Origin of the sequence: Maribacter aquimarinus, assembly GCF_047345505.1 — a bacterium.
Classification (GTDB): domain Bacteria; phylum Bacteroidota; class Bacteroidia; order Flavobacteriales; family Flavobacteriaceae; genus Maribacter.
Genome location: NZ_JBLFEO010000019.1, coordinates 1 through 57,671 on the forward strand (window position 1 = coordinate 1; position 57,671 = coordinate 57,671).

Sequence of the window (57,671 nt, forward strand, 5' to 3'; positions counted from 1 at the left end):
ACTGCTATACCAAGTGGGAGAGTAGGTAGCCGCCTTTTTTCGGGGTCCCCTTTTGCAATCGCAAAAGGGGACCCTTTTTTTATGGGAAAACCCCAAATGGCAGACCCATGGACAGCTTTGTCCAATGACCACTATGGGCACTGCCTCCATTTTATGGAAACCAAGGGGGGCGAGCATTGATCCATTATGCTTCAAAAGTGCCATAAATGGATTCATTATTGGGAAAATCATCGAGAGGAACCCTGTTCTTTATAGAACGATGCGGGGATGGCAGTACTTTGTTTACCATCAGCCTAGGACGTACAACAGACTGCAATAGAATGGGTTGGGTCAAGGGAGCGTGGGCAAAATGTCTGCAACCAGACCCCGAGGATGACCCCAAATGCGTTCAGCATCGGTATCTCCAAAACCGCTAAATATTTTCGACCAAACTGCAAGCCCAGCGAAAGCAGTTTTTGCAGGAAGATTTCGCTCCAGGTGAAGACTGGTGGGGCAACCGTACCCAGATGTGGAATTGACATGGGGTTCCCCAGTAAAGACGTTTTAAATCAGTTTTTAAAAAGGGCCTCATGGTAGTAATCGGTTTCCAGATAGGCATTTTTCAGTTCCCTAAAATAGGCGGTTAGGGCTTCGCGATCGGGCGCTTCTGGTGCCAGGCTATCGTATTCCCCATCATGATAGACCTCAATGGCCACATACCAATTTCCTTTCCGGGTTTCGTAAGTGCTCTCTAGCAAGGTCGGTAAATTGGCATTGGCCAGGGCAGCATCTACCGCTAGGGGCACTAAATTCACGGTCTTGTCCGGGATGTTCACCTCATAAAAAGAAAAGAAGTAGGTCTTGCCGTTCAGTCTAAAAGGAACATCATCATGGACCTTTTGATGCTTTAGGTTAAACTTGATGTTCACGAATTTGTAAAACTCATTGGCCGGCTTGGGGTCCGGAAAAATAAACATGTTCCTGGTGGGCAGGCTTCTTTTGAATTTCTTGCCTTCCTTAAGCGAATAATCCTTGATATTGGGGGCTATCCTCACGGGAATGCATGAGTGTAAGCTTAAAAACAAACCCAGAAAGACTAGTATATGTCGCATAAGGCCATGGGAAAAAGAATAATGTTTAGATTTCAAAAATCATACCACGCACGTTATAGGGGTGCTGCGTTCACGCTTTTGTACCCTTGGCTGGAGGGTTGTGTCCACAGGAGGGACATATGTTCAAATTTCGAAATAAAAAAAGGTCGGTTTTACACCGACCTTTTCTGTTCATGGCCTATAACTATGCACCTAATGCCAAAGTTGTAGGGGTGTTATGCCCTGGGCAAATCGCCCTCGCCCTTGGTGGGTAGATGCGATTGTCCCATAAGGTAGGCATCTACGTGGTGGGCAGCTTCCCTACCTTCGGAAATGGCCCATACGATCAAGGACTGTCCCCGTCTTTGGTCTCCCGCCGCAAAGACGCCGGGTACATTCGTCATGTAGTTGTCTTCGGACGCCTTTATGTTGGTTCTCTGGTCCATGATCAATCCAAATTGCTCGGCCAGGGTGGTTTCGGAACCGGTAAAACCAAGGGCCAACAGGGCAAGTTCGCACTTCCATTCCTTTTCCGTTCCCGGTACCTCCTTAAGCTGGGGGCGTTTTCCCGGGCTGCTGACCCACTCCACTTCAGCCGTGACCAGACCCTTTAGGTTTCCCGATTCGTCCGCTATGAAACGTTTGGTGGAAATGCTGAAAAAGCGTTCCGCGCCTTCCTCGTGCGAAGAGCTTGTTCTGAGGCGCATGGGCCAAAACGGCCACGGCTGGTCTTCGGGTCTATCTGTGGTGGCCATCGGCATGATCTCAAAATTGGTCACCGAGTTGGCCCCCTGTCTTATGGAGGTGCCAATGCAGTCGGAGCCGGTATCGCCCCCGCCGATAACGATGACGTCTTTGCCCTTGGCCAGGATCTCTTCGCCCAAATCGGTAATGCCGTCCACCCTTTTGTTGCTTTGCGGGAGAAAATCCATGGCCTGTACCACACCTTTTAAGTGGGCCCCTTCAATGGGGAGGCCCCTGCGCACCGTGGCGCCCCCACTGAGCACCACAGCATCGTGTTCTTCTTGTAACTGGGCCGCGGTGATGTCCTGGCCCACATGCACCCCACAGCGAAAAATAATCCCTTCTTCTTCCAATATGGCCAGCCTTCGGTCAATGACGTGTTTTTCCATCTTAAAGTCCGGAATCCCGTAGCGTAAAAGTCCGCCGGGTTTGGCATCGCGCTCAAAGACCGTGACCAAATGTCCGGCCCGATTCAATTGTTGTGCGGCGGCCAGGCCAGCCGGACCCGATCCCACAACGGCCACTCGCTTGCCGCTGCGCTCCGTGGGCGGTTCTGCGCGGATCCATCCTTTTTTAAAGGCGGTCTCTGCAATGTTCTTTTCTATGTTCTCAATGGAAACTGGGTCTTCGTTGATGCCCAAAACGCAGGCTTCCTCACAGGGCGCGGGACAGAGCCGGCCCGTAAATTCCGGAAAATTATTGGTGGCGTGCAGTATCTCGCTCGCCTTGTCCCATTTGCCCTTGTACACGGCGTCGTTAAAATCCGGAATCAGGTTGCCCAAGGGACAACCACTGTGGCAAAACGGGATGCCACAGTCCATGCATCTTGCCCCTTGCTCCTTCAGTTCCTTTTCGGGCATGGGAACTGTAAATTCCTTATAATGCTTTACGCGCTCCTTTGGAGGCACATAACTTTCGACCTTTCTATCGAATTCCAAAAATCCTGTTGTCTTTCCCATTTTTCGATTTATATGGTTTGTAATTTTTCTTTTTCCAAACGAATGAGTGCCCTTCTGTATTCTTCCGGAAGTACCTTTATGAACTTGGGCAGCTCCTGCTCCCAGTTTTCCAACAAGCGTTGTGCAAGGGGGCTCAACGTGGCATTGTAGTGGCTTTCAATGAGGCCTTTCAATTGGGTCACGTCCTTGTCTTCCGTAACGGCCAACAGGTTAAGGCCCTCTCCCTTACAGCGTTTGCCAAAGGTTTTTTTATGGTCATAGATGTAGGCCACGCCCCCACTCATACCGGCGCCAAAGTTGCGGCCCACCTCGCCCAATATCACGGCCACGCCGCCGGTCATGTATTCACATCCGTGGTCCCCTATGCCCTCAACAACGGCCTTGGCCCCTGAATTGCGCACACAAAACCGTTCGCCCGCTTTACCGTTAATGTAAGCGCGGCCGGCGGTGGCCCCGTACAGGGTGACATTCCCCGTGATAACGTTTTCTTCGGGAACAATGGTGGAGCCGTCCGGTACCTTTACCACCAATTTAGCCCCGGAAAGGCCCTTGCCCAAATAATCGTTGGTGTTGCCGTTTACCGTCATGGTAAGCCCACGGGTGGCGAAAGCACCAAAACTTTGGCCGGCGCTTCCCGTAAAGTTCAACTTAAGGGTGTTGATCGGTAGCCCTTGTGCCCCGTAGATCTTGGAGATCTCATTGCTCACAATGGCACCCACGGCACGGTCCGTGTTCTTGATCGGGAAATCCAAGCTCAGTTTTTCCTTACGGAAGAGGGACGGATTGGCCTTGGCAATGATATCAAATTCAATGGATTTGTCAATGTCGTGCCGCTGTTTCGCGGTGTTGTAAAATTTGGTTCCGGCGGGGACCTCCACCTTGTGCAGTATGGGGGTCAGGTCAATGCCCGCGGCCTTGTAGTGCTCAATGGCCTTCTTGCGGTCCAGTTTTTGTACCTGGCCCACCATTTCGTTCACTGTTCTAAAGCCCAGTTGTGCCATGATCTCGCGGAGCTCCTGGGCCACGAAATACATGTAGTTTACCACGTGTTCCGGTTTTCCCTTGAATTTTTTGCGGAGCTCGGGGTTTTGGGTGGCAATGCCCACCGGGCAGGTGTTCAAGTGGCATACGCGCATCATGATGCAGCCGGAGGCCACCAGGGGGGCCGTGGCAAAACCAAACTCCTCTGCGCCCAGGAGACAGGCCACGGCCACGTCCCTCCCGGTTTTTAACTGTCCGTCGCATTCCAGGACAATGCGGTTCCGCAGGTCGTTCATGACCAAGGTCTGTTGGGCCTCGGCGATGCCCAGTTCCCAGGGCAGGCCGGCATGCTTCAGCGAGGTCAGGGGAGAGGCCCCGGTTCCGCCATCGCTACCGGAGATGAGCACCACATCTGCCTTGGCCTTGGAAACCCCAGCGGCCACGGTGCCCACGCCCACTTCGGACACCAATTTTACATTGATCCGCGCCTCACGGTTGGCCGATTTTAAATCATAGATCAATTGCGAAAGGTCCTCTATGGAGTAAATGTCATGGTGGGGCGGTGGCGAGATCAGCCCCACATAGGGGGTTGAATTTCGGGTTTTGGCAATGGCGGGGTTCACCTTGGGGCCGGGCAATTGACCGCCCTCGCCCGGTTTGGCCCCTTGGGCCATTTTTATCTGTATTTCTTGGGCATTGCTCAGGTAATGGGAGGTAACCCCAAAGCGGCCAGAGGCCACTTGCTTTATGGCGCTGTTGCGCCAGTCTCCCGAGGCGTTCTTGTAAAAACGTTCTTCATCTTCGCCGCCCTCACCGGAGTTGCTCTTGCCGCCAATGCGGTTCATGGCAATGGCCAGGTTCTCGTGGGCTTCCTTACTGATGGAACCATAGGACATGGCACCTGTTTTAAAACGCTTTACTATTTCTGTCCATGGTTCCACTTCATCCAAGGGAATGGGATCGTAATTGGAAAATTCAAACAGCCCCCGTATGGTCATCAGGTTTTTGGATTGCTCGTTCACCATGGCGGCAAACTCCTTATAGGTGTCGCCTTCATTTCCCCTTACGGCTTTTTGTAATTTGGCCACGGAGAGGGGGTTGAACATGTGCTTTTCCCCATCCCGGCGCCAACGGTACTCACCCCCTATTTCCAGGTCCAGCCCGGCGGCCACCTCTTTTTCGGCGTATGCTTTTTGGTGCCTTTTGGCTATTTCCTTTTCGATCTCATAGAGACCTATGCCTTGGATGCGGGTGGGGGTATTGGGGAAATACTTTTCCACTACCTTGGTGTTTATGCCAATGCACTCAAAGAGTTGTGAGCCGCGGTAAGAGTTTAGCGTAGAGATGCCGATCTTGTTCATCACCTTTAAGATGCCCTTGCCTATGGCCTTGTTGTAATTCTTTATGGCCTCATCAAAGGTGAACTCGGTAATGTCCAGTTCGTCAATTTGTTCCCCAATGATCTCGTTCACCAAATAGGGGTTCACGGCACTGGCCCCGAAGCCGAACAATAGGGCAAAATGATGTACCTCCCTAGGTTCTGCAGATTCCACGATGATGCTGGCCTTGGAGCGCTTGCCCAGTTTCTGCAGTCCGCTGTTCACAAAGGAACAGGCCAGCAAGGCCGGAATGGGGGCGTTCTCCGCATCTACATTGCGATCGGACAGGATAATGATGTTGGTGCCCTGGTCCACCACTTTGGAGGCTGTCCGGAGAATGCCCTCCAAGGCATCTTCCAAGCCATTGTGCCCCCTCTTTATGTCATACAGGGTGGGAATGGAAACCACTTTATAGTCCGGGCTGGCATCATAGTTCTTGATCTTGTCCAGGTCTTCCTTGGAGATGACCGGGTTCTGGATCTTCAATTTGCGGCAATGCAGCTCAGAGAATTCAAAAATGTTCCGGTCGCTGCCCAGGGTAAGGCTTATATCCGTAATGAGCTCTTCCCTGATGCCGTCCAAGGGCGGGTTGGTCACCTGGGCAAAGAGTTGCTTAAAGTAATTGTAAATGAGCTGTGGCCTTTCTGATAGTACGGCTATGGGGGTATCTGCCCCCATGGACCCAATGGGCTCCTTGGCCGTTTTTCCCATGGGCAATATTATGGTGTTGATGTCCTCCAAGGTGTAGCCAAAAACGGCCTTGCGCTTGTCCAAGGGCGCCTCTCCCAAAAACAGGGGACAGTCGTTGTAGGGAATGTCCTTGAGGTGCACCAAGTTGTTGTCCAGCCACTTTTTGTAGGGGTGTTTATGGGCTATGGCCTCTTTGATCTCCTCATCGTTCACAATACGGCCTTCCTCCATGTTCACCAAGAACATCTTCCCAGGTTCCAGACGGCCGTGCAGTTCCACATTGTCGGGAGCTATCTCCACCACGCCCGTTTCCGAGGACATGACCACGTAATCATCTTTGGTTACCGTATATCGGGAGGGGCGCAGCCCATTGCGGTCCAAAACCGCCCCGATGTAGTTGCCGTCCGTGAATGGGATGCTGGCGGGACCGTCCCAAGGTTCCATCATGCAGGAATGGTATTCGTAAAAGGCTTTTTTGGCCTCGGACATTTCCTCGTTCTTCTCCCAAGCCTCGGGGACAAGGATCATCATGACCTCGGGCAGGGAACGCCCCGTCATCAACAAAAGTTCCACCACCATGTCCATTGTGGCCGAATCCGATTTTCCCGGCAGAACAATGGGTAAGATGTTCTTTATCTCTTCCCCGAACATATCGCTCTCCAAAAGCTCTTCCCTGGAGTACATCCTGCTCACGTTGCCGCGCAAGGTGTTGATCTCCCCGTTGTGGCACATGTACCGGAACGGTTGGGCCAAATCCCAGGTGGGGAAGGTATTGGTGGAAAAACGTTGGTGCACCAAGGCCAAACGGGTAACCACCCTCGAGTCTAACAGATCGGTATAGTAAAGACTGATGTCATGGGGCATGAGCAGCCCCTTGAAAATAATGATCTTGGTGCTTAGGCTGGGCACGTAGAAGTATTTGCTCTCGGAAAGTTTGGAGTTGATCAGCGCGTGCTCCGTTACCTTTCTGGCAATGAACAGTTTCAGGTTGAATTCAAAATCAGTTTGTTCGGCATTGGCCTTGCCCACAAAAAGTTGTTTTATAAAGGGCTCCGTTTCCACGGCGATCCTTCCGGGAATGGAGGGGTTCACCTTCACGTCCCTCCAGCCCAGTAACTGTAGTCCTTGTTTTTTTATGTTGTCCTCAAAGACAGCGATACAGTGGTTTCTTTGGTTCTCTTTTTTGGGAAAGAACACGTTGGCCACGGCGTAGGCGCCCGGTTCGGGGAGTTCAAAAGTACATTCTTCCTTGAAAAAATCATGGGGTATGTCTATGAGGATGCCGGCACCGTCGCCGGTTTTCCCATCGGCGCTCACCGCTCCGCGGTGCTCCAACCTGTCCAAGATCTCCAGGGCCTTGTGGATGATGTCGTTGGATTTTCTTCCTTTAAGGCTACAAATAAAGCCCGCACCGCAATTGTCATGTTCAAATTCGGGCAGGTACAGTCCTTGTTTTATCAAGCTCATATTTTATGGGATTTTCTCAAAAATAGCCTTTTTGTTGACTTTTTATTAACAAATTGACTAAAAAGGAATAAAAAATACATCAATATCAATATAAAGAAGGATATAATTGATATTCTTATTTTGATGTACGTCAATTTAAGGGTATCACAAAAGACCCTTGGCAGGTTGTTTTTAAGAGGGGCTATGGAGGGGTTGTCCGGGTTTAAACTCGATTTTATAGGCAAATTACCCAATAAAAAAAGGGGTATAGCTTTTAAATTATGAATATTTTAAGAATAAACCTTATGCAGTTGGTGGGTATAGTGTCCCTTATTTTAAAATACTCCTTGAAATCACAATTTTCTGTATTTCCGAGGTGCCCTCATATATTTGGGTGATTTTGGCATCGCGCATCAATCGTTCCACGTGGTAGTCCTTTACAAAACCGTTGCCGCCGTGTATCTGAACGGCTTCCACGGTGGTGTCCATCGCTACTTGGGAGGCATAGAGTTTGGCCATGGCGCCGGAAAGGTCGTAGTTGTGGCCATTGTCCTTGTCCCAAGCCGCCTTGAGCACCAGGTGCCGGGCCGCCGCTATTTGGGTGTGCATGTCCGCCAGTTTAAAGGCAATGGCCTGGTGGTTGGCTATTTCCGTGCCAAAGGCCTTGCGCTCCTTGGAATATTTTAAGGCCAGCTCGTAGGCGCCCGAGGCAATGCCAAGGGCCTGTGCCGCAATGCCAATGCGGCCCCCGGCCAAGGTCTTCATCGCAAATTTGAAACCAAAGCCATCTTCCCCGATCCTATTTTCCTTGGGCACTTTTACATCGTTGAAGATCAGGGAGTGGGTATCGCTCCCCCTGATGCCCAATTTGTTCTCCTTGGGCCCGATCTCAAATCCTTCCGCTCCCTTTTCCACGATCAGGGCGTTGATGCCCTTGTGTTTTTTTTCTTTGTCCGTTTGGGCAATGACCAAGTACACGTCCGCGCTGCTGCCGTTGGTGATCCAGTTTTTGGTGCCGTTAAGGATGTAATGGTCCCCTTTGTCCAGTGCCGTGGTTTTTTGTGAGGTGGCGTCACTCCCCGCCTCGGGCTCGGACAGGCAAAAGGCCCCAATGATCTCCCCGCTGGCCAAACGGTGAAGGTACTTTTCCTTCTGGGCTTGCGTGCCATAGGTTTCCAGGCCCCAGCAGACCAGGGAATTGTTCACCGAAACAATGACCGATGCCGATGCGTCTATCTTGGACAGTTCTTCCATCACCAGCACGTAGGAAATGGTGTCCAGGCCACTGCCGCCATATTCCGGGGCCACCATCATTCCCATAAAGCCCAGTTCGCCCATTTTCTTCACTTCGGCCTCTGGGAAGCGTTGTTCCTCGTCCCGTTCCACCACGCCTGGCAAAAGGTCGTTTTGTGCAAAATCCCTTGCGGCTTCCTGGATGAGCAGATGCTCCTCGGTCAATTTAAAATCCATCTTGATCTGTTTGGTACGTAGTTCAAAGATACGGCGATTTCAAGAAAATAGTACTATCATCGCTTATGGGCCTTAGGGCATTTTAGTGATGGGGGTGGGACTTCTGTCCGTCTTTTTTTAAACCTAGATGAAGCCATGGAAATTCCACGCCTGAAAGGAACGGGCAGGCATTGCGGCTGCAAATCCTTGCAAAAACGATCGTTGCACTGTCTTTTGCCCACGCACCGTAACGCTGGCCATTCGCCCGTATCGAAGGGCACGTTCGGGCGGGTGCCTAAATCGCAAAAGTCCTGATCTTATTGGTCCCGGGTACTCGGGACAGACCTTTATGACGAAAGTCAGTGCACCATCTGGGTTAGAAGTTCGGGCACCTTGGCAGGGCCAGCTGGTGCCGTAGTGCTACCGATGGGATATGGCCCTGGGCACGGACTGCTGCCTTGCAAGCCCTTTTTTGCGTTGTTGGTTCTGTTGCCCTGCCAGTATCGGATGCGGGAGCATAAGGCAATCCGTGTTTTCTGTTGGTTTGGGCCTGCGTCCCGGAATTGCCGGGAATTTGGTACCAACCAGCCCCATATTTTTAAAAGGGTTCCACCATGTTATCTGTGGGTAAGAATTATTGATGTACAATTTGACTTGGGACGGGAAGGCCTGAGACGTAGGATTTTGCATTGGTGGTTCCATAAATTATTGCGACTCATTTTATGGATGTTTGTGATCGGACCTATTTTTTGGTTTTACGTCCCACGTCCTAGGGTCCTAAGTCTGGCCCGTACCATTTTGTTTCCACAACATTCGTGGTAGAACCTTTAAAAGAAGTTCATGGCTTTGTTTAAAATCCTATTTTTGTTCCATTATTGGACTTTTGCCAAATAGCTGTGCCCAATGGCCTGACCCGCGGCGGGCGGGAATGGGCCCGAGACAAGGGCGGTAAGGGCAACGCAGCGCGCCGTTCCTTATTTTATGGGGTTGGATAATTTTATTCGTTAAATGCCGTTATTAAGGCAAAATTGATAATTACATACTATATGTTGTTCATTCAGGATTTGGCACAGGATTCCGCGGCCGAAGAGATACTATCGGAAGAAAAAACCTTATCGGTCATAGACCTTATCTTTAACGGTGGTACGGGCAGTGTGGTGATCATTACCGTGCTTTTTGTGATGTTGGGCGTGGCGCTCTACATTTATTTTGAGCGCTTGCTGGCCGTGAACGCCGCCTCTAAAATAGACAAGAACTTCATGAACCAGATCCGCGACCAGGTTACCTCTGGCAAACTGGAGGCGGCAAAGCTGCTCTGCGCGCAGACAGATTCTCCCGTGGCCAGGCTCACCGAAAAGGGCATTAGCAGAATAGGCAAGCCCTTGGACGACATAAACACCGCCATTGAGAATGCCGGTACTTTGGAGGTGTACAAGCTGGAGAAGAACGTGAGCATTTTGGCCACGGTGGCCGGTGCCGCGCCCATGATCGGCTTTCTGGGCACGGTGATCGGTATGATCTTGGCCTTTCATGAAATGGCCAGCAGCGGCGGCCAAGCCGAAATGGGCTCTTTGGCCTCGGGCATCTACACGGCCATGACCACTACGGTCGCGGGCCTTATTGTGGGCATCATTGCCTACATTGGCTACAACCATTTGGTGAACAGGACGGACAAGGTGGTGCACAAGATGGAGGCCAATGCCGTGGAGTTTCTGGACCTGCTCAACGAACCTCTTTAAACGCGCCAGATGAAATTAAAAGGAAGAAACAAAGTAAGTCCGGACTTTAGCATGTCGTCCATGACGGACATTGTCTTTTTATTGCTCATTTTTTTCATGCTCACGGCCAATTCGCCCAATGCCCTGGACCTCTTGTTGCCAAAGGCCAAGGGGAAGAGCACCAATACCCAGAACGTATCGGTGAGCATTGACCGGAATTTGCAGTACTTTGTGAACAATGAGCGCATTAACGGAGAATACATTGAAATTGAACTGAAAAAAGCACTGGAAGGTCAAGATAAACCAACCATTATCCTAAGGGCAGAAGAGAACGTGGCCATAAAAGAGGCCGTTAACGTGATGGACATTGCCAACAGGAACAATTATAAGGTCATCTTGGCGGTGCGGCCCAACTAATGGCACTACTGGACACTGAACATAAGAAGAAATCCTTTACCCTCACCACCTTGCTCCTGAGCATCCTGTTGTTGGTCATGTTCTACATTGGCCTTACCTATATGGACCCGCCCATAGAGAACGGCATCACCATTAATTTTGGCACCACGGAGTTTGGATCCGGTAGGGTGCAGCCCAAGGAAAAAATACGTGCGGAACCTGTTGACGAGCCCATGGTGGAACCCTCCAAACAAGAAGAGGTCGTGGTTCCGGTGGAAGAAAGTCCTACCGAAGAAACCCCACAGCAGCCTGCCGAAACATCGGAAAAAGTACTGACACAGGACAGTGAGGAATCCATCCGGATAAAGCAACAACAAGAGCGCCAGCGCAAGGAAGCCCTGGCACAACAACGGGCCCGTGAGGCCGCGGAAGCCAAAAAAGCTGCGGAACTTGCGGCCAAAGAGCAGGCAAGAAAGGAGCAAGAAGCCAAAAGGAAGCGCCTGGACGCGATGATGGGAGGCCTCAACAAGTCAGACGGTACCGCCAGTGGCAGTGAGGGCGATGACGCCCTGAGCGGCGACAAGGGCGATCCCGCCGGAGACCCTTACGCCAACAGTTACTACGGCGCACCGGGTTCTGGAACAGGAACTGGCGGAGACGGCCTTAAGAACAGGTACTTTATCGGCGCGGAAAAAGTGCTCCAAGAATGCAATGAAAGTGGTACGGTAGTGGTCAAGATCGTGGTGGATCGCAACGGAAAGGTGATCCGTGCCGAGCCCGGAGAGAGGGGCACCACCAACAAGCACCCCTGTCTCTTGGAACCGGCCAGGAAGACCGCCATGCTGCATCGATGGAAACCAGATCCAGAGGCGCCCAGCCAACAAACAGGATTTGTGGTGGTGAACTTTAAGTTGGGAGAGTGACCTACGAGCAGACCCTGCAATGGATGTTTGGGCAGTTGCCCATGTACCAACGGGAAGGTAAAAGGGCGTACAACGCCAAAATGGATGGGATAAAGCACTTTGCCCAACACCTTGGCCATCCTGAGACCGGGTTCAAGAGCATACACGTGGCGGGCACCAACGGTAAAGGGTCCAGCAGCCATATGTTGGCCTCCATACTGCAAGAGGCCGGTTACCGGGTGGGCCTTTACACTTCCCCTCACTTAAAAGACTTCAGGGAGCGCATACGCATCAATGGCAACAAAGTGCCGGAAGCCTTTGTGTGCCGGTTCATATTCGAAAACAAAACATTTTTGGAGGCGCACCAACTTTCTTTTTTTGAAATGACGGTGGGCATGGCCTTTTCTTACTTTGCCGTGGAACAAGTGGATGTGGCCGTGGTTGAAGTGGGTTTGGGCGGAAGGTTGGATTCCACCAACATCATTTCCCCGGAGGTATCGCTCATAACCAATATTGGGTACGACCATATGGACATGCTGGGCAATACCCTGCCCGAGATCGCTTTTGAAAAGGCCGGAATCATAAAGCCCGGGGTGCCCGTGGTGATAAGCCAGCGCCAAGAAGAGACGACACCGGTGTTTGAGCGGGTAGCCAAGGAGCGTGGTAGCCCTCTTTTTTTTGCTGATGGATTGAAGCTCACAAATTATCCCAGTTCGCTCTTGGGCCACTACCAAAAAAGAAACAGTCTTGGGGTCTTGGCGGTGCTGGATAAGCTGCCCCAGTTTCCGGTAAGCGAAGAAGACAAGAAGCGCGGCTTGCTAAGGGTTCAGGAAAACACCGGTCTGTTGGGCAGGTGGCAAGTGCTCGGGCAGCGCCCCTTGACCATTTGCGATACTGCGCACAACAGGGATGGCCTGGCCTTGGTGGTGAAACAAGTACAACAACAAAGGTACCAACACTTGCACGTGGTGCTGGGCGTGGTCCGTGATAAGGACTTGGCACCCCTGCTGGCCCTGTTGCCACAAGAGGCCCGCTATTATTTTTGCAGCCCTGCCGTGCCCCGTGGAAAACCAGCGGAGGCATTGGCGGAGGCCGCGGGGCAGTTTGGGCTGTTGGGGCACATATACGCCTCGGTCCATGAGGCTTATGAAGCAGCCCAAAAGGCGGCCGCAACCAATGACCTGGTGTTTGTTGGGGGCAGTACTTTTACGGTTGCGGAGGTGGTGTAAATTTTATCATTTTTTCTTTTGGGCTTTATAAAACTATTCTATATTTGCACTCCTTTTGGGGCTCTTAGCTCAGTTGGTTCAGAGCACCTGCCTTACAAGCAGGGGGTCACTGGTTCGAATCCAGTAGGGCCCACAGGACAAGAAGGCTTTCCGTTCGTGAAAGCCTTTTTTTATGGTTTGTTTTGATGTTCCCTTAAGCGTGCCCGCCCAGCTTGTCGCCTTCTTCCTTTGGCATACGGACAACGCTTCAAGGACAGTAAAACCTTCCCCGTCCCCGGGGTGTGCGCTCGGTTTTTTCTAGCTGAAAAGCGGGCGCGGGACAATTGGCGGGGGAATGAAATAATGGTTATATTTGACCCCTCAAAGGGATATTAGCTCAGTTGGTTTAGAGCGCTGCCTTGACAGGGCAGAGGTCACTGGTTCGAATCCAGTATGTCCCACTCCTTTCTTTTTCAAAGAAGTTCCAAAATACGTTCCAGGGCCATCCCGCGGGACCCCTTGATCAATATCTGGGCATCTTTGGGCAGTGGATTGGCCTTTAGAAACACTTCCAGCTCCCCGAAGGTGGCAAACTGGAGGTAGTCGGTTTCCACTTCCTTGAAATGGCTTCCCACCAAGTACACTTGCCCAAAGCCCAAGGACTTCGCCAGGTTGGTGATATGGGTATGTTCCTCTTTGGCATAGTCGCCCATTTCAAACATATCACCCAAAAACACCACTTTTTTATCCAAAGGTCCCTTGGCAAAATGTTCCAAGGCCACTTGCATGCTGGATGGGTTGGCATTGTAAGCGTCCAGCACGATGCTCTTCCCGTTCTTTGTCAACAGCTGGGAGCGGTTGTTCTCTGGGACATAGCTTTCCAGGGCAAGGGCAATATCGGGCATGGGGACATTGAAGTACTTCCCCATGATAACGGCGGCGCAACAATTGGGGAAGTTGTAGGCGCCAATGAGCTGGGTGTTCATCTCGGTGCCTTCCGCGGAAAGGGTCAGGAAGGGTTCCGTGCGCAACAGTTGTATTTTAAAATGGAGATGGTTTTCCTGGCTAAACCCATACTTTTCCACGTAGTTCCGTAATTTTTCCGCTTGAATGGGGTCATCTGCATTGAAGAAGATCTTTTTACCGTGTGCCATGAGATGATCGTACATTTCGCTCTTGCCCTTGATCACCCCTTGCACCCCGCCAAAACCTTCCAGGTGGGCTTTGCCGTAGTTGGTGATGTAGCCAAAATCGGGCTCGGCAATGGAGCATAGAAAGGCAATTTCCCTTTGGTGGTTGGCCCCCATTTCAATCACCGCCAGTTCAGTCTCTGCCGTAATTTCCAAAAGGGTCAGGGCCACGCCTATGTGGTTGTTCAGGTTTCCCTTGGTGGCAATGGTGTTGTACTTTTTGGACAAGACCCGGTGTATGAGCTCTTTGGTGGTGGTTTTGCCGTTGCTCCCCGTTAAGGCAAGGATACGGGCCTTGCAGTGGTGCCTGTGGTAATGGGCCAATTGCTGTAGGCTCTCAAGGGCATTGTCCATCAAAACAAAACGGGCATCGTCCTTTTCTTGCGGCTCGTCCACCACGGCAAGGCTGGCCCCTTTTTCCAAGGCCTCCAGGGCATAGTGGTTGCCATTGAAGTTGTCTCCCTTCAGGGCAAAGAAAAGGGCTCCTTTTTTTAGGGTTCGGGTATCCGTGCCAACGCTTCCACATTTAAGGAAGGCTTGGTGCAGCTGGTCTATTTTCATAGGGTCCAAGATAAAAAAAAGCCCTTAATAAAAAGGGCTTTTAAACTTGCGAAATGTGTTGTGGTTTACTTGGCTTTCTTGCCGCGAACCGTTTTGTTCTTTGATTTGGACTTTGATCCCACCCTGGACATGGCGCATCTAAAGCCAATGTAGTCCGTGGCCATGTACTGGGGCAAGTACCTGCGCTGTGCAGGATCCAGCCAGTAGGCGCGATCTCTCCAAGACCCTCCTTTGTACACCCTTACCTCATCGTTGATCAAGGACGTTCTGGAGTTGCTCTTGTCATACTCCCTAATGATATTGCCCTCCTCATCATAGGCCACTTTGTGCTGTGGTGCGTTGTACATGTTGTTCTTGTCACTGTCTTCTTCCTCATCGCTGAAACGATCAAAGAATCTGGAGGAACCGGCGTCACCATCTCTGTAGCCCCTGTTGTCACTGGTGGAGAAGTTGGGCCTTAGGTAGGTCTCTTCTTCGCCCACTGGCGCCATCTTTATTTCTCCCGGCAGGTTTACCGCCACCACCTTTCCGTTGGGAAGGGTATCATAGACAATGGCATCTTCCAAGATTTCAACTTTTCCATCTTCCCCTATGGCCGTCTTCATATAGACGTTGCCGCGGTAGTAGTTAAAGTCACTGATCTCATCGTCCACAATGGGTCGGTAAACATCGGCTACCCATTCGGCCACGTTTCCGGCCATATCGTAGAGGCCAAAATCGTTGGGTTTGTAGGACATGACCTCTGCGGTAATGTCCGCGCCATCGTCGGACCATCCGGCAATGCCGCCATAGTCTCCTTTTCCTTGCTTAAAGTTGGCCAATTGATCTCCTCGTCCAACCCGCTGTCCACTTCGGGTGTAATCGCCTTCCCAAGGGTATTTTTTTCTACCGCGGTAGTTGTTGTACTCACGTTGGCCCACTTGTGCCTGTGCGGCGTATTCCCATTCGGTCTCGGTGGGCAATCTATATTCTGGAGATATGATGCCGCTGCTCCTTTTGGCAAACGCAGGTATGCTGTCCTGTTTCTTTTTGCCCTGTAAGGAATCTATCTGGCCGTTGTACACGGCTTCTGGCCTGTTAAGGTATGTTTCTGTGCTAAACGTGCCTTGGACCTCACCGGTGGCCGCTTGGTATTTGGCATCTTCCGCAAGATAGCCCTCGCGCTCCAGCATGGCCTCGTTTACCCTGTCCGTGCGCCATTCGGCAAATTGTGTGGCCTGGATCCAGTTTACGCCCACTACGGGATATTCGGCGTAGGCAGGATGCCTCAGGTAGTTGTTGGTCATGGTCTCGTTAAAGCCCAATCGGTTTCTCCACACCAGGGTGTCTGGCAGTGCGCCCTTGTAAATGTTGGCATATTTGGGGTTTTCCGGAGGATATACCGTTTTCAGATAATCCAGGTACTCCAAGTACATGATGTTGGTCACCTCGGTCTCATCCATATAAAAGGACTGTACATGCTGTGAGGTCGGGGTGTTGTTCCAATCGTGCATGACATCATCCTGGACCTTTCCCTTGGTAAAGGTTCCGCCCTCGATAAAGACCAGGCCCGGAGCGGTTTCCTGCTCCTTGAAATCAGTATTGTACTGGAAGCCGCCCTCCTTGGCGTTGATGTTCCAGCCGGTGGCTCGGGAAACGTTTTTGGAAGAGGTGGATTTGGAGCAACTGTTCAATGAAAAACCTCCTGCAATGACGACTCCGGAGAGTACGATTTTAATAAACTGTTTCTTCATAGTTAGAACTTCAATTCTATCCTGCGGGTGAACTCTGCGCATACCCTTGGTTTAGGATGTAGGTTTTAATTGTGTTATGCTTGGCGCATTCGATCATTAAAACGGGCTTTTTGGGTAATTATTTTACGGATGGAAACTATTTTTACTTTTTAGGGGAGGGCATCGTTGAAATTGTCCCGGCGCTTAACCGCAGGGGTGTCTCTTGACTTCGGGGTGCCTTGTGGCGTCCTTTTCCCTCCCACTTGCCTCGTTTGGCCCTTCGCTGGGACAAAGGCCGGTAGCCTTTGTTTTTTAACTGTGCGCGAGCCGTACCGCCAAAATAAAAATGAACGGGGCGTACAAGATAATGGTGAAATGGGCGTTAAGATGTTAAAGTTGGCCGCCAAAGATGTCGATGAACTGGGTCAACTCCAAACATTTTATGTAAGAACATGAAAAAATTTTGCCTGATTACCCTGTTGCTCTACATAGCGGTCGGCAGGGCCCAAGAGGACCAAAGGGTCATTACCACGGCGGTGCCCTTCTTGACCATAGCCGCGGACGCCCGATCGGCCGGTATGGGCGATATTGGCGTGGCCACTTCCACGGATGCCTTTTCCCAACAGTGGAACCCCGCCAAGTTTGCCTTCGCCGATCGCAAAATGGGCATTGGGCTCAGCTACACGCCCTACTTGGAAAGCATTATTACCGATATCTCCTTGTTAAACGCCAGTTTTTACAGTAAAATAGACGATCAGAGCGCATTTGCGGTTGGCCTGCGCTACTTTACCCTGGGCGAGATAGAGCTGCGGCAGTTTGCCAATGACCCCGGCACGGTGGCCAAGCCAAATGAGTTGGCCCTGGACGGGTCTTATTCCTTGAAGCTGAGCCCCAATTTTTCCATGGCCGTGGGCGGTCGCTTTATTCGTTCCAACTTGCGGTTGCCCCAAAACGGAACGGAAGATTCCCAGGCGGCCAGCTCCTTTGCCGTGGACGTGGCGGGCTACTACCGATCCCCTGAAATTGCCTACAGTAGTTTCAGCGGTCGCTGGCGCGGTGGTTTCAACGTGAGCAACGTTGGGGGCAAAATCGCTTATGATGAAGGCGGACAAGAAAACTTTTTGCCCACAAACCTTGGCCTGGGTGTGGGTTTCGATTTTATCCTGGACCAGGACAACGTCATTGGCCTTACCACGGAATTCAATAAACTGTTGGTGCCCACCCCACAGGATTTCAATGGAGATGGCGTCATTGATGCGGCAGACAATGAGATTTACCAGAACGAGAGCGGCTTTAGCGGAATCTTGAGCTCTTTTGGGGATGCCCCTGGCGGGTTTGGCGAAGAATTGGAGGAGATGACCTGGGCCCTTGGCGCGGAATACATTTATCGCGACTCCTTTATGGTGCGCACGGGGTATTTCAACGAAAGTGAAAACAAGGGAAGCAGAAAGTTCTTTACCCTTGGGGCCGGTTTTAAGTTCAAGGCCACGCAGATCGATCTGTCCTATCTGTTTTCCACTTCCCAGGTCAGGAATCCTTTGGAGAACACCTTGCGTTTTGCCCTCACCTTTAACTTGGGCGAGGAGTTTTTTAACGACTAGAGAACAAAATAAAAGCAACACATTCCCCAAAAAACCTGTCTTGTACAGGTTTTTTTATGTCCCGTTGCCCAGGCGGGGCTTGGTGTCCACACAACGCTATTTGGAAATGCCGTAAATTGGCACCAAAAAAAGATGGCCCAGAAAAAAACAATTCATTTTGATGTTTTGGTGCATGATGACATATCTGCCCTTTCCCGGAAAGACCAAGCATTGGTGCTGGCTTCCCAAAAGGCCTTGGAGGGCGCCTATGCGCCGTATTCCGAGTTTAAGGTGGGTGCGGCCCTGCTCTTGGACAATGGGGAGGTGGTGATCGGCAGCAACCAGGAAAATGCATCCTACCCCTCCGGACTTTGTGCGGAACGCGTGGCCGTCTTCCAGGCGGGAGCGTGTTTCCCCGGCGTGGGCATCCGCTGCATTGCGGTCTCCGCGGCCTCCAATGCGGGGGAAGTGGTGCAGCCCGCCGCTCCCTGTGGCAACTGCCGGCAGTCTATCTATGAGTACGAACACCGGCAAGGGAAGCCCATTAGAATACTGCTCATGGGGCAGTCCGGACCGGTGTGGGAATGTAGCTCCATAGCGGATATCCTCCCGCTGGGCTTCAACAGTTCATTTTTGGGTTGAGGGCCCATGCCCGGGCACGGGCACCCCAAGCCTATTTTTTTAGGGTTAAAATGGTGCCATATTCTGCACACTTTTTTTTATCCAACCATTTATATGTGTATTTTTGCCGCTCTTGCGCACCGTTTGGTGCCGGTCCTGGTCCAGGCCCAAAAACAAATTTTTTAATTCATGGCATCAATGGAAAAGATTACGAAAGAGACCTATTTAAAATGGTATGAGGACATGCTGTTCTGGAGGAAGTTCGAGGACAAGCTCGCCGCCGTTTACATTCAGCAAAAAGTAAGGGGGTTTCTCCATCTGTACAATGGGCAAGAAGCCGTTTTGGCCGGTGCCCTGCACGCAATGCAGCTGGGCAAGGACCGGATGATCACGGCCTACAGGAACCACGTACAGCCCATTGGAATGGGGGTGGATCCCAAGAAGGTGATGGCGGAACTCTACGGAAAGGTTACCGGGACCTCCAAAGGAATGGGGGGGTCCATGCACATTTTTTCCAAAGAACATCGTTTTCACGGGGGGCACGGCATTGTTGGCGGGCAGATTCCCTTGGGCGCGGGAATGGCCTTTGGGGACAAGTACAACGGTAGTGATGCCGTGACCCTTTGCTATATGGGCGATGGCGCCGTTAGGCAAGGCTCCCTGCACGAAACCTTTAACCTGGCCATGCTCTGGCAGCTGCCCGTGGTCTTTATCTGCGAGAACAACGGGTACGCCATGGGCACCAGCGTGGAGCGTTCTGCCCATAGCACGGAAATCTGGAAATTGGGTCTGGGCTATGAAATGCCCTGCGGCCCCGTGGACGGCATGAACCCGGTTACCGTGGCCCAGGAAATGCACAAGGCCATTGAAAGGGCCCGTAGCGGGGGCGGCCCCACGTTCTTGGAGATGAAGACCTACCGGTACCGGGGCCACTCCATGTCCGATGCACAGCACTACCGGACAAAGGACGAGGTGGAGGAATACAAGAAAATTGACCCCATTACCCAAGTGCTGGACGTGATCAGGGAAAAGAAATACGCAACCGAGGACGAAATAAAGGAAATTGCCAAGCGGGTGAAGAACAAGGTGGCCGAATGCGAGAAATTTGCCGAGGAATCCGATTACCCGCCCGTAAACCAGTTGTACGATATGGTTTATGAGCAAGAAGACTTTCCGTTCGTTCAACATAAATTGTAAGATAGATGGCAGAAGTAATCAACATGCCCAGGCTAAGCGATACCATGGAAGAGGGTACGGTGGCCAAATGGTTGAAAAAGGTAGGGGACAAGATTGAAGAAGGCGATATACTGGCCGAGATTGAAACGGACAAGGCCACGATGGAATTTGAGTCGTTCCACGAAGGCACCTTGTTGCACATTGGCATTGCCGAGGGCGATGGGGCCCCAGTGGATTCCCTGTTGGCCATTATAGGTGAAGAGGGCGAGGACATCTCTGCCCTGCTCGGTTCCGGGGGCACGGAAAGTGGTGGTGCCGAAAAAGAGGAAGCCGCAGAAAAGGATGCTAGCAACACCACCCCTGTAGCGGAAAATACCACTCCCGCGGACATCCCCGATGACGTTGAAATCGTAAAAATGCCCAGGCTCAGCGATACCATGGAAGAGGGCACCGTGGCCAGTTGGTTAAAAAAGGTGGGCGATGCAGTGGAAGAGGGCGATATCCTGGCCGAAATTGAGACGGACAAGGCCACGATGGAATTTGAGTCCTTTTATTCCGGAGTGCTCTTGTACATTGGCATACAGGAGGGCGAATCTGCCCCCGTGGATGAAGTATTGGCCATTATAGGCCCCAAGGGAACCGATGTGGACGCGGTGCTCAACGCCGGGGCGTCTGCAACCACCGCTCCTGCCACCAAGGATGCCACGGAACAGGCCAAAACAGAAGAGGCAACACAAGGCGCATTGTCCGGTGAAACGGCCGCCAGCAACGACGGTCGGCGTATTTTTGCCTCTCCATTGGCCAAAAAGATGGCCGCGGACAAGGGCATTGACCTGTCCAAGGTCACCGGAAGCGGGGACAACGGCCGCATCACCAAAAAGGATATAGAGAACCATACGCCCGCAGCAGTGGCCCCAGCGGCCCCACAGGAAGAAAAAATAGGGGCTTCGGCAGCGCCCGCACCCGTGTCCATGGCCTTGCCCGTGGGAACGGAGGGTACGGAAGAGACCAAGAATTCCAATATGAGGAAGGCCATTGCAAAGGCCTTGGGGAACTCCAAGTTTTCCGCACCCCACTTTTATCTGACCATAGAGGTGGATATGGACAACGCCATCGCTTCCAGAAAGCAGATAAACCATTTGCCGGACACCAAGGTGTCCTTCAACGATATGGTTCTTAAGGCCTGCGCCATGGCCTTGAGAAAGCACCCGCAGGTAAACACTTCTTGGAACGGGGATACCACACGGCAGTACCAGCACATCCATATGGGGGTTGCCGTTGCCGTGGACGAGGGCCTTGTGGTGCCCGTGGTGAAATTTGCCGATCAATTGAGCCTTACCCAACTGGGCCATGCCGTCAAGGAACTGGCCGGAAAGGCGCGCAGCAAGAAGATCGCACCCTCCGAGATGGAGGGCAGCACCTTTACCGTGTCCAATTTGGGCATGTTCGGCATCCTGGAATTTACCAGTATCATCAACCAGCCCAATTCGGCCATTTTGTCCGTTGGTGCCATTGTGGAGAAACCCGTGGTAAGGAACGGGGAGATCGTGGTGGGGAACACCATGAAGCTTACCCTGGCCTGTGATCACCGCACCGTGGATGGTGCCGTGGGGGCACAGTTTTTACAGACGCTGAGGTCCTTTATAGAAAACCCGGTAACCATGTTGGCCTGATCTGGCCGCATGCCTTGCCATTAACAAACAAAAAGCATTCCAGATCAGGGATGCTTTTTTATCTTTAAACCGTAGGTGATATGAAATCAATGAAGACGTTTTTGCTCCTCTCTTTTGCAGTCTTTGCCCTTTCGTGCAAGGGGCCGCAGAAGGCCACCGGGGCCAATGCCCAGAACAGTGGGGCCGCTACGGCCGCACAGGACGCCACAGCCACAACGGAGCGCAACGCTGGGGCCAAGATGGACTCCTTTGGCAATGCGCAGCGCATAAAGGGGATGATGCAGTTTTTGGCCAGTGATGGTCTCAAGGGGCGTGATTCTGGGTCCAAGGGCCTTGAGGCCGCTGCAAGCTATGCCAGTGGAATATTCAGGGAGAGCGGCGTTTCGCCCTTTTTTGAGACCTATAACGATACGCTGGACAATTTTGAGGGAACCACCTACAATGTGGTCGGGGTCTTGCCCGGAAACGACCCCGAACTGGCCGGGGAATATGTGGTGATCGGGGCACACTACGACCATATAGGACAGATTGCGGCAAAAAATGGCGACAGTATTGCCAACGGGGCCAATGACAATGCCAGCGGCAGCATCACGGTGCTGGAACTGGCCCGTTATTTCGGGGCCGCCAAGACCAACAAGCGCAGCATGATCTTTGCCCTGTTCAGTGCCGAGGAGAAAGGGCTGTTGGGATCGCGTCACTTGGCCCGTAAACTGAAGGAGCGGGACCTGGACCTCTACGTCATGTTGAATTTTGAAATGGTGGGGGTGCCCATGGCAGACAAGGACCACCTACTCTACCTAACGGGCCATGAACTTTCCAATATGGCCAGTGTTGCCAATGAACTGGCAGGGGAAAAAGTGGTGGGCTTTCTGCCCAAGGCCAAGGAATTCAATCTCTTTAAACGATCGGACAACTATCCCTTCCATGAAGTCTTTGGCGTTCCGTCACAGACCTTTTGCAGTTTTGATTTTACCAATTATGACCACTACCACCAAGTGGGCGATGAGGCGGCCCTGATGGACTATGGGCACATGGCCACGGTGGTGAACAAGCTCTTGCCCGCAGTGGAGGGCATTGTCAATGACCAACAGCGAACCATAAGCTACAGATAATGGCAAACATCATCGTTACCGGCAGTAGCCGCGGCATAGGACTGGAACTGGTACGGGCCCTTGGCGCTGAAGGCCACAGGGTACTGGCCATTTCAAGAAACACGGCCCCTTTGGAGGCCTTGGGGCAAGAGGGGCTCACCGCCCTTTCCCTGGACCTCTCCAAAAACGAGGACCTGGACGCCCTGGCATCTGCCCTTACGGGCCACTGGAATACGGTGGACGTGCTGGTGAACAATGCGGGCGCCATAGTGAACAAGCCTTTTCTGGAGACCCCTTTGGAAGACTTTAGAAAGGTGTACGAAGTAAATGTCTTTGCCGTGGCCGCCCTGATGAAAATGGTGATTCCCAAAATGCCCAGGGAGGGTCACGTGCTCAACGTCAGTTCGATGGGCGGGGTGCAGGGCAGTATGAAGTTTCCCGGCCTGTCTGCCTATAGTTCAAGCAAAGGGGCACTCATTACCCTGACCGAAATGATTGCCGAGGAGTTCAAGGAAACCGGACCGTCATGCAACGCCCTTGCCTTGGGTGCCGTACAGACCGAAATGCTCGAAGAGGCCTTCCCGGGCTACAAAGCGCCCGTGTCCGCCAAACAAATGGCAAGGTACATCAAGGACTTTTGCCTCACGGGGCATCATTTGTACAACGGTAAGTTGTTGCAAGTGTCCAGTAGCACCCCATAATATGGAAAAAGTGTTGGCAAAATACCTTCCCGAGCGTGCCGTGCATCCCTGTATGGGGCTGATCAGGGAATGCAACGTGCACCTGAAAATTGTGAACGGACGGGTCACCAGGCACGGCGATTATAGAAGACTGGCCAATGGCCAACATCAAATTACCGTGAACGCCACCCTGAACAAATATCGTTTTTTGATTACCTTGGTGCACGAAATTGCCCATCTGATCGCCTTCGAGAAGTTTGGCAGGAACATTAAGCCGCACGGTAGGGAGTGGAAGCATACGTTTCAACACCTGATGTTGCCCTTTATTGGTCCGGACTATTTCCCACCGGCCCTGTTGCCCCTATTGGCAAAACACTTTAGAAATCCCAAGGCAAGCAGCAGTACGGATGCGGCGCTTTCCGTGGCCCTGAAAAGCTATGACGAGCAAGAGTCGCACAAAAGCTATGTTTTTGAACTGCCCAAGGGAAGCATTTTCCGGATTTACAACGGAAAACGTTTCAAAAAGGGGAACAAACGAATCAAAAGATACGAATGCACGGAGCTGGGCTCCGGCAAGATGTACCTCTTTCAGCCCAATGCGGAAGTAGAACCAATACATTTAGGATGAACAAAAATTATTATGCCGTTTTAATGGCCGGTGGTGTGGGATCAAGGTTTTGGCCCATTAGCACGGCAGATTACCCAAAGCAGTTCCATGACATGCTCGGTGCCGGATCCACCTTGATCCAAAAGACCTTTGAGCGCTTAAACACGTTTGTGCCCACCGAGAACATTCTGATCCTTACCAATGAGCGCTATAATGACCTGGTACTGGAACAGTTGCCCCAAGTGACCCAGGAACAAGTGGTGCTGGAACCCGCCATGCGCAATACCGCGCCCTGTATCCTGTACGCCGCACTCAAGATCAAGAAAAAAAACCCCAATGCCGTGATGATCGTGGCTCCGAGCGACCATTGGATCGAGGACAAGGACGCTTTTGCCAAAGACGTTGAGGCCTGCTTCAAAAAATGCGAAACGGAGCAAGTGCTCTGCACCCTGGGCATAACCCCCACCTTTGCCAACACCGGTTTTGGGTATATTGAGTTTGACAAGGCAACGGGGCACGGATTAAAAAAAGTGGAACAGTTCCGGGAAAAGCCAGATTATGAAACAGCCAAGAGCTTTTTGGCGCAGGGCAATTTTTTATGGAACGCCGGCATCTTTATCTGGAGTGTGGAGACCATTGTACAAGCGTTCAAAACCTACCAACGGGAACAGTATGCGCTATTTGAAAAAGGCATCCCCGCCTATAACACCCCCGAAGAAAAGGCCTTTATTGAAAGCCACTACCCCCAGGCAGAGAACATATCCATTGACTATGCCATTTTGGAAAAATCGCCCGCCATCTTTGTTCTGGCCGCCTCGTTCGACTGGAACGACCTGGGCACCTGGGGGTCGCTCTACGGCAAGCTGGACAAGGACCCGGATGGAAATGCCCTTGTGGGAGCACGTTTGCTGGCCCAAGATGCCACAGGAAACATGGTCAGGACAAAAAAGGGGAAGATTGTGGTGGTCGATGGAATTAATGACTATATTATCGTCGATAAAGAAGACGTACTTTTGATTTATCCAAAGCGCAAAGAACAGGACATCAAGCAAATTGTCGCGGGTGTCAAGGAAAAATTTGGAACATAACCGTGCTTGAGCATGTCAGATAGATTGAACCAAGACAATATAACCCCTACGCAAAAGCCCAATAAAAGTGGCGATGACGTAAAGAAGGATTTTCAGGGCCTGCTGGGCAGTGTGAAGTCTTTTCTGTCCGAACTCTTGGACATTAGGCCCAATACGGACCAGGAAGAGACCAAGGCCGCCATCGTGGCCGATATATCCTTTAAGGGCCATACGGCCTGGATCCTCATCTGTTCCATCTTTATCGCCTCCGTGGGCCTCAATGCCAATTCTACCGCCGTGGTCATCGGGGCCATGCTTATTTCTCCCCTTATGGGGCCGATCTTGGGCATTGGCATGGCCATCGCCATCAATGATGTGGACACCCTGAAGCGCTCCCTAAAGAACTTTGCGGTCATGGTGATTCTCAGTGTGCTCACGGCTTTTTTGTTCTTTAAGTTTTTTCCGCTGCGCGATGAATCCTCGGAACTATTGGCGCGCACGGCGCCCGATATCAGGGATGTGCTCATTGCCTTTTTTGGTGGTCTTGCCCTGGTCATAGCCAGGGCCAAAAAGGGAACCATAGCCAGTGTCATCTTCGGTGTGGCCATTGCCACGGCCCTGATGCCGCCCTTGTGCACGGTGGGCTTTGGGCTGGCCATTGGCAATTGGGGCTATGCCGGGGGCGCCATGTACCTCTTTACCATCAACACCATTTTCATTGCCCTGGCCACCTTCTTGGTGCTTAAGTTGCTGCGTTTTCCCATGGTGCGCTATGCCAATTCCCAGCGAAGGCGTTTCATTGCCAGAATGGCCTCTCTCGTGGCCGTGGCCGTGATGGTGCCCGCGCTGTTCACTTTTTACAACGTATTTCAGGAATCGCTCTTTAAGACCCAGGCCACCAATTTTGTCGAAGAAAAAATTGCACCGTACAAATTTACCGGGGAGGGCCGCTACCTAAAGGACCTCACGGACATACAGTATGATAAGGACAATGGCTCTTCCATTGAGGTGGTGTTCATGGGAACGGAGACCATACCGGACAACGTCATTGCCACCTGGGAGGTGCAGATGAGCGAGTACCCCAAGTTAAAGGGGAGCACCCTAAACGTGGTGCAAGGCTCTAGGGACGATGCCCTGGACGAGTTGAAATATGTGAACGAACTCTATGAGTCACAAAAGGTGCAACTGACCAGTAGGGACGAGAAGATTGCCCTGTTGGAGTCAGAACTGAACCGATTGCAGAAAATTTCCAAAAGTCAGATCCCCTTTATGGAGATCAGCAGGGAGGCCAGGGCCAGTTACGAAAACCTGGAGCAAATGGCATACGCTTACCTGATTTCAACCAATTTTGAGAAAACGGACACCATCCCCGTGTTCGAGGTGGCCTGGAAAAAAGGGGTCGGTAAACGGGCAAGGGAAAAGGATATGGAACGGCTCCAGCAATGGTTAAAGGTGCGCCTTAACAACAATTCCATCCAAGTGAAGGAAATGCCCCAAGAATAGGGACAAGCCCTTTTTTCCGGATTTTCCCATCCCATTCCAGATGGTGGGCGGACCTAATTTTTTTCCTCAATGTACATCTGCCGAACTTTCTTGAACAGATCGGATGAATAGACAAAATCGGTCACGGCGGCATTGTCCGTCTTAAAGATTTCGTGTTTGGTGCCTTCCCATTCTTTGTGGCCATTCTTTAAGAAGAGTATTTTTTCGCCGATCTGCATCACGGAATTCATGTCATGGGTGTTGATCACCGTGGTAATGTTGTACTCTTCCGTGATTTCCTTGATAAGGTCATCGATGAGGATGGCGGTCTTTGGATCCAGCCCTGAGTTGGGCTCATCACAAAAGAGGTATTTTGGGTTCATGACAATGGCCCGCGCAATGGCCACCCGTTTTTGCATGCCCCCTGAGATTTCTGCGGGGAACTTGTCATCTGCCCCAGAGAGGTTTACCCTTTTCAACACGCTGTTTACCCGGTCGTCCATCTCCGATTTGGGTTGTTTGGTGAACATTTCCAGTGGGAACCTCACATTGCCCGCAACGGTCATACTGTCAAACAGGGCGCTGCCCTGAAACACCATGCCCATCTCTTGCCTTAGATTTCGTTTTTCCTTGGTGGTCAATGTGGCGTAGGCCTTGCCGTCATATTCAATGGTGCCCTCCTCGGGCTCAAAAAGGCCCAAGAGGCACTTTAGGAAGACCGTTTTCCCGGAGCCGCTCTGTCCTATGACCAAATTGGTCTTGCCGTTTTCAAAGGTGGTGCTCACCCCTTTAAGGACATGGGAGTCACCAAAGGACTTATGGATGTCGTTCACAATGATCATTAGCCTAGGAGCAATTGGGTTAGTACATAATTAAGGATGATGATGGCCACGCTGGTCCACACAAAGGCGGTGGTGCTGGCCTTGCCCACTTCCAAGGCGCCGCCTTTCATGTAAAATCCGTGGTAAGACGGTATGGTGGCAATGATGAAGGCAAACAAGAGCGTTTTTATGAAGGCATAGGTCACATGGTAGGGAATAAAATCCAGTTGTAGGCCCTCGATGAAATTGGCACTGGTTAAAAAACCGCCAAAGACTCCGGCCACCCATCCGCCAAAGATGCCCACGTACATGGATATGGCAATGGCAAAAGGATAGAAGAGCATGGCAATGATTTTTGGAAACACCAAGTAGTTCAAGGAATTTACGCCCATGACCTCCAGCGCATCTATTTGCTCCGTGACCTTCATGGTGCCTATGCTCGAGGTAATGTAAGACCCCACCTTGCCCGCCATGATGATCGAGATGAAGGTGGGGCTAAATTCCAATATGAGCGATTGCCTGGTGGTAAAACCTATGAGGTACTTGGGAATAATGGGGTTGGTAAGGTTCAGGGCCGTTTGTATCGTGACCACGGCACCAATAAAAAAAGAGATGAAGACAATGATTCCCAAGGAGTTGAATATGAGCTCATCTATTTCCTTTAAAATGAGCGATTTCATTATTCTCCACTTTGTGGGCTTCTTAAAAACTTCCTTGACCATGATAGCGTAGCTACCTATAGATGAAAAATAATTCATAGACCACATCTCTTGCCGTAAAAATAACAATAATGGCTTGGAAACGCCCTTTAATTCATCTTTTAAGCTACATTTTATTTACTTTTACCAGACTAATTTTTTATCCTTCCTTCCCATGTCAAAAGTGAGATTCTTCCTGTCCGTTTTGTTGTCCCTGTTGTTTTTTTACGGTACGGCGCAACGAAAAAAAGAGGCCGTGGCCGCCCCATCAAACTTAAAGACCACGCCCAAATTGGTGGTGGGCATTGTGGTGGATCAGATGCGGTACGATTACCTTACCCGCTTTTCGGACCATTACGGGGAAGATGGTTTTATGAGGTTCATCAATGAGGGCTTCAATTGCAAGAACCACCACTTCAACTATGCCCCTACCAGCACCGGTCCTGGCCATGCCTCCGTTTACACGGGCGCCACGCCCGCCAGCCATGGCATCATTGGCAATGATTGGTACGACAAGGAAACGGATGCCAGCGTGTACTGTGCCGGAGATCCTACACAAACCTCCGTGGGCACCACTTCCGATGCCGGAAAGATGTCCCCGCACCGGATGAACGTGACCACGCTACCGGACGAACTTCGCCTGCACACCCAAATGCGCGGAAAGACCATTGCCATTTCCATAAAGGACCGTGGGGCCGTGCTCCCGGGAGGGCATACCGCCAACGCCGCCTATTGGTTCCATGGCAAGGACGAAGGAAAATGGATCAGCAGCTCCTATTACATGGAGGCATTGCCCAAGTGGGTGCAGGATTTCAACGCTTCTGGCAAGGCGGGCAGTTACAAAAAGGCGTGGACCACCTTGAAGGATCTGGATGCCTACGTGGAGAGCGGTCCGGACAATAATGCCTATGAGGGACTTTTTGAAGGGGAGACCGCGCCCGTATTTCCCCACAGCACCACAGGGCTGCTGAACAAGGAAGGCGATTTTGATCTGCTCAAGACCACACCTTTTGGGAACAGTATTCTGGTGGATTTCTCCATTGCGGCAATGGAAAACGAAGGTTTGGGCCAAGATGCCATCCCCGATTTCCTGGCCATTAGCTTCTCCAGTACGGACTATGTGGGGCATAAGTTTGGTGTGGGGTCCAAGGAAATACAGGACACCTATGTTAGGCTGGACCGTGATCTGGCCCGCCTTTTTGAGGCCTTGGACCAAAGCGTGGGCAAGGACGAGTACACGGTTTTCCTTACCTCCGATCATGCCGCAGTGGAGGTGCCAAGCTATTTAATGGATCAGCGCGTTCCCGCGGGCTATTTTGATCGCAAGGCCGTACAGCGGAATTTTTCGGAATTCCTGAAGTACACTTACGGCACGGAGGACATTGTCAAGAATTTCTCCAACTACCAGCTGTTCTTGGACCACAAGATCATTGAAAATCTGGACTTGGACATCAAGGACGTACAGGAGACCATTGCCCGTGAATTTTTGGGCTATGACTTTGTGGACCGGGTGTACACCGGCCACCAAATGTGGACCACCAATTATACCCAGGGCATTCCCTACATTCTTCAGAACGGCTATCACCAAAAGCGCTCGGGAGATGTTCTCATCGTGCTCAAGCCCGGCCACGTCAGCTACTCCAAAACAGGGTCCACCCACGGATCCCCCCAGATCTATGACACCCACTCCCCATTGCTTTTCTATGGCAAGGGCATCAAAAAGGGCAGCACGGTAAAAAGGACCGAGATACCGGACATAGCCCCCACCATGGCCACGCTCTTGGGGGTGTCCTTTCCCAATGGAACAACCGGTAGGCCAATTCCCGAAGTCCTGGAGCAAGAATAGACCAATGGAGGAGCGCCCCATAGGTATGTTCGATTCTGGAGTGGGCGGCACCTCTATCTGGAAAGAGATCAGAACATTGCTGCCCAGGGAAAACATCATTTATTTGGCAGATAGCGCCAATGCTCCCTATGGGGAGAAGGGCCCCGAAGAAATTCTGCGACTCTCCGTGAAAAACACGGAGTGGCTCCTGGAGCGCGATTGCAAGATCATTGTGGTGGCTTGCAACACGGCCACCACCAACGCCATAGCGCACCTGCGCAAGCATTACCCAATTCCTTTTATTGGCATTGAGCCGGCCATAAAGCCCGCGGCCCTGAACAGCAGGACAAAGAAAGTGGGGGTTTTGGCCACCCACGGCACCTTGTCCAGCGCGCTGTTTCACAGTACGTCCCAGATGCATGCGGCTGGTCTGGAAATTGTGGAACAGGATGGCAAGGGACTGGTGCCTTTACTGGAAGCGGGCCAGCTGCACGGTCCGGAAATGCGGAAATTGTTGGAGCTTTATCTACGGCCAATGATCCAGGCAAATATTGATTACCTGGTCTTGGGATGCACCCATTACCCCTACTTGGTACCGTTGTTACGAACAATTTTGCCTCAGGGGGTCACCATTATAGATTCCGGTGCCGCGGTGGCCCGGCAGACCAAGAAGGTACTGGGGCAATTGGGGCTATTGAACCTTACGGCCCCGGATAGCCGGCATGCTTTCTACACCAATGGCAGTAAGACCGTGCTGGAGCACTTCGTGGGGCCCATTTCCAAAAATGTGTCCGTTTCCTCCTTGCCGTTGTAAGGGTTTCAGGAATCTTTTTTGTGATAGGTGCGGTAGGTGAATGCATGAGCATGGCGCTCATCTTTGGGATGGTGTTCTTCTGCAACCAGTTTCCAGAGGGTATCACTGATTTCCGGAAAGAAGGCATCGGCCTCAAATGCAGCGTGTACCCGGGTCAGTTCCAAGACGTCTGCAAAGGCTTCCCCCTGTTGGTAAATCTCACCGCCACCTATGATAAAGGCAGGCTCCCCTTCTACCAAGGCCAGTGCTTCGCCCAAAGAGTGCACCACCTGGCAATCGGGGTGGTCCACACTGTAGTCCCTGTTTCTGGTAATGATCAGGTGGGTTCGCTTGGGAAGGGGCTTCGGGAAGCTCTCAAAGGTTTTTCTGCCCATAATGATTTTGTGGCCTATGGTCAGTTTCTTGAAACGCTTAAAATCATCCGGCAGGTGCCAGAGGAGTTCGTTGTCTTTTCCCAAGGCATTGTTTTCCGCGGCCGCCGCGATCATGGTAATGGTGCTCACTTATAATATTTTTTAACAATTGGGTCCATGTTCCGTAGGGGCAAACACTGACTTTTTCTTTGGTCTCCACAATGGCTTTTTGTGGTGCACGCTGTTCATTCCAATGGGATCAGGGCAAAAACCGTACCCTTGCGGTTTTGCTTATCTGTGCCGCTGCCCCTTTGGCCGGGACACTGCCCCGATATGGGTTCCGGTACATCCCGTTGCCAGAAAAAAAGGATGGAAGTCCTTTCCCAGTGCCACATCACGTATCTTTAGGCTAAGATAAGCCAATTGTTTTTGATGGCTTGCCAAAGCCTATTGCATACATCATAATCTACCTGAGATGAACTCCATCAGAGATGAATTTCCAGTAATGGACAAAGGTATTTACGCCAACACACCCGTTTTTGGCCCTCTCTACAAGCCGCTGTTGAAATGGCGGCGCCAACATGACGAAAACACCATGCAATACGGCAGCGCCGCGGGCGAACGGAACACGGCCCTATTGTCCCAGACGCGGCAAGGGGTGGCCGATTTTTTTGGCGCGGAGACCGGTGACGTGGCCTTGGTGCCCAATTTTTCCACGGCCATGAACCTACTTTTGGAGGGCTTGCGCCCCAAGACCAAGGTGTTGCTTTTAAGGGAAGACTACCCTTCCTTGAACTGGCCTTTTGAGCACCGTGATTTTGAAGTGCACTATCTGGACCTTGCCCCACATCTGGAGGCGCGCATGGAAGGGGAAATTGGTGAAAGGAACATAGAGGTGCTGGCCGTAAGCATGGTGCAATGGTTACATGGGTACCGGTTTAGAAGCGGTTTTTTTAAGGAGTTGAAAGACCTCTATCCAGCGCTCACCATTTTGGTGGACGGTACCCAGTTCTGTGGCACCATGGCTTTCAATTTTAAGGATTCGGGCATAGACGTCTTCGGTGCCAGTGCCTACAAGTGGCTTTTGGCAGGACACGGAAATGGCTTCATGTTGTTCTCCGAGGCGGCCAAAGAACGGTTTTTGCCCAAAACAATCGGTTTCAATTCCGCCAATGGGGAACTTGATCGGAAAGGGCATGTTCCCTTTGCCAAGCGGATGGAGCCCGGGCACTTATGCCCCCTTAGTTTTGGCAGTCTTGGTTTTTCGTTGAAGTTTCTTTCCCAATTGGGTATTCACAACATCGCTGGGCACCATAGGGAGCTCTCCAAAAAGGGCCTGGCGTCCTTTGGTTCCCTGGGGCTCTTGGACCACACCTTTTGGGAAGAGGAAAACCAAAGCACCATATTCAACATCAAGGCAAATGACCGTGTCTTCCATGCGTTGGCCAAAAACGGGGTGGTGTGCGCAAAACGGGGCAATGGCATTCGGTTGGGCTTTCATTTTTTTAATGGGGAGGCGGAAATTGATGCCATCGGAAGAATCTTGCAAAGGGTGCTGTAAGTTTGCGACTTTTGTCTTTTTAACGGCTTAATCTTTGGACTTTTGCCAAATGCCGCCAATTTTTTAATAAAACCATAAAAATGACCTTAGTCATTGTCAATGAGCAACTTAAATTGGTAGTTTTGCCGTATATCTTAAAAAAGTTTTACCATGGCAATTGCAAAGAAGTATTTAAAGACAAAGCCCGTTTGTAAGGTGACCTTCACCGTACCGGCGGAAGAAGCCAAGAAAGTGGCCGTTGTTGGGGATTTTAACAATTGGAACCCAAAAGGGAGCACCTTGAAAAAATTAAAGAACGGTACCTTTAAGGGCACGTTCGATCTGCCCAAGGAGAACGCCTATGAGTTCAAATACCTTGTGGATGGCAATTACGTGAACGAAACAGAGGCCGATCGTTACCAGTGGAACGACTATGCCGGTTCTGAAAACGCGGTGTTGGAACTTTAATGTTTTCAGCCTAAAGCATGTAAAAGCCCGGAACGATCCGGGCTTTTTTTATGCCGTTCAACCTCGCTATTCCACCACGGAGACCCCTTTCCAGAAGGCCACGCGGCCTTTGATGCCCTTTGCCAGTTCGCTCACTTCTGGATAGTACCATGCGGCATCGGGATTTTCCTTTCCGTTCACCTCAAGGGTGTAGTAAGAGGCTTGGCCCTTCCAGGGGCAGGTGGTGTGTGTAGGGCTCTTTTTAAAAAATTCTTTTTTTATGCTGTCCTCAGGGAAGTAGTGGTTGTTTTCCACCACCAGGGTGTCATTGCTCTCGGCGATGACGGTGTCGTTCCAAATAGCTTTCATCTCAAAGGTTTTTATAGGTTTTTTGTGAATAGATAGTTCTTGTAATATCCGCGATCGTCCCCAAAGTGCTCCAGTATGGTGAGTCCGGATTGCCCTGCCAACCATTGCACGGTGGCATCGTCATACTTTTGCGATATTTCGGTGTGTATGCTTTCCCAAGCATTTAAATGGATGTCCAGGTCAAGCGCCTCCAATCTAACGTCTTGGGGTTGGGTGGCCACCAGGTAACTCTTGGCCGTGCCCGTTTCGGGGTCGTAGGTTTCCCAGTGCTTAAACGCATCCACCTTAAAATTACCGCCCAGTTCCCTATTGATGCGTACCAAAAGGTTCTTGTTGAAACGTGCCGTGACCCCACTGCTGTCGTTGTAGGCATCCAGAATGGTCTGCGGATCTTTTTTCTGGTCAAACCCAATGAAGAGCAGATCGTCCTGGGCCATGTACGCCTGGATTTGGGAGAGAAATTCAATGGCTCTGTCATGCAGCAGATTGCCTATGTTGCTTCCCAAAAAGAGGATCACCTTGCGTTGGTCCGGGCCAAAGTTCAGCTGGCTCAGGGTCTCAAAATAGGTGCCCTGCAAAGGTGCCGTCTTTAGTTGGGGAAGTTCTTCCCTTAAGCTGTCCTGCAATGATCGCAGGGCACTTGCACTGATGTCTATGGGCCTATAACTAAAATTGAGCCCTTGGGCCGTAAAATGGCGCAACAGGATTTTTGTCTTTGTACCGTCGCCCGCACCCATCTCCAACAAATGAAACGATTTTGTTCCCTTGGAAAAATGGTGGGCCAGGGCAGTTTTGTGCCGCTCTATGATCTGGTACTCCGTTTTGGTCAGGTAATATTCCGGCAATTCCATGATTTGTTGAAACAGGCGGTCTCCCGTCCGGTCATAGATGTACTTGGAGGATAGGTACTTTGGGAAAGCGGTAAGCCCGGAACGGACGTCTTGCTCAAATTGGGTCGCCAATGTGGGTTTCAGTGCTTCTTGCATAGGGGAATACGGGGTTATTTGGCCAGTCTCAGTCCGGTGAACTGCCATCTTGTATGGGTTTGAAAAAAATTGCGATAGGTGGGGCGTGCGTGTTGGCTGGGCGTGGCCACGGAACTGCCCCGAAGTACTTTTTGGTTCACCATGAACTTGCCATTGTACTCGCCCAGTGCCCCGGGTGCCTTCTTGTAGTTGGGGTAGGGAAGGTAGGCGCTCTCCGTCCATTCCCACCGCTGGCCCCAGGAGAACCGATGCTGTGCGGCTTCCCATTCAAATTCCGTGGGCAGGCGGCAACCTTTCCATTGGGCGTAGGCGAAGGCCTCAAAATAGGAAACATGGGTCAACGGCGCATCTTTGTGCACCTTTTTGAGTCCGTTGTAGGTGTAGTGGTGCCAGTTGCCATCAATGTAATGCCAGTACAGTGGGGCGGTTATGTTTTCTTTTCGCACCCAATCCCAACCCTCGGCATGCCAATGATGGAACTGGGCGTAGCCCCCTTGGGAAATGAAGTCCATAAAATCACCGTTGGTCACCAATTTGTTGGAGATTTTGTAAGGGTTCAGATAGACTTGGTGCCGGCCCAACTCATTATCGTAACAGAAGCCGTCCGTGGCATGGCCAATGGAATAGAGCCCCTCGGGGACGTACAACCATTCTTGGGCCGTTTTGTTCTGCTGATGCTCCTTGATGCTGCTGGAATAAACGGGCAGCAGGGGATTGTTGCCCAAGATGTATTTTATGTCCGTTAGCAGCAGTTCTTGGTGCTGTTTTTCATGATGTATCCCGATTTCCAGTAGATGGGACACCGCGCCGATCTCCCCTTGGCCCAGCAGTTTCTCCATGGCCGCGGTCACGTGGGCCCTATAGTCATATACTTCCGCCACGGAGGGTCTGGACAAGTTGCCCCGATCGGCCCGTACCACCCGTTGGCCCATGGCCTCGTAGTAACTGTTGAAGATGAAGGCAAAATCCTGGTTGAAGCCCTCGTACTCCGGGAGGTGCTTTTTTAGGATGAACTCCTCAAAAAACCAAGTGGTGTGCCCCAAATGCCATTTGGGCGGGGACACATCTGCCATGGGCTGTACCACGTAATCTTCAATTTCAAGGGGGCTGCACAATTTTTCCGTGTGGGCTCGGGTCTTCAAGAAGAAATCCACGAGGGAATTGGTAAGTATCATTAAAGCTATTTTGCTAAAGATAAAGAATAATCTCTCTTTTTTGTAATGGCACCTTTTCTGGATTACGCCATTTGGTGAATGGGCAAGTCAAAAACAAAGGCTGTACCTTCGTTGGGCTTACTGAGCACCCTTATGCTGGAATTGTGGAGTTCCATTATTTTTTTAACAATGGCGAGTCCAAGGCCTGCACCCTCTTTTTGTTGCCCGGTCTTTGTTTGCCGATAGCGTTCAAAGATCAGGGCTTGGTTTTCTGTTTGTATGCCCGGTCCGGAATCCTTTATGGTAATTTCCACAAAATTTTCCTTGGGCACAATGCCCACCACCACTTCTCCGTGCTCTGGGGTAAATTTTAGGGCATTGTCCATAAGGTTTTGTACGGCGCGCTCCACCAAGGATATGTCTGCGAAGACCAATGGAATGCCTTGGTCCATTTCCAGTTTCAGCGAAATATTTTTTTGTTGGGCCAGGAGTTGATAGTTTCTATGCACATCGTTGGCCAGTTCGCTTATGAGAAAGGCTTCCTTTTGGGGCGTGATTTGGTTGGCTTCCAGCTTGCTGTATTCAAATAGCTGTCCTATCAATTTAGAAAGTTTTTCACCACTGGAACTTATGGTGCCCAGGTATTCCGATCGCTGATCGGCCCTTAGGGTGGCATCCTTCATCTGTAGGGTCTCTATGTAGCCTTGTATAATGGCCAGTGGCGTGCGCAGATCGTGGGAGATGTTGGCTATGAGCTCTTGGCGAAGCTTTTCCAAGGACTTGATTTTTTCCATATCGGCCAGGATGGTACTGGCCATATGGTTAAAAGTGGTGGTCACTCCGGCAAGATCGCTTTTTTCTGCATTATGGATCCGATGATTTAGGTCGCCCTGGGCAAAACGTTTTGCGGCAAAGACCAGCTCCCTGAGGTTTTTGGTCAGGTACCAGACGGACAAAACTCCCAAGATAGCCGCAAAAAGTAGGGTTACCAATAGAGAGCCCACCCCCAGTTTAAGGGCGTAGCTGCCAAAGAGAAGGTCCCTGGTGTTTAGGTAGTCTTGCCCGGCCAAGATAATATAGATATAGCCCTCTGTACTGCCTTTTTTAAATTTGGCCACGGAAAAAACCTGTTGGTTTTGCACGTTTTTTGGATCATCGCCCAAAAAATAACCCTTTCCCTCTGCAGCGATGAACGCTTCAATAGGGGCCGTGTTCACTTGTTTCTGGTTGGTTTTTGGCGCATCGTGATCAAGTACCACAGAGTATTGCACTGTGCCGTCCAAATCCAGTAAATAGACTTCTATGGCCCTGTTTACGGCCATCATATTGTGCATGATATCGCCAAAAAGGGCCTTGTTGACCTTGCCCAAACTGTCAATGGGGCTTTGGTGCACAAACTTTTCGTCAATAAGGTCTTGGGCAAGGTTGGCGTGCAACCGCTGGGTGGTCTCGTTAAAGTAGTTGTTGGACAGATGAATGGTCGCTACCGTATAGCCCAGACCGGCCAGTATGAGAATGGCCAAAAAGGAAAGGGCCAGCTTTCTTACCAGTTTGTTGGATAGGATGGTCGTGCTCATAGCTCTTCGTTAAATTTATAGCCCACGCCCCAGGTGGTTAGGATATAGGTGGGCTTGCCCATATCGGGCTCTATTTTTGCCCTGAGCCTGTTAATGTGGGAATTTACGGTGTGTTCATACCCTTTAAATTCGTAGCCCCAGATCAGGTTCAATAGTTTGGATCGGTCGTAACTTTTTCCAGGGTTGGAAGAGAGCAGCACCAAGAGCTCAAATTCTTTGGGGGATAGCTCTACCCTATTGCCGTTTACCACAACTTTGCGCATTTCCAAGTCTATGGTCAACGCCCCGAAACGGGAAATTTTCTTCAGGGGCGCTTCTTCTTGGGATGCCATGGCCAATTGTTGCCGGCGAAAGAGCGCTTTTGCGCGAGCTATGAATTCCCGAATGCTAAAAGGTTTGGTGAGATAGTCGTCCGCACCTATTTCAAGGCCCAACACCTTGTCTATCTCCTCAGATTTGGCGGTTAGCATAAGGATGGGAGAAGGTACGTTGTTGGCCCTTATTTGTTGGCAGACCGCGATACCGTCCCTACCGGGCAACATAATGTCCAATATGATAAGGTCCGGGACCAGCTCCAAAGCCTTGGCCAAGCCATTGTTGCCATCGTGGCAAGAATGAACGGTGCAATGCAGGTCTTTTAAGTGAATCTCCAGTAGCCGAACAATTTCCGGATCGTCCTCAATGATCAGTACAGTTTTCATAGGATACGAAATAAGGGTTAAACTATCACGGAAAGGTCACAATGCACATCCAGGGTATCTGCGTCCGCTCCCTTAGAGTCGGTAAAAATGTGGATTGCTGACAGGGATTTTCTATTTTTTATTTTAAATCTCTGATAAAGAGTTGATTATAAAAAATGAACTTTATGTGATACTTCTGTTACAGCCTCGGGGTTTCTTTGTGCCAAATCAAAACATAAAGAACAATGAACAATTTAAAATGGATTGCCATGCTGTTTGCCATGACCCTTTTTGTCTGGAGCTGCAGTGAGAACGACGCGGATGTTGCTGTGTTGGAACTGAATGCCGGTACCCTTTCAGGGGGGCCATTTTCCTTTGCCGTTGACGGGCAACCGGATATGGTTGCCGGTATTGCCCTTGATGCATCGGCCCTTACGGGAAGTGTGCAGAATTACGTGATCACGGACGATGCCAAGAATATCCTGGGACTGCCACCCACTTTAGTGGATGTGGAAGGTGTGGATTTTGACGGGGCCGGCATTGGTTCTTGTTACATCTACCACCTAACTTATGAGCCGGGCCTTTCCGGATTGGAAGTGGGTACAAATTTGGACAACCTATCGGGAGACTTTGCACTCTCCAACTTTTTGATCGTGGTGCGCAGTGGCCTAAATGCGGGCACCTTGTCCGGCGGGCCCTTTGAGTTTTTGGTAGACGGAAAACCGGACATGGTCACTGGAATTGCCTTGGACAGTGCCGCACTTAACGGTGAGACCCAATCCTTTGTCATTACCGATGATTCCAGAAACATATTGGGCCTGCCGCCCACTTTGGAAGCCGTGGAGGGAGTGGATTTTGACGGTGCCGGTGTGGGGTCTTGCTACATTTACCACATAACCTATTCCGGCGCTCTCGAAGGCCTGGAGGCAGGAAACAGTCTGGATGGCCTTATGGGCAGTTTTAGCCTCAGCAACTTTATAGAGGTACAGCGAAAAGGCTTGGTGGCGGGAACCCTGTCCGGTGGGCCGTATGACTTTACCATAGACGGCAATCCGGATAGGGTAACGGATCTGGCCCTGGACGCCAATATGGTGAATGGCAGCAGATCCGGTTTTGTCATTACCGATGCCGATTTGAACATCCTTGGCCTACCGCCCACCTTGGAGGCCGCTCAGGGTGTGGATTTTGATGGTGCGGGTGCCGGGGTATGCCTTATTTGGCACATTACCTATGAAGAGGGCATTGTTGGGCTGGAAACCGGTGGCAATGCAGGGAATTTGGATGGCTTTTTTGCACTGTCCAATGCCATAACGGTAAACAGAAACGCTTTGAACGCTGGGGTGATCTCCGGTGGCCCCTACGATTTCACGGTTGACGGAATGGCCGATAGGGTCACCGGGATTGCCCTGGATACCACTGAACTTACAGGTACCCTACAGACCTGGATCATCACGGATGACCAGAACAACATTCTTGGATTGCCACCCATGCTTTCCAATGTGGAGGGTGTGGATTTTGATGGTGCTGGTGCCGGGGTGTGCCTTATTTGGCACCTTACTTATGAGGAGGGCCTAACCGGTTTGGCCGCTGGTAACAATGTTGCGGACCTGGAAGGCTTTTATGGGATTTCCAACTCCCTGACCGTAACAAGGAACGCCTTGGAGGCGGGCACCTTGTCCGGTGGCCCGTACACCTTTGTCATGGATAACACGCCAGATATGGTCAGTGGCCTCATGTTGGATGCCGCCAAGGTAAACGGCTCCAACCAGACTTTTGTCATCACCGACGATTCAGGGGTCATTCTGGGCCTGCCACCTACTTTGGAAGCCGTGGAGGCAATAGATTTTAACCAGGCCGGCGCCGGTATCTGTTATATATGGCACCTTACCTATGAAGACGGGATAACGGGCTTGGCGGAAGGACAAAATGCGAACAACCTGGAGGGTTTCTTTGACCTGTCCAACTTTATAACGGTTACCAGGGTTGGCGACTAAAAACTAGCTATGGAGAAGTGTTGTGTTTAGTTTAATTCTTAAGTTGAGAGGCCCAAGCGAAAGTTTGGGCTTCTTTTTTTGCTCATGCCTTGGCATTTTAACCCAATTCTCCTTAAGCGAGCAGTAAAAAAATGGTGTTGATTTTTGGCTTTCGGAAAAAAAGGCCGGCCTTGGTCCGTAAAAGGACGTAAGGGAAACTAAAAACCATTTGCCAGAGGCTTTCAACGGACAACTGGAACTAGACCGCCACCGTGGCTTTTATGTGCGGATGCGGATCATAGTCCACAAGCTTAAAATCCTCGAACTTGAATTTAAAGATATCGGTGACCTTCGGGTTTATGATCATTTTGGGCAAGGGCCTGGGCTCACGGCTCAACTGCAATTGCACCTGCTCCATATGGTTGTCGTAAATATGGGCATCCCCAAAGGTGTGCACAAAATCACCGACTCCATAACCACAGACCTGTGCCATCATCATGGTGAAGAGGGCATAGGACGCTATGTTAAAGGGCACGCCCAAAAAGATGTCCGCACTGCGTTGGTACAATTGGCAGCTCAATTTGCCATTGGCCACATAAAACTGAAAAAAAGCGTGGCAAGGGGGCAGGGCGGCTTTGCCGTTCGCCACATTTTCGGCAAAGGATTTGGAGGTGTCCGGCAAAACACTGGGATTCCAGGCCGAGATCAGCATCCTTCTGCTATTGGGATTGTTTTTAAGGGTGTGCACCACCTCTTTTATCTGATCGATCTCCTCGCTGTTCCAATTTCTCCACTGGTGGCCATAGACAGGGCCAAGGTCTCCGTTTTGGTCTGCCCATTCGTTCCAGATGCGCACCCCGTTCTCTTGCAGATAGCGGATGTTGGTGTCCCCTTTTAAAAACCACAGCAATTCGTGCACAATGGATTTTAAGTGAAGCTTTTTGGTGGTGACCATGGGGAAACCCTCCGAAAGATCAAATCTCATTTGGTAGCCAAAAACACTCTTGGTCCCTGTTCCGGTCCTATCGCCTTTCTGGTTGCCGTGCTCCAGCACGTGCTCCAATAGATCGTGGTATTGTTTCATCTCTTTTCCTTGATAGCGCCCTCGGGGAGAGCCACTTTGTTAGTGGTTGTGGTCCTTTGCCCAACACAACGAATGAACGGTAAAATTAAAAAAACGGTGCCGTCTTATTTCCATCGGAAATCTAAAACATATCACTATTTATCAACGAAAATGGCACAAATGCCCTTTGGAAGACGCAGCTGTTTAACCTAGGATCATACCGGCAATGGTGGCCGATAGCAGGGAGGCCAAAGAACCGCCAAGTACGGCCTTCATCCCAAATTCGGAAAGGGTTTTTCGTTGTCCGGGCGCCAAGGAGCCAATGCCGCCGATCTGTATGCCAATGGATGCAAAATTGGCGAAACCGCACAGCATGTAGGTGGCCATGATAATGGATTTGTTGTACTTCAGGGCCGGTAGGGTGGCCAGGTCCTTCAATTCTGCCAGTTGAATGTAGCCCACAAATTCACTGGCCGCCAATTTTATGCCCAATAGTTGGCCCATGAGCATGATGTCTTCCTTGGCCACACCAATGAGCCACATCAAGGGCGCAAAAATGGTTCCTAAAATGGCCTCTAGGGAAAACTTTTGGTAGGCCGTGTTTTTCGCGATCCAGGTGTTTAGGTGGGTAAGGTCTCCCGTCCATTCCAAGATGCCGTTGACCATGGCAATGATGGCCACGAACACCAAGAGCATGGCACCCACGTTCACCGCCAATTTAAGGCCCTCTGTGGTGCCATTGGCAATGGCGTCCAGGATATTGGAGCCTATTTTTTCCGAGGAGACGTTCACATCCGTGTGCACGGCCTCGGTCTGGGGGTAGAGCATTTTGGATATGACAATGGCCCCTGGCGCCGCCATCACCGAGGCCGCCAGAAGATGTTTGGCAAAAACGAGCTGCAGTATTTCGTCCTCTCCGCCCAAAAAGCCAATGTAGGCGGCCAGTACCGCACCGGCCACGGTGGCCATGCCCCCGATCATGACCAAAAGAATTTCGGAGCGGGTCATTTTCTCAAGATAGGCCTTGATGAGCAGGGGGGCCTCGGTCTGGCCCAAGAAGATATTGCCGGCCACGGAGAGGCTTTCTGCCCCGGAAATGCCCAAACTTTTGCTCAGCAACCAGGCCAAGGCCCGGACCACCTTTTGTATGGCCCCCAAATAAAAGAGGAGGGAGGTAAGTGCGGAAAAGAAAATGATCGTGGGCAGCACTTGGAACGCAAAAATGTAGCCAAAGGTGGTGGTGTCCACCACGAGCCCTTCAAACAAAAATTTACTGCCCGCACGCGTAAATTCCAAAATGCTCACGAAGACTTTCCCGATCTGTTCAAAAATATATTGTATGGCGGGCACCTTGAGCACCCCAATGGCTATGAGCATCTGTAACCCTAAACCAATGCCCACGGTACGCCAGTTGATGGCCCTTCGGTTGGCACTGAAGAGGTAGGCGATGAGGAGCAGCACCAACATGCCCAAAGCTCCGCGCCAAACACTGTTCAGGGAAATCCCCGCACTGGGCAGGGCCTCCATGACCTCTTGGGCCGTTGCCTGTGCTTCAAGGGCTTGGGCCAGTTCTGGAGCCGTGACACTGGGCTTTAGGCCGTCATGGGCAAAAACCGTTCCCAAACAGAAGAGCAGCATGGGAAACAGTCCAAGTTTTTTTTTCATCCTAAGGGAGCGCGGAATCAATTTCTTTTGGATATTTCATCCCTGAGCTTGGCCGCTTTCTCGTAGTCTTCGTTGTTCACGGCCTTGAGCAGTTCTGCCTTCAGTTCATCCAGATTCAGCTCGGTGTATCCGTCAGAGGCCCCGGACTCTATCTCTACCGTTTCCCCTTCCTGAAGGATCTCGTTCACCATGATACTTCCCTCAGCATCCTTTTTGTCCTTTTCCTTGGAAGAAAACTTCAAGAAGATGCCCGCCTGGTCCAAAATGTTCTTATAGGTGAAGATGGGCGCATCAAACCTCAGCGCCAGGGCAATGGCATCACTGGTACGGGCGTCTATGATCTCCTCTATGCCTTCCCGTTCACAGATGATGCTGGAATAGAAGACCCCATCCACCAATTTGTGTATAATGACCTGTTTCACCACAATGCCAAAGCGGTCCGAAAAATTCTTGAAAAGGTCATGGGTCAACGGTCTGGGAGGGCGTATTTCCTTTTCCAGGGCTATGGCAATGGACTGGGCTTCAAAAGCACCGATGACTATGGGCAATTTTCGATCGCCCTGGTCTTCGTTCAAAATAAGGGCATATGCGCCATTTTGAGTTTGGCTATAGGAAATACCCTTAATTTTTAATCGTACAAGGCTCATGTAGGTTGCATTAAAAAAGGGCGGTTCAAATAAATGGGGTTCACCAAATACCTGAACAGCCCTTCAGGGCACAAATTAACAAAAATTAGCTGTTTTGGGCCTTAAATTCCCTTAATTTTTCGGTGAGTTCCGGAACCACTTCAAAGGCATCGGCCACCATTCCATAATCGGCCGCTTTGAAAAAGGGCGCTTCGGGATCCGTATTGATCACCACTTTGGTCTTGGACGCGCTTACGCCGGCCAAATGCTGTATGGCCCCAGAAATGCCAATGGCAATGTACAGGTTGGTGGCCACAGGTTTACCGGTTTGTCCCACATGTTCCCCGTGGGGCCTCCAGCCCAGGTCGGAAACGGGTTTGGAGCAAGCGGTGGCAGCGCCCAGCACATCGGCCAGTTCTTCCAGCATGCCCCAGTGCTCGGGGCCTTTTAGGCCGCGGCCGCCGGAAACAACAATGTCGGCATCCGCTATCGTGGCCTTGCCCTGAACCTTGTCCACCTCGGTGGCCTTTGTGCCAAAGACATCCCCCAAGGATGGGGCAAAATCACTTATGGTGGTCTCCACCTTTTTTTCCACGGAGCCAAAGGCATTGTTGCTCACGCCAATGATGGCCTTTTCCGTGCTTATCTTTGTATGGGCAAAGCCTTTGTTGGTAAAGACACTTCGTTTTACGGTTATGGGGTCCGTGCCACTGGGGGCCTCCACTACGTTGGGCACATACCCCGCCTGTAGCGTGCCGGCCAATATCGGGGCCATGAACTTGGTGTCGGCACTGGAACTGAGAACGACCACCGAACTGTTTTCCGCTATGGCCGCTGCGGCCACAACGGCCGCGAAGGCCTTGGCATTGAAGGTTTCCAACTCCCCGTTCTTTACGTTCAGCACCTTGCCCACGCCGTAGTTGCCCAAGGCTTCGTTTTCATTGCTGTTTATGGTCACTGCCGTAACGCTGGTGCCCAGCATCTCCGCGACTGCGGCCGCATACGAGGCGGTCTCGTAGGCGTTTTTCTTTAATTTTCCCTTTTCGGATTCTGTATAGACTAAAACTGACATATTCTTTTTTTTTAAGTTGATGATGTTGCGCTGTGTAGCATGGATCAACGGTGCAGCAAATCTTAAATGGCCTTGGCTTCGTTGTGCAACAGGGTGATGAGTTCGTCCACTGTTTCCACCATTTTTACCGAGCCCTTGGGTGCCGGTTTTTCAAAGCTGGTGTCCTCACTTGCCTTTGTGGCTTCCACGGGTTCCACCACCTTTAGGCTTTTCTTGCGGGCCATCATGATGCCCCGCATGTTGGGAATGCGGAGATCGCTCTCTTCCACCAAACCTTTTTGGCCGCCCACCACAAGGGGTAGCGAAGTGCTCAGGGTTTCTTTGCCACCGTCAATTTCCCTTATGGCCGTGACCTTGTCGCCCTCTATTTCCAGCCCTATGCAGGTGTTCACAAAGTTCATGTTGAGCTGGGTGGCCAGAATGCCGGGCACCATGCCCCCATTGTAATCTATGGATTCCCTGCCCCCTATGATCAAGTCGTAGGCGCCTTGCTTTACCACCTCGGCCAATTGTGTGGCCACAAAATAACCGTCGGTGGGGTCGGCGTTTACCCTTATGGCCTCATCTGCGCCAATGGCCAGGGCCTTTCTCATAGTGGGTTCCACATTGGCTTCCCCCACGGTGGCCACGTGCACGGTAGCACCCTGTTTTTCCTTGAACCACATGGCTCGGGTAAGGCCAAACTCATCATTGGGATTGATCACAAATTGCACCCCGGTCGCGTCAAACTTGGTGTCGTTTTCCGTGAAGTTGATCTTGGACGTGGTGTCCGGTACGTTGCTAATGCAAACTAATATCTTCATACTGCTTTTTTTTTGAGGGTTTTGGGTAGCGGGCGTTTTTGTCCCTTACCCGATTTTTTATAACGGCAAACCTTCTCGTTTTAAACCAAGTCGGGCACTGTCCAATCGCGTTGAAACGCACATTTTTTTATTACAATTGGTTTGTAATCAACGTTTTGGAGGTGAAACGGGGAAATTTTTCCCGCTGCGCTCCACTTTGGCCCATCAAGGTATGGGACGAAGATAAATAAATAATCTCAAAAATACTATGCACGCATAGTATTTTTTGGGGTATTTTTTTGAACTGGCCAAGGTTACATTTGCCATATAATTTCCTATTTTTGCGTGCTTTTAAAAGCGAAACCAGAAGTCTAAAATTTATTCCATATAAATGAAAACCTTACAATTTAGAGAAGCTATCGCAGAGGCCATGTCAGAGGAGATGCGCCGCGATGAATCCATTTATTTAATGGGTGAGGAAGTGGCAGAGTACAATGGCGCCTACAAGGCTTCCAAGGGGATGTTGGATGAGTTTGGGGCCAAGCGGGTCATTGACACCCCCATATCAGAGCTCGGTTTTGCCGGTGTCGGTGTGGGCAGTACCATGACGGGAAACAGGCCCATCATAGAGTTCATGACGTTTAACTTTGCCCTGGTGGGCATCGATCAAATCATAAACAACGCCGCCAAGATAAGACAAATGTCCGGGGGGCAGTTCGCATGCCCCATTGTTTTTAGGGGGCCCACGGCCTCGGCGGGCCAATTGGCGGCAACGCATTCCCAAGCCTTTGAGAGTTGGTACGCCAATTGTCCTGGGCTCAAGGTCATTGTGCCATCGAACCCGGCAGACGCCAAGGGCTTGCTCAAGTCCGCCATTAGGGACGATGATCCGGTCATTTTCATGGAATCCGAACAGATGTACGGAGACAAGGGAGAGGTGCCCGAGGGAGAATACACCATACCCATTGGGGTCGCGGACATTCGCCGGGAGGGATCGGATGTGACCATCATTTCCTTTGGCAAGATCATCAAGGAAGCGGACAAGGCGGCCGATGCCTTGGAAAAGGAGGGCATTAGCTGTGAGATCATAGATTTAAGGACCGTGAAGCCCCTGGATTACGAGGCGGTGCTCAAGTCCGTGAAAAAGACCAACAGAATGGTCATCTTGGAAGAGGCTTGGCCTTTTGGAAACGTGTCCACGGAAATTACCTACCACGTACAGGCCCACGCATTCGATTATCTGGATGCCCCCATCGTAAGGTTGAACACCGCGGACACCCCGGCACCGTATTCGCCCGTTCTGTTGGAAGAATGGTTGCCCAATCACGAAGATGTGATCAAGGCAGTGAAAAAAGTAATGTATAAATAGTATCCCCATCACAACTTAAAAATGGCTTCCCCGTTCTTAATGGGGAAGCCATTTTTATAAAGAATCCCCTTTGGCCACAACGGCAATCCCCAATGAAATCCCACCTATGTGCCATACTGCTGCTTTTTGCCTTCTCCGTCTGGGGCCAGACCAAGGTGGGCGGTGTGGTATTGGACACCAATGGGGCACCGGTGGCCTTCGCCAACGTGCTGTTCAAGGATTCCACCGAGGGTACCATTACCAATGACGATGGTAGGTTTTATTTGATATCGGATCGGCGTCATGCCACCCTGGTGGTCTCATTCTTGGGTTTTCGCGATCAGGAGGTGCCGCTTTCGGGCGCCGTGAACCACGAGTTAAAGATCGTGCTGCAGGAAGCCGCCCAAGAGCTCAGCGAGGTGGTGCTCATAGGGGGCAGGCAATCCAAAAAAAACAATCCCGCCGTGGACATCCTTAAAAAGATATGGGCCAAGAAACGGGTAAACGGTCTAAAACAGTACCGCCAATACGCCTTTAAAAAGTACGAAAAGGTGCAGTTTGATCTGAACACCATAGACAGCAACCTCATAAAGAGCAAGGTGTTCAAGGGCCTCGAATTTGTGTTTCAGGACCTGGACACCTCCAGCATCACCGGGAAGACCTATCTCCCCATTTTTTTGAACGAGACCCTCTCCAAGGTGGCAGGCGACAATGTTCTGAAACTGGAGAAGGAAGAGGTGCTGGGCAACAAGAATTCCGGCTTCGAGAACAACCAGGCCATCATTGCCTTTGTCAAGGACCTCTACCAAAACTATGACGTGTACGAGAACTACCTCAAGTTTTTTGACAAGAGCTTCACCAGTCCGCTCTCCACCACCGGGGTGGACACCTACAACTATGCCCTGAGGGACAGCGCCTTTATTGGAAACAAATGGTGCTACAACATTGTCTATTACCCCAGGCGCAAGAACGAGCTCACCTTTAAGGGCGATTTTTGGGTGAACGATTCCACTTGGGCCATTAAGGAGATCAACCTGGAAGTGACCAAGAGTGCCAACATCAATTGGGTAAAGGACATTTATATTGAACAAGAGTTCCAGGTCGTGAACGACTCTGTTTTCCTCTTGAAGCGAGACTACATGCTCAGCAACTTCAGTCTCAGCAAGAAAGAAAGTGCACGCGGAGTGTACGGCAAGCGAACCACGGTGTACAATGATTATGTGTTCGATCAACCACGGCCCAGGGACTTTTACCGAAAGGAAAAAAACCCCTTGGACCCCAGTGCCATTGTCCAGGACAATGCTTTTTGGGAAGAGAACCGCTTGGAGGAGCTCAATAAGGACGAAAAGGGCATCTATGCCCTATTGGACACCCTGCAAACGGTGCCCAAGTTCAAGACCTACTATAATCTGGTGAGCATCCTGGGCTCTGGCTATGTGGAGATCGATAAGTGGAACATGGACCTGGGCTCGGTGTACGATGTTGTGGGCTTTAACCTGGCAGAGGGCCCAAGAGTGCGTTTTGGGGCCCGCACCTTTTTTGGCCAAAACGATCCGTGGCGGCTGGAAGGGTACACCGCCTACGGTTTTTGGGACAAGAAGTTCAAGTACGGCATATCGGGGAAAATACTGCTGGACCAACGCAGCCGCCTGATCTTGTCCGGGGGCAACCGCCGGGACGTGGAGCAACTGGGGGTGAGCCTAACGGCCACGAATGATGTGCTGGGCCGCAGTTTGGCCTCTTCGGCCGTGCTCACGGTGGGCATCAACAACCGGCTCACAGAAATAAACCTCAGTGCCCTGGGCGCGGAGATAGAGCCCGTCACCAATCTCCGGTTGGCCCTGGGCGGTACCTTCAGAACCCTGCAATCTGCCCTTCCGGACGAGTTTAGCTTGGATTATCTGGATTCAGATGGCCCTGGCGGCATCGCATCGGCGGTAAAGCAGTTCGATCTCAGTACGGTGCTCATCTATACCCCGGGCAAGCGGACCATTGGCCACGGGGTGGAGCGCAGGGACATCAATGATACCTACAGCACCTTGCTGCTCAACTACACCAAGGGCATTGCCGGGCCCTTCCAGAGCGATTTCAACTATGATAAACTGCAATTTTCCTACACCAGGCCTTGGCAACTGGGCGGGCTGGGCAGGCTTAGGAGCACCTTGGAGATGGGGCGCATCTTTGGTACCGTGCCCCTGGGCCTGTTGGGAGTGGTACCGGGAAACCAGACCTTTTTTACCACCTACGCCACCTTTCCCAACCTCGATTTTTATGAGTTTGTGACAGATACCTACGCCGCCCTGCATTTGGAACACAATTTTAACGGACGGCTCTTTTCCCGTATTCCCTTCCTAAGGAAACTGGACCTGAGGGAAATTGTGGGGCTGCGCGCGGCCTGGGGCACCCTCTCCGATGAAAACAAGGCCCTGAACGCCCCCGCTGCCGTGAGCACGCCCTTGCTGGCGCCCAGTGACCATATTTATTATGAATATTCCTTTGGGGTGGGCAATATATTCAGGATTTTTAGGGTCGATTTTAACTTTAGGGGGAACTACCTGGAGCATCCCGAGGCCAGGCCCTTTGGGGTCACCGGCACCTTTGGTTTCAGTTTTTAAGGGCAGACTTGGGGGCAATTTAGGCGGTGAATGGGCGTTAGCAAAGGAAATAAAAGAACTATTGACAAGAATTTTTAAATATATAAGCCATTGATATGAGTGAAACAAAAGACGTAACCTTTGATGTTTTGATCGAAATACCAAAAGGAAGCCGTAACAAATATGAATATGATTTTGTGTTGAACAAGATTCGCTTTGATCGTACCCTGTTCTCCTCCATGATGTATCCCGGAGACTATGGTTTTGTCCCCGAGACCCTGGCCTTGGACAAGGATCCCCTGGATGTACTGGTGTTGGGCACGGAACCCACCTACCCCATGGTTGTGATGGAGGTGCAGCCTATTGGGGTCTTTCACATGACCGATGAAAAGGGACCGGACGAAAAAATCATCTGCGTTCCCGTCTCGGACCCCATTTGGAACAAAAGGCATGACATCTCCGACCTTAACCCGCACCGCTTAAAGGAGATAGAACATTTTTTTCAGGTCTACAAAGACTTGGAAAAGAAAAAGGTGGACACCGGCGGTTGGGGAAATGCCGCGGAGGCCATTGCCATTTACCACCAATGCGTGCAGCGCTATGAGGAAAGCGAACACAAGAAAAACCGCACCTTTACCATTTGAGAAAGGCAAATGAACAACAAATGAAAGCCGCTTCCGAACCAGTTTGGGGGCGGCTTTTTTTATTCTGTTCTATTTTACTACATTAGCGATCTTTTAACGTTATAAACAATCAAGCAAAATGGAAATGATCGTAAACCTATTGCCGGTATTCGGCGTTGTGGCACTCCTTTTCGTGTTCGTTAAGAACGTATGGGTGGGAAAACAAGATGTCGGAGATGCCAAAATGGCCAGAATTGCCAAAAACATTGCCGATGGGGCCATGTCCTTTTTAAAGGCGGAGTACAAGATATTGAGTGTCTTTGTGGTGGCCGTGGCCATCCTCCTGTTTTTTAAGGGCAGTAATGAAACCGGATCGCACGGTATGGTGGCCCTTTCCTTTGTGGTGGGCGCCATCTGTTCTGCCTTGGCCGGTTTTATTGGTATGCGCGTGGCCACCAAGGCCAATGTGCGCACCACCCAAGCTGCCAAAACCTCATTGGGCAAAGCTCTTGAAGTGGCCTTTGCCGGAGGTGCCGTAATGGGTCTGGGTGTTGTGGGCCTTGGTGTTTTGGGACTTAGCGGTCTGTTTATGATCTACCAGGCCATTTGGCCGGGCGCCGAAAATCTGGCCCTGGTATTGAACGTACTTTCGGGTTTCTCCCTGGGCGCCTCTTCCATAGCCCTTTTTGCCCGTGTGGGCGGGGGAATTTATACCAAGGCCGCCGATGTTGGTGCCGATTTGGTGGGCAAGGTGGAAGCGGGAATTCCGGAAGACCACCCCTTGAATCCCGCCACCATTGCAGACAACGTTGGGGACAACGTGGGCGATGTGGCCGGAATGGGAGCGGACCTTTTTGAGTCTTACGTGGGGTCCATTATTGGGACCATGGTGCTGGGCGCCTTTATCATTACCCCGGATTTTGCCGGCCTAGGCGCGGTGTACCTGCCCTTGGTCTTGGCCGCAGTGGGCATCATCATGTCCATTATAGGCACTTTTTTCGTTAGGGTAAAGGATGGTGGTAACCCCCAGACCGCCCTTAACATTGGGGAGTTTGGTTCTGCCGCCTTAATGGTGGTGGCCTCTTATTTCATCATCACCGCGTTGATCCCGGAATCTGTGGATGGGCTTCCCATGGGGGCCATGGGGATCTTTTTTGCTACCCTGGCCGGACTCGTTGCCGGGTTGGGCGTGGGCAAGATAACCGAATACTACACGGGCACCGGGACAAAGCCGGTGACCTCCATTGTAAGGCAGTCCGAGACGGGTGCCGCCACCAATATCATTGCCGGTCTGGGCGTGGGCATGATGTCCACAATGGTTCCCATTGTATTGATTGCCGCTGCCATTTTGATATCGCACTACTGTGCCGGTCTCTACGGCATTGCCATTGCGGCCGTGGGGATGTTGGCCAACACCGGCATCCAATTGGCCGTGGATGCCTACGGGCCCATCTCGGACAATGCCGGTGGTATTGCCGAAATGGCGGAATTGGATCCTGAGGTGCGCGAGCGCACCGATAAACTGGATGCCGTGGGGAACACCACTGCGGCCATTGGAAAAGGGTTTGCCATTGCCTCTGCCGCGTTAACCGCCTTGGCGTTGTTCTCCGCCTTCATGAAGGTGGCCAACGTGAGCTCCATTGACGTTTCCAAGCCCACGGTGATGGCGGGGCTTTTGGTGGGCGCCATGCTGCCCTTTGTGTTCTCTGCGCTTTCCATGAACGCCGTGGGTCGTGCGGCCATGGCCATGATCGAGGAGGTGCGCAGGCAGTTCAATGACATTCCCCAATTAAAGGCCGCCCTGGAGGTGATGCGTGCCGTGGATTCCGATATGAGCAAGGCCACCCCGGCACAGCGCGAAATATTCGATGCTGCCGATGGCTATGCGGAGTACGATAAATGTGTGGAGATTTCCACCAAGGCGTCCATCAAGGAAATGGTATTGCCTGGACTGCTGGCCATTGCCGTTCCGGTGGCCGTTGGGTTTATTGGCGGTGCCGAGATGTTGGGCGGGCTTTTGGCCGGGGTAACCTCCGCCGGTGTGTTGATGGCCATCTTCCAATCCAACGCCGGTGGCGCTTGGGACAATGCCAAAAAAATGATCGAATCTGATGGCCGTAAGGGCACCGAGGCCCACAAGGCCGCCGTGGTGGGAGACACCGTGGGAGACCCGTTCAAGGATACCTCCGGCCCTTCCCTAAATATCTTGTTGAAGCTCATGTCCGTTGTGGCCTTGGTCATTGCACCCAGTATCGCAGTAAGCGCAGAGGGCATGGCGGCCTATACCAAAGAAAAGGCGGCTTCTGAACATGTGGTGCAACATGTGGACAAGCAAGTAGAGGTGATGATGGAAAGCATGCCCAACGACCAGCTCAAGGCCGTGGTGACCACCACCCTTACCGAAAATGGCACGGAAAGCGTTACGGAGGAGGTCTTTGAAGGTTCCGAAGACCAAGTTAAAAAAGACATGGCCAAGTACGGCGTATCGCAGGACCATATAGAGGTGCGCGTACAGTAAGTGTCGTTCGGGGCAAGAGCGCCCTGACCTGGTTAAAAAAGAAAAGCCCCGTTCATGCAACGGGGCTTTTTTATGGGGGCAATGGCCTACAGGCCGCCATTAGCGAACAATGTTTTGGATGGGCAGCCAGCGATTTGGGTCATAATCGTTCATGGCGTTAATGAGCTGGAAACCTTTAAAGTCCCCCAGGTCTCCAACCGCAATGTCCTTGGCCCGTACGCCACCCTTGTCCAAGAGACGTTCCCTGCAGCATCCTTTCAGTAAGGGATGTTTTGGGGTGTACACCTGTCGCCCATCGGTAAGCAACAGGTTGGCATAGCTTCCATCCGTGATAAGGCCTTTCCGTACGATCAGGATGTCGTCTGCTTGGCCGCGTAGGGCAAAAAGGTCGTTCAAACGGCGGCGGTCGTTGTACTTAAGGCCGTAGTCTATGTGGTCGTCAAACACTAATTTTAGGTGCGCTGTCCGTTTCCGTTGGTATTTTTCCAAGGTATGGCGGGTCCCCTTTTTATTGTATTCCACCCGCAATTTATAAAGGCCACCCTCTTCCAGGGAAGGAAGGGTCACGGCATCAAAGAGCCCAAAGGATGGTGCCGTCCCATAAAATTGGGTGTAGGAGGCCCAAAACCGTTTGTGGTGGTATTCCGGGTGGGCCACCCTGCCCTGGGTCACGCAAATGGTCTCAAAAAGTGGGTACATAGATCTTGTGGTTCAGTTCTTCGTACTCCTCCTCCAGCTGGCTCAAATGGGTAATGCCGCCCCCACTGCGAAAGTAGTGCTGGCCCTTTTTCTTTTCAATGTAACGGATGTTCACGGCCGAGGCCAGGTTTTCCCCATCAAACACCCCAAAAATACCCGTATAAAACCCCCTTGCACTTGTTTCTGCGGCGGCAATGATGTCCATGGTCTTTTTCTTGGGTGCCCCGCTTATGGACCCTGCGGGAAGGGTCTTTAAAAGCAGGTCGGCAAAATGATCTTTCCAATCGGCCGGAAGGCGTCCCTTGATCTCAGAGCTGGTCTGCAGTATTTCGCCCGTGGTGCTTTTAATGCGCTCCAGGTACCTGAACTTGGTCACTTCCACGTTTTTGGCGATCATGGAGAGGTCGTTGCGGATCAGGTCCACAATGGTGTTGTGCTCGTACATTTCCTTGGCATTTTCCAGCAATCGTTGTTCTGCCTGGGGCACATCGGTGCTTATGGTGCCCTTCATGGGGTGCGAATGGATATGATCTCCCTTGATGTGGAAGTAAGACTCGGGAGAAAAGACCACAAACCTATCCTTGTAGTAGAGCTTAAAGGGGGCATGGGCCCGGTCATAGATCTCTTTCAAGGGCACATTGGGGGCAATGGGCGTGGCAAAGGTAAGGTTCAACAAGAACGAGTTGCCCTGCCCCAGTTCCCACTTCACCTGATCAAACGCCTTGCGGTAAGCGGCCAGTCCTATGGGATTGGGCTGTAGGGCAATGGTCTTGGCCGTGGTCTTTTTGGCCAGGGGCCTATTCCGGTTGGTAGTGCCCTTTACGTTAAAGAATATGCCCGCTGCGGCGGCCTCCCCGAACGTGAGCACCTCTTGGTTTTGCTTGGCAAAATCCACCAGAAAGAAAAAGGGGGTGCCTTGCTTCAGAAGGGCAGTGGTCCGTTCTTGGAACATGGGGGGCTTGGGGGTGGGTTTTTCGGTCAGAACAATCCGTTTATTTCGGCATCAATTTTATTTATCACGGTGCCCAGGTCCTCGGGCTCGTCCACAAAGTCCAGCACGTCCACATCAATGATCAGGAGATTTCCGTTCCCGTAGCCGTGTATCCAAGCCTCGTAGCGCTCATTGAGTCGGCTCAGGTAGTCTATGGATATGGTGTTTTCATATTCACGGCCCCTTTTATGGATCTGCTTCACCAGATTGGGAATGGAACTGCGCAGGTAAATGAGCAGGTCCGGTGGCTGTACCAAGGACTCCATCAACTCAAACAAACTGCTGTAGTTCTTAAAGTCCCTGTTGGTCATGAGGCCCATGGCGTGCAGGTTGGGCGCAAAAATATGGGCATCCTCATAAATGGTGCGGTCCTGTATCACGTTTTTGCCGCTCTGCTTGATCTCCAATATCTGTCTGTACCTACTGTTAAGAAAATAGATTTGCAGGTTAAAGCTCCACCGCTCCATCTGGGTGTAAAAATCATCCAGGTACGGATTGTCCACCACGTCTTCAAAATGAGCTTCCCATTTGTAATGTTTGGACAAGAGCTTGGTAAGCGTGGTCTTCCCGGCTCCAATGTTTCCCGCTACGGCAATATGCATGGTATAGTTGTTTAAATGGTCGGCTTCCTTTTTTCGGAGGGACGCACAAGATACAAAGTATAATGGGTTCAGAAAAAAAATGTGGATGAATGGCAGCATAATCCTTGGTGTGGATTTTTTTGTAAAAATGTGCTGTGCGTTTGGGCAAAGCTTTATCAATTCCTTATTTTTGGCCTTTATTAATCGGAGGACGGATTTGTCTGATTGCAACCTCTTGCCCCTTGTTCTTTTTGGGGCCTAGTTTAAAGAACTAGATGCCTGGCTTCTTTTGGGGGCCGGCATAAAAATGCTAAAGCAGTTTAACCGGAACGCTGTTCTGGATATCTTCACAAGATCGTTAAGCTACTTTTGGTTACTCCGGACACCCACCGCCATAAAAAAGAACCATGGCATATTTATTTACATCAGAATCAGTGAGCGAGGGGCATCCGGACAAAGTGGCCGACCAAATAAGCGATGCGCTGTTGGACCATTTCCTGGCCTTTGACCCGGACAGCAAAGTGGCTTGTGAAACCTTGGTCACCACCGGACAGGTGGTCTTGGCGGGCGAGGTGAGGAGCGGCACCTATCTGGACGTGCAGCACATTGCCCGGGAGGTCATAAACAACATAGGCTACACCAAGGGGGAATACCAGTTCAGTGGGGATTCTTGCGGGGTGATTTCCCTGATTCATGAACAGTCCCAAGACATTAACCAAGGCGTGGATCGGGCCAATAAGGAGGAGCAGGGTGCCGGAGACCAAGGGATGATGTTTGGCTACGCCACCAAGGAAACGGAGAATTTTATGCCGCTGGCGCTGGATGTTTCCCACCGTATTTTAAAAACCCTGGCGGCACTGAGAAGGGAGAACAGCGAAATCACCTATTTACGGCCCGATGCCAAAGCCCAGGTCACCATAGAATATTCCGATGAAAACAAACCCGTGCGCATCGATACCATAGTGGTGTCCACCCAGCACGATCCTTTTGACGGGAATGATGCCGTAATGCTGGCCAAAATAAAGGAAGACATAAAGCAGATCGTCATGCCAAGGGTGATCAGGGAGCTTCCGGCCCCGATACGGGCCTTGTTCACTGACGGTATCCGCTACCACGTGAACCCCACCGGTAAATTCGTCATCGGTGGCCCGCACGGCGATGCCGGCCTCACGGGAAGAAAGATCATTGTGGACACCTATGGCGGCAAAGGGGCGCATGGTGGAGGGGCCTTCAGTGGAAAAGATCCCAGCAAGGTGGACCGCAGTGCCGCCTATGCCGCGCGGCACGCGGCCAAAAACCTGGTGGCCGCCGGGGTGGCCGATGAAATCTTGGTGCAAGTGAGCTATGCCATTGGCGTGGTGGAGCCCACCTCCATATTTGTGGACACCTATGGGACGGCCAAAGTGCCCCTTTCGGACGGTGACATTGCCAAGAAAGTGGCCCAGCTTTTTGACATGCGCCCCTTTGCCATAGAGGAGCGGCTAAAGCTCAGAAACCCCATCTATTTGGAGACAGCGGCCTATGGCCATATGGGCAAGGCCCCCAGAACGGTTACCAAGGTGTTTGAGTCTCCCTACAACGGTAGGATCGAAAAAGAGGTGGAACTGTTCACGTGGGAAAAATTGGACATGACCGCAGAAATCAAAGCATCATTTGGGCTTTGAGCCACTGGTTTTCCAAGAAGTGAACAAGGATGGGGGAAGCTCCTGTATGGTGCGGGGTGCCAATCTACACCACTTTTCGCAGTAAACAAATAAGTCCTGAGGGGGCATTGTTTTTGGAACTTATGGCAACGGTCTGTTAGACCCGGTAACCGTGCCGCCCAGTTTGTATGGCCCTGTATGGGGCCAAGCATTGGTCTGTACCGTGGGCGTTTAAAGCCGGTATCCCAGGGAGAGGCCCAAATGGGGCCAAAAGGTAAGACCTTCTAGAAGAAGGCCACGATCCTGGTCACTGTCATAATCAAAGGTGCCGGCACCGAAGACCAGGCCCAAGGAAATATGGGAGCCAAACACCCACTGATACCCGGAGGCGATGCCCAGTGAGGCAATATTGGTTTGTAAACCCTCTGAAGACTCCGTGTTCATGGCGCTGTAGAACACACCAATGTGCCAGCCCTCCATACGTTCCTTGTTTTTTGAAAGATAGTAGCGGCCCTCCACCAAAAAACCCAACCCGTTGGAGGTCGTTTCCACATCGTTCACCGAGTTGGTAAAATTGGAGTGGCCCACTTGGCCAATGAGTGCAAAACGATCTCCCAGGGCCCGTTCATACTGTAGGCCAAGGTTGCCGATCAGCGCACTCGCCTTTATCACGTTGTTTTGGCCGTTGGCCCCCACCACTCCGATTAGGAACAGGGTGGTAAAAAGAATTTTGTGCAGCATATTTTTTGTTTTGGTAACGGCCCCTCCGTTGGAGAGCTAACGCATAACCCGGTGAAATGGTATGCCACACCAGGCAAAATGTTCTTGGCTCCAAAGCCCGGTCCATTTTGGGTAGAGCACCACAGCGTAATGCCAACGCCGGGCGGTAGGGCATCACGGCCACGGGCCTACCCGTTTTTTGGAGATGGAATCCTTTTTTTTTTTGACGGCGATCGTTGCCGCTTTCCCCCCTATTTTGCATCGGATACACCACTGAAATGACACCGGGCCCATAAGGTATCCTACCAATTCACTGGGTTTTTGTGAAATTTTTGAAAATCATTAGGTTTTTAATCTTTTCTCCCTTTTATTTGTGCCCTCAAAGTTCAAGCACATATTGAAAAGTTATCAAGAAAGGTGGAGGGATTAGACCCTTTGAAACCTTAGCAACCCTTAGTCACTTCCAGCGATGATCGTACTAAGAAGGTGCTACATTCTACCCGGTTCCAACAAAGCGTGGAACCTGCGATGCCAAAGCATCGTTTTTGGGAAGGATAACCATCATCGACATTCTCGATTTTCTTTTTTGATAACCTTTTGATCTTACCTCCCGGCAACGCGGGCCGGAGGTTGTTTGTTTTTTGTTGGTTTAGTTGAAGTTGCGGTACGTACCGCGGCGCGTCCATTTTTAATAACGATTTAAAAAAACAACATCATGAGCGATCAAAAATTTGCCACCAACGCCCTGCACGCAGGGCATGACACCACCAAGACAGAAGGGACGCGGGCCGTGCCCATTTACCAGAGCACCTCTTACGTCTTTAAGGATACGGACCATGCGGCCAACCTGTTCTCACTCAAAGAACTGGGCTATATTTATACCCGTTTGAACAACCCCACCAATGAAATTCTGCAAAACCGTTTGGCCGCCATAGAGGGCGGTGTGGGCGCCGTGGTCTTCGCCTCGGGCACTGCGGCCATTTCAACCGGTCTGCTCACGCTCCTGCGGGCGGGAGACCACATTGTGGCTTCCAGCAGTCTGTACGGCGGCACCTTCAATCTCTTGAATGTAACCCTTCCCCGCCTGGGCATTACCACTACCTTTGTGGATGCCTCCGAGCCCGAAA

47 protein-coding genes, 2 tRNA genes and 1 riboswitch (1 of these 50 running past the window's edge) are annotated in these 57,671 nt (G+C 51.3%); of the genes, 26 read left to right on the forward strand and 23 right to left on the reverse strand.

All coding sequences use genetic code 11. The features are described 5' to 3' along the window. Positions 1-548 precede the first annotated feature (548 nt). The 4 genes from ACKWCC_RS13340 to ACKWCC_RS13355 all read right to left on the reverse strand — a co-directional run bounded on the left by ACKWCC_RS13340 (position 549) and on the right by ACKWCC_RS13355 (position 8,739). Positions 549-1,034, reverse strand: coding sequence for a hypothetical protein (locus ACKWCC_RS13340; protein WP_413996445.1), 486 nt, complete (start codon positions 1,032-1,034; stop codon positions 549-551). 272 nt (positions 1,035-1,306) lie between these two features. Beyond that, positions 1,307-2,773: a glutamate synthase subunit beta gene (locus ACKWCC_RS13345; RefSeq protein WP_413996446.1), complete on the reverse strand. Its 1,467-nt coding sequence runs from the start codon at positions 2,771-2,773 to the stop codon at positions 1,307-1,309. 8 nt (positions 2,774-2,781) lie between these two features. Further along, positions 2,782-7,290 (reverse strand): glutamate synthase large subunit, encoded by a 4,509-nt coding sequence (gene gltB, locus ACKWCC_RS13350; protein ID WP_413996447.1) that lies wholly within the window; start codon positions 7,288-7,290, stop codon positions 2,782-2,784. A gap of 309 nt (positions 7,291-7,599) precedes the next feature. Continuing rightward, positions 7,600-8,739: an acyl-CoA dehydrogenase gene (locus ACKWCC_RS13355; protein ID WP_413996448.1), complete on the reverse strand. Its 1,140-nt coding sequence runs from the start codon at positions 8,737-8,739 to the stop codon at positions 7,600-7,602. A gap of 1,025 nt (positions 8,740-9,764) precedes the next feature. Here ACKWCC_RS13355 and ACKWCC_RS13360 point away from each other — a divergent pair. From ACKWCC_RS13360 to ACKWCC_RS13385, 6 genes are all read left to right on the forward strand, one after another. Then, positions 9,765-10,457, forward strand: coding sequence for a MotA/TolQ/ExbB proton channel family protein (locus ACKWCC_RS13360; RefSeq protein WP_413996449.1), 693 nt, complete (start codon positions 9,765-9,767; stop codon positions 10,455-10,457). A gap of 9 nt (positions 10,458-10,466) precedes the next feature. Then, the gene (locus ACKWCC_RS13365) at positions 10,467-10,853 is read left to right on the forward strand and encodes an ExbD/TolR family protein (protein ID WP_413996450.1); all 387 of its coding nucleotides are present in this window, start codon (positions 10,467-10,469) and stop codon (positions 10,851-10,853) included. Continuing rightward, positions 10,853-11,755, forward strand: coding sequence for an energy transducer TonB (locus tag ACKWCC_RS13370; protein ID WP_413996451.1), 903 nt, complete (start codon positions 10,853-10,855; stop codon positions 11,753-11,755). The genes ACKWCC_RS13365 and ACKWCC_RS13370 overlap by 1 nt, the downstream gene beginning before the upstream one ends. Continuing rightward, positions 11,752-12,963: a bifunctional folylpolyglutamate synthase/dihydrofolate synthase gene (locus tag ACKWCC_RS13375; RefSeq protein ID WP_413996452.1), complete on the forward strand. Its 1,212-nt coding sequence runs from the start codon at positions 11,752-11,754 to the stop codon at positions 12,961-12,963. The genes ACKWCC_RS13370 and ACKWCC_RS13375 overlap by 4 nt, the downstream gene beginning before the upstream one ends. Positions 12,964-13,021: 58 nt before the next feature. Further along, a tRNA-Val gene (locus ACKWCC_RS13380) sits at positions 13,022-13,096 on the forward strand. 232 nt (positions 13,097-13,328) lie between these two features. After that, positions 13,329-13,403 (forward strand) — tRNA-Val (locus ACKWCC_RS13385). Between the two features lie 12 nt (positions 13,404-13,415). Here the strand turns inward: ACKWCC_RS13385 and ACKWCC_RS13390 are convergent. Beyond that, positions 13,416-14,693 carry a UDP-N-acetylmuramoyl-tripeptide--D-alanyl-D-alanine ligase gene (locus ACKWCC_RS13390; protein WP_413996453.1) on the reverse strand — a complete coding sequence of 426 codons (1,278 nt, stop codon included), beginning with the start codon at positions 14,691-14,693 and terminating at the stop codon, positions 13,416-13,418. 65 nt (positions 14,694-14,758) lie between these two features. Beyond that, positions 14,759-16,426 carry a gliding motility lipoprotein GldJ gene (gene gldJ, locus ACKWCC_RS13395; RefSeq protein ID WP_413996454.1) on the reverse strand — a complete coding sequence of 556 codons (1,668 nt, stop codon included), beginning with the start codon at positions 16,424-16,426 and terminating at the stop codon, positions 14,759-14,761. 431 nt (positions 16,427-16,857) lie between these two features. On the opposite strand from gldJ, the gene porV reads away from it, so the two are divergent. The 9 genes from porV (at position 16,858) to ACKWCC_RS13440 (ending at position 26,403) form a co-directional block, all read left to right on the forward strand. Continuing rightward, positions 16,858-18,006, forward strand: coding sequence for a type IX secretion system outer membrane channel protein PorV (gene porV / locus ACKWCC_RS13400; protein WP_413996455.1), 1,149 nt, complete (start codon positions 16,858-16,860; stop codon positions 18,004-18,006). A 132-nt stretch (positions 18,007-18,138) separates the two neighbouring features. After that, a complete protein-coding gene (gene cdd, locus ACKWCC_RS13405) occupies positions 18,139-18,627 on the forward strand; it encodes a cytidine deaminase (protein ID WP_413996456.1) in 489 nt (162 codons plus the stop codon). 177 nt (positions 18,628-18,804) lie between these two features. Further along, positions 18,805-19,803 (forward strand): pyruvate dehydrogenase (acetyl-transferring) E1 component subunit alpha, encoded by a 999-nt coding sequence (gene pdhA / locus ACKWCC_RS13410; protein ID WP_413996457.1) that lies wholly within the window; start codon positions 18,805-18,807, stop codon positions 19,801-19,803. Between the two features lie 5 nt (positions 19,804-19,808). Further along, the gene (locus tag ACKWCC_RS13415) at positions 19,809-21,455 is read left to right on the forward strand and encodes a pyruvate dehydrogenase complex dihydrolipoamide acetyltransferase (RefSeq protein ID WP_413996458.1); all 1,647 of its coding nucleotides are present in this window, start codon (positions 19,809-19,811) and stop codon (positions 21,453-21,455) included. Between the two features lie 80 nt (positions 21,456-21,535). After that, a complete protein-coding gene (locus ACKWCC_RS13420; RefSeq protein ID WP_413996459.1) occupies positions 21,536-22,567 on the forward strand; it encodes a M28 family metallopeptidase in 1,032 nt (343 codons plus the stop codon). Beyond that, positions 22,567-23,247, forward strand: a complete 681-nt coding sequence (locus tag ACKWCC_RS13425) for an SDR family NAD(P)-dependent oxidoreductase (RefSeq protein WP_413996460.1) — start codon at positions 22,567-22,569, stop codon at positions 23,245-23,247. The genes ACKWCC_RS13420 and ACKWCC_RS13425 overlap by 1 nt, the downstream gene beginning before the upstream one ends. A gap of 1 nt (position 23,248) precedes the next feature. Further along, the gene (locus ACKWCC_RS13430; protein WP_413996461.1) at positions 23,249-23,854 is read left to right on the forward strand and encodes a SprT-like domain-containing protein; all 606 of its coding nucleotides are present in this window, start codon (positions 23,249-23,251) and stop codon (positions 23,852-23,854) included. Continuing rightward, complete coding sequence (locus ACKWCC_RS13435; protein WP_413996462.1) at positions 23,851-24,921, forward strand: mannose-1-phosphate guanylyltransferase; 1,071 nt, start codon at positions 23,851-23,853, stop codon at positions 24,919-24,921. The genes ACKWCC_RS13430 and ACKWCC_RS13435 overlap by 4 nt, the downstream gene beginning before the upstream one ends. A 12-nt stretch (positions 24,922-24,933) precedes the next feature. Continuing rightward, complete coding sequence (locus ACKWCC_RS13440) at positions 24,934-26,403, forward strand: DUF389 domain-containing protein (RefSeq protein ID WP_413996463.1); 1,470 nt, start codon at positions 24,934-24,936, stop codon at positions 26,401-26,403. Between the two features lie 53 nt (positions 26,404-26,456). Here the strand turns inward: ACKWCC_RS13440 and ACKWCC_RS13445 are convergent, their stop codons facing one another. Further along, a complete protein-coding gene (locus tag ACKWCC_RS13445) occupies positions 26,457-27,224 on the reverse strand; it encodes an ABC transporter ATP-binding protein (RefSeq protein WP_413996464.1) in 768 nt (255 codons plus the stop codon). Then, positions 27,224-27,961 (reverse strand): MlaE family ABC transporter permease, encoded by a 738-nt coding sequence (locus ACKWCC_RS13450; RefSeq protein ID WP_413996465.1) that lies wholly within the window; start codon positions 27,959-27,961, stop codon positions 27,224-27,226. The genes ACKWCC_RS13445 and ACKWCC_RS13450 overlap by 1 nt, the downstream gene beginning before the upstream one ends. A 115-nt stretch (positions 27,962-28,076) precedes the next feature. On the opposite strand from ACKWCC_RS13450, the gene pafA reads away from it, so the two are divergent. Both pafA and murI read left to right on the forward strand, forming a co-directional pair. After that, entirely contained in the window at positions 28,077-29,747 is a 1,671-nt protein-coding gene (gene pafA / locus ACKWCC_RS13455) for an alkaline phosphatase PafA (RefSeq protein WP_413996466.1), read from the forward strand. 4 nt (positions 29,748-29,751) lie between these two features. Continuing rightward, complete coding sequence (gene murI / locus ACKWCC_RS13460) at positions 29,752-30,540, forward strand: glutamate racemase (RefSeq protein WP_413996467.1); 789 nt, start codon at positions 29,752-29,754, stop codon at positions 30,538-30,540. A gap of 5 nt (positions 30,541-30,545) precedes the next feature. On the opposite strand, the gene ACKWCC_RS13465 is transcribed toward murI, so the two are convergent. Next, positions 30,546-31,043 (reverse strand): dihydrofolate reductase, encoded by a 498-nt coding sequence (locus ACKWCC_RS13465; RefSeq protein ID WP_413996468.1) that lies wholly within the window; start codon positions 31,041-31,043, stop codon positions 30,546-30,548. 325 nt (positions 31,044-31,368) lie between these two features. Here ACKWCC_RS13465 and ACKWCC_RS13470 point away from each other — a divergent pair, with 325 nt between their 5' ends. Both ACKWCC_RS13470 and ACKWCC_RS13475 read left to right on the forward strand, forming a co-directional pair. Further along, positions 31,369-32,454 carry an aminotransferase class V-fold PLP-dependent enzyme gene (locus ACKWCC_RS13470; protein ID WP_413996469.1) on the forward strand — a complete coding sequence of 362 codons (1,086 nt, stop codon included), beginning with the start codon at positions 31,369-31,371 and terminating at the stop codon, positions 32,452-32,454. A 150-nt stretch (positions 32,455-32,604) separates the two neighbouring features. After that, positions 32,605-32,901 carry an isoamylase early set domain-containing protein gene (locus ACKWCC_RS13475; RefSeq protein ID WP_413996470.1) on the forward strand — a complete coding sequence of 99 codons (297 nt, stop codon included), beginning with the start codon at positions 32,605-32,607 and terminating at the stop codon, positions 32,899-32,901. A gap of 66 nt (positions 32,902-32,967) precedes the next feature. Here ACKWCC_RS13475 and ACKWCC_RS13480 read toward each other — a convergent pair whose 3' ends face one another. The 5 genes from ACKWCC_RS13480 to ACKWCC_RS13500 form a co-directional block, all read right to left on the reverse strand. Further along, a complete protein-coding gene (locus tag ACKWCC_RS13480; RefSeq protein ID WP_413996471.1) occupies positions 32,968-33,249 on the reverse strand; it encodes a DUF427 domain-containing protein in 282 nt (93 codons plus the stop codon). Between the two features lie 11 nt (positions 33,250-33,260). After that, positions 33,261-34,235, reverse strand: coding sequence for an L-histidine N(alpha)-methyltransferase (egtD, locus tag ACKWCC_RS13485; protein ID WP_413996472.1), 975 nt, complete (start codon positions 34,233-34,235; stop codon positions 33,261-33,263). A 14-nt stretch (positions 34,236-34,249) separates the two neighbouring features. Next, entirely contained in the window at positions 34,250-35,410 is a 1,161-nt protein-coding gene (gene egtB, locus ACKWCC_RS13490; protein ID WP_413996473.1) for an ergothioneine biosynthesis protein EgtB, read from the reverse strand. A gap of 62 nt (positions 35,411-35,472) precedes the next feature. Beyond that, positions 35,473-36,966, reverse strand: a complete 1,494-nt coding sequence (locus ACKWCC_RS13495; protein WP_413996474.1) for a sensor histidine kinase — start codon at positions 36,964-36,966, stop codon at positions 35,473-35,475. Beyond that, positions 36,963-37,667 carry a response regulator transcription factor gene (locus tag ACKWCC_RS13500; protein WP_413996475.1) on the reverse strand — a complete coding sequence of 235 codons (705 nt, stop codon included), beginning with the start codon at positions 37,665-37,667 and terminating at the stop codon, positions 36,963-36,965. The genes ACKWCC_RS13495 and ACKWCC_RS13500 overlap by 4 nt, the downstream gene beginning before the upstream one ends. 224 nt (positions 37,668-37,891) lie before the next feature. Between ACKWCC_RS13500 and ACKWCC_RS13505 the strand changes: the two genes are divergently transcribed. Then, positions 37,892-39,640: a hypothetical protein gene (locus tag ACKWCC_RS13505; protein WP_413996476.1), complete on the forward strand. Its 1,749-nt coding sequence runs from the start codon at positions 37,892-37,894 to the stop codon at positions 39,638-39,640. A 238-nt stretch (positions 39,641-39,878) separates the two neighbouring features. Here the strand turns inward: ACKWCC_RS13505 and ACKWCC_RS13510 are convergent, their stop codons facing one another. From ACKWCC_RS13510 to ACKWCC_RS13530, 5 genes are all read right to left on the reverse strand, one after another. Then, on the reverse strand, positions 39,879-40,703 hold the full coding sequence (locus ACKWCC_RS13510; RefSeq protein WP_413996477.1) for a thymidylate synthase: 825 nt from the start codon (positions 40,701-40,703) through the stop codon (positions 39,879-39,881). 183 nt (positions 40,704-40,886) lie between these two features. Beyond that, on the reverse strand, positions 40,887-42,209 hold the full coding sequence (locus ACKWCC_RS13515) for a NupC/NupG family nucleoside CNT transporter (protein WP_413996521.1): 1,323 nt from the start codon (positions 42,207-42,209) through the stop codon (positions 40,887-40,889). Positions 42,210-42,364: 155 nt separating this feature from the next. Beyond that, positions 42,365-42,994: a bifunctional nuclease family protein gene (locus tag ACKWCC_RS13520; protein ID WP_413996478.1), complete on the reverse strand. Its 630-nt coding sequence runs from the start codon at positions 42,992-42,994 to the stop codon at positions 42,365-42,367. Between the two features lie 85 nt (positions 42,995-43,079). Then, positions 43,080-44,045: an electron transfer flavoprotein subunit alpha/FixB family protein gene (locus tag ACKWCC_RS13525; protein ID WP_413996479.1), complete on the reverse strand. Its 966-nt coding sequence runs from the start codon at positions 44,043-44,045 to the stop codon at positions 43,080-43,082. 62 nt (positions 44,046-44,107) lie between these two features. Continuing rightward, on the reverse strand, positions 44,108-44,848 hold the full coding sequence (locus ACKWCC_RS13530) for an electron transfer flavoprotein subunit beta/FixA family protein (RefSeq protein ID WP_413996480.1): 741 nt from the start codon (positions 44,846-44,848) through the stop codon (positions 44,108-44,110). Between the two features lie 370 nt (positions 44,849-45,218). Between ACKWCC_RS13530 and ACKWCC_RS13535 the strand changes: the two genes are divergently transcribed. The 4 genes from ACKWCC_RS13535 (at position 45,219) to ACKWCC_RS13550 (ending at position 51,910) form a co-directional block, all read left to right on the forward strand. Beyond that, entirely contained in the window at positions 45,219-46,196 is a 978-nt protein-coding gene (locus tag ACKWCC_RS13535; protein WP_413996481.1) for a pyruvate dehydrogenase complex E1 component subunit beta, read from the forward strand. A gap of 92 nt (positions 46,197-46,288) precedes the next feature. Then, positions 46,289-48,790 carry a DUF5686 family protein gene (locus ACKWCC_RS13540; RefSeq protein ID WP_413996482.1) on the forward strand — a complete coding sequence of 834 codons (2,502 nt, stop codon included), beginning with the start codon at positions 46,289-46,291 and terminating at the stop codon, positions 48,788-48,790. Between the two features lie 95 nt (positions 48,791-48,885). Beyond that, positions 48,886-49,413 carry an inorganic diphosphatase gene (locus ACKWCC_RS13545; protein ID WP_413996483.1) on the forward strand — a complete coding sequence of 176 codons (528 nt, stop codon included), beginning with the start codon at positions 48,886-48,888 and terminating at the stop codon, positions 49,411-49,413. Between the two features lie 118 nt (positions 49,414-49,531). Then, entirely contained in the window at positions 49,532-51,910 is a 2,379-nt protein-coding gene (locus tag ACKWCC_RS13550) for a sodium-translocating pyrophosphatase (protein WP_413996484.1), read from the forward strand. A gap of 99 nt (positions 51,911-52,009) precedes the next feature. Here the strand turns inward: ACKWCC_RS13550 and ACKWCC_RS13555 are convergent, their stop codons facing one another. Genes ACKWCC_RS13555 through ACKWCC_RS13565 form a run of 3 tightly spaced genes read right to left on the reverse strand, consistent with a single transcriptional unit; the run spans position 52,010 to position 54,202 of the window. Further along, positions 52,010-52,609, reverse strand: a complete 600-nt coding sequence (locus ACKWCC_RS13555; RefSeq protein WP_413996485.1) for an aminotransferase class IV — start codon at positions 52,607-52,609, stop codon at positions 52,010-52,012. Then, on the reverse strand, positions 52,593-53,561 hold the full coding sequence (locus tag ACKWCC_RS13560; RefSeq protein ID WP_413996486.1) for an aminodeoxychorismate synthase component I: 969 nt from the start codon (positions 53,559-53,561) through the stop codon (positions 52,593-52,595). Before ACKWCC_RS13560 ends, ACKWCC_RS13555 begins: the two co-directional genes overlap by 17 nt. Before the next feature lie 26 nt (positions 53,562-53,587). Then, entirely contained in the window at positions 53,588-54,202 is a 615-nt protein-coding gene (locus ACKWCC_RS13565; protein ID WP_413996487.1) for a deoxynucleoside kinase, read from the reverse strand. 386 nt (positions 54,203-54,588) lie between these two features. Between ACKWCC_RS13565 and metK the strand changes: the two genes are divergently transcribed. After that, positions 54,589-55,845, forward strand: a complete 1,257-nt coding sequence (gene metK / locus ACKWCC_RS13570) for a methionine adenosyltransferase (protein ID WP_413996488.1) — start codon at positions 54,589-54,591, stop codon at positions 55,843-55,845. A gap of 210 nt (positions 55,846-56,055) precedes the next feature. Here metK and ACKWCC_RS13575 read toward each other — a convergent pair whose 3' ends face one another. Then, on the reverse strand, positions 56,056-56,565 hold the full coding sequence (locus tag ACKWCC_RS13575) for a DUF3575 domain-containing protein (protein WP_413996489.1): 510 nt from the start codon (positions 56,563-56,565) through the stop codon (positions 56,056-56,058). A 381-nt stretch (positions 56,566-56,946) separates the two neighbouring features. Beyond that, a riboswitch (SAM riboswitch) is annotated at positions 56,947-57,079 on the forward strand. Positions 57,080-57,259: 180 nt separating this feature from the next. Here ACKWCC_RS13575 and ACKWCC_RS13580 point away from each other — a divergent pair. Beyond that, positions 57,260-57,671: the 5' end (the start) of an O-acetylhomoserine aminocarboxypropyltransferase/cysteine synthase family protein gene (locus ACKWCC_RS13580; protein WP_413996490.1), read on the forward strand. The gene runs 881 nt beyond the window's last position; the window shows 412 of its 1,293 coding nt (coding positions 1-412); it begins with the start codon at positions 57,260-57,262; its stop codon lies off the right edge, out of view.

Excerpts from the sequence above, each read along its gene's own strand:
- ACKWCC_RS13345 (WP_413996446.1), bottom strand. The coding sequence starts at position 2,773 with ATGGGAAAGACAACAGGATTTTTGGAATTCGATAGAAAGGTCGAAAGT.
- gltB (WP_413996447.1), bottom strand. The coding sequence starts at position 7,290 with ATGAGCTTGATAAAACAAGGACTGTACCTGCCCGAATTTGAACATGAC.
- ACKWCC_RS13355 (WP_413996448.1), bottom strand. The coding sequence starts at position 8,739 with ATGGATTTTAAATTGACCGAGGAGCATCTGCTCATCCAGGAAGCCGCA.
- ACKWCC_RS13360 (WP_413996449.1), top strand. The coding sequence starts at position 9,765 with ATGTTGTTCATTCAGGATTTGGCACAGGATTCCGCGGCCGAAGAGATA.
- ACKWCC_RS13365 (WP_413996450.1), top strand. The coding sequence starts at position 10,467 with ATGAAATTAAAAGGAAGAAACAAAGTAAGTCCGGACTTTAGCATGTCG.
- ACKWCC_RS13370 (WP_413996451.1), top strand. The coding sequence starts at position 10,853 with ATGGCACTACTGGACACTGAACATAAGAAGAAATCCTTTACCCTCACC.
- ACKWCC_RS13390 (WP_413996453.1), bottom strand. The coding sequence starts at position 14,693 with ATGAAAATAGACCAGCTGCACCAAGCCTTCCTTAAATGTGGAAGCGTT.
- gldJ (WP_413996454.1), bottom strand. The coding sequence starts at position 16,426 with ATGAAGAAACAGTTTATTAAAATCGTACTCTCCGGAGTCGTCATTGCA.
- porV (WP_413996455.1), top strand. The coding sequence starts at position 16,858 with ATGAAAAAATTTTGCCTGATTACCCTGTTGCTCTACATAGCGGTCGGC.
- cdd (WP_413996456.1), top strand. The coding sequence starts at position 18,139 with ATGGCCCAGAAAAAAACAATTCATTTTGATGTTTTGGTGCATGATGAC.
- pdhA (WP_413996457.1), top strand. The coding sequence starts at position 18,805 with ATGGAAAAGATTACGAAAGAGACCTATTTAAAATGGTATGAGGACATG.
- ACKWCC_RS13415 (WP_413996458.1), top strand. The coding sequence starts at position 19,809 with ATGGCAGAAGTAATCAACATGCCCAGGCTAAGCGATACCATGGAAGAG.
- ACKWCC_RS13420 (WP_413996459.1), top strand. The coding sequence starts at position 21,536 with ATGAAATCAATGAAGACGTTTTTGCTCCTCTCTTTTGCAGTCTTTGCC.
- ACKWCC_RS13425 (WP_413996460.1), top strand. The coding sequence starts at position 22,567 with ATGGCAAACATCATCGTTACCGGCAGTAGCCGCGGCATAGGACTGGAA.
- ACKWCC_RS13430 (WP_413996461.1), top strand. The coding sequence starts at position 23,249 with ATGGAAAAAGTGTTGGCAAAATACCTTCCCGAGCGTGCCGTGCATCCC.
- ACKWCC_RS13435 (WP_413996462.1), top strand. The coding sequence starts at position 23,851 with ATGAACAAAAATTATTATGCCGTTTTAATGGCCGGTGGTGTGGGATCA.
- ACKWCC_RS13440 (WP_413996463.1), top strand. The coding sequence starts at position 24,934 with ATGTCAGATAGATTGAACCAAGACAATATAACCCCTACGCAAAAGCCC.
- ACKWCC_RS13445 (WP_413996464.1), bottom strand. The coding sequence starts at position 27,224 with ATGATCATTGTGAACGACATCCATAAGTCCTTTGGTGACTCCCATGTC.
- ACKWCC_RS13450 (WP_413996465.1), bottom strand. The coding sequence starts at position 27,961 with ATGAATTATTTTTCATCTATAGGTAGCTACGCTATCATGGTCAAGGAA.
- pafA (WP_413996466.1), top strand. The coding sequence starts at position 28,077 with ATGTCAAAAGTGAGATTCTTCCTGTCCGTTTTGTTGTCCCTGTTGTTT.
- murI (WP_413996467.1), top strand. The coding sequence starts at position 29,752 with ATGGAGGAGCGCCCCATAGGTATGTTCGATTCTGGAGTGGGCGGCACC.
- ACKWCC_RS13470 (WP_413996469.1), top strand. The coding sequence starts at position 31,369 with ATGAACTCCATCAGAGATGAATTTCCAGTAATGGACAAAGGTATTTAC.
- ACKWCC_RS13475 (WP_413996470.1), top strand. The coding sequence starts at position 32,605 with ATGGCAATTGCAAAGAAGTATTTAAAGACAAAGCCCGTTTGTAAGGTG.
- ACKWCC_RS13480 (WP_413996471.1), bottom strand. The coding sequence starts at position 33,249 with ATGAAAGCTATTTGGAACGACACCGTCATCGCCGAGAGCAATGACACC.
- egtD (WP_413996472.1), bottom strand. The coding sequence starts at position 34,235 with ATGCAAGAAGCACTGAAACCCACATTGGCGACCCAATTTGAGCAAGAC.
- egtB (WP_413996473.1), bottom strand. The coding sequence starts at position 35,410 with ATGATACTTACCAATTCCCTCGTGGATTTCTTCTTGAAGACCCGAGCC.
- ACKWCC_RS13495 (WP_413996474.1), bottom strand. The coding sequence starts at position 36,966 with ATGAGCACGACCATCCTATCCAACAAACTGGTAAGAAAGCTGGCCCTT.
- ACKWCC_RS13500 (WP_413996475.1), bottom strand. The coding sequence starts at position 37,667 with ATGAAAACTGTACTGATCATTGAGGACGATCCGGAAATTGTTCGGCTA.
- ACKWCC_RS13505 (WP_413996476.1), top strand. The coding sequence starts at position 37,892 with ATGAACAATTTAAAATGGATTGCCATGCTGTTTGCCATGACCCTTTTT.
- ACKWCC_RS13510 (WP_413996477.1), bottom strand. The coding sequence starts at position 40,703 with ATGAAACAATACCACGATCTATTGGAGCACGTGCTGGAGCACGGCAAC.
- ACKWCC_RS13515 (WP_413996521.1), bottom strand. The coding sequence starts at position 42,209 with ATGGAGGCCCTGCCCAGTGCGGGGATTTCCCTGAACAGTGTTTGGCGC.
- ACKWCC_RS13520 (WP_413996478.1), bottom strand. The coding sequence starts at position 42,994 with ATGAGCCTTGTACGATTAAAAATTAAGGGTATTTCCTATAGCCAAACT.
- ACKWCC_RS13525 (WP_413996479.1), bottom strand. The coding sequence starts at position 44,045 with ATGTCAGTTTTAGTCTATACAGAATCCGAAAAGGGAAAATTAAAGAAA.
- ACKWCC_RS13530 (WP_413996480.1), bottom strand. The coding sequence starts at position 44,848 with ATGAAGATATTAGTTTGCATTAGCAACGTACCGGACACCACGTCCAAG.
- ACKWCC_RS13535 (WP_413996481.1), top strand. The coding sequence starts at position 45,219 with ATGAAAACCTTACAATTTAGAGAAGCTATCGCAGAGGCCATGTCAGAG.
- ACKWCC_RS13540 (WP_413996482.1), top strand. The coding sequence starts at position 46,289 with ATGAAATCCCACCTATGTGCCATACTGCTGCTTTTTGCCTTCTCCGTC.
- ACKWCC_RS13545 (WP_413996483.1), top strand. The coding sequence starts at position 48,886 with ATGAGTGAAACAAAAGACGTAACCTTTGATGTTTTGATCGAAATACCA.
- ACKWCC_RS13550 (WP_413996484.1), top strand. The coding sequence starts at position 49,532 with ATGGAAATGATCGTAAACCTATTGCCGGTATTCGGCGTTGTGGCACTC.
- ACKWCC_RS13555 (WP_413996485.1), bottom strand. The coding sequence starts at position 52,609 with ATGTACCCACTTTTTGAGACCATTTGCGTGACCCAGGGCAGGGTGGCC.
- ACKWCC_RS13560 (WP_413996486.1), bottom strand. The coding sequence starts at position 53,561 with ATGTTCCAAGAACGGACCACTGCCCTTCTGAAGCAAGGCACCCCCTTT.
- ACKWCC_RS13565 (WP_413996487.1), bottom strand. The coding sequence starts at position 54,202 with ATGCATATTGCCGTAGCGGGAAACATTGGAGCCGGGAAGACCACGCTT.
- metK (WP_413996488.1), top strand. The coding sequence starts at position 54,589 with ATGGCATATTTATTTACATCAGAATCAGTGAGCGAGGGGCATCCGGAC.
- ACKWCC_RS13575 (WP_413996489.1), bottom strand. The coding sequence starts at position 56,565 with ATGCTGCACAAAATTCTTTTTACCACCCTGTTCCTAATCGGAGTGGTG.